Here is a 57,671-nt window from a genome sequence, read left to right on the forward strand (position 1 = left end):
TTGGTTGCGAGACATTTTTTAATCCTGTAATGATTTTTTCTTTAATGATATCTGAAAAGCTTACTTTTTCATCGGAAAAATCAACATCATCCAGGCTTACTTTTTTAAAACCATAGATAATAATTTTCTTTAACCATTTGTTCTCTTTAGAATCTCTGATTTCCTGTAAAACCTTTAGTTTCAGTTTTGTGCTGTCAGTTCCTTTTTTTAATAAATCAGGTTGGTTTGTTTTTATTTTGCCGAGAACTTTGTCAATGATTGGATAAAGTAAAGCTTCACCTTTATCCGAGATTAATTTGTTAATGGTTTTTGATATTATGTATTTATTTCCGAGGGAAAACAATAGAAAAGGAAGTGCAAAAAGGCCAATAACGACCAAACTAAATCCGATAGGTCTAAGAGCAAATAATACTAATACTACTGCGCCTCCGCTTACATGACCCAATCCTGGACCAGAAGACGATTGATAAATAATGGCTGAAAGACTTAATACAGATAATAGTGCAATTAATATTTGCCCGATAATATTTATTTTAATAAAACTAAATGTTGCGCTGCTGAATAGTTTAGTAATGTATTTTAAATTGTCATTCATTGATTGTGGTATTTTTTTGACGGGTTAGTATTACGGGTAAAAATATAGAAAAAACAGTACAAAAAACGGAATGATTTTATTTATTCGGGTAAAGATTCTTTTTCTTCTCTGACATTTAGTTTTTTTACAATCCAGGGCAAAGTAAGTCCCTGACCAATTAAAGTTAATAAAACGACGGCTACAGAAATGAATATAATTACGTTTCGTTCCGGAAAAGGAGTTCCGTTTTCTAACTCCTTTGGTATACCAATAGCAATTGCCAGAGAAACTATTCCGCGCATTCCTGACCAGCTAAGTATAACACTATTATTGAAGTCTAATAAGGCATTTTCACTCACTTTTCGTTTTCCTTTTATAAAAGCTTTTTGAAGATTTATTTTCTGGAAAAATATTCTCACCATTCTAATAAGCAAAGCCACAATAGTGATGATAACAGCATATCCTATATAAGGTAAAATCATATTATCATCTATATTTTTTAAGATATATCTAAAGTTGAGTCCAATTAAAATGAAGATTAATCCATTTAATAGAAAAATTAGAATGTCCCATAAGCTTCTTGATTCTTTTTTTAGACTTTCAGGAAATATTTTTTTGCTAAAACGAGCAATTGCAAGTCCAAGAATAACTACTGCAATTACGCCGGAAACATGCAGCTGTTCTGCAATTAAATAGGTTACAAATGGCATTAATAACATAAAACTAATAGTAACATTTACATTTTTATGTACTCTGGTTAATATAAAGCTCAGGATTTTTGCCATTACAAAACCAACCAAAAAACCGCCGCCTAATAATACTAGAAATTGTAAAGTTGCTTTCCAAATTACAAAAGCTGACCCCATTACGGCAGCAACGGCAAAACGATATGCAACTAGTGCAGAAGCATCGTTAATTAAACTTTCGCCTTCGAGTATGGTAATGGTTTTATGCGGAATTCCAAGTCCTTTTGTGATGCTTATGGCTGCAACGGCATCTGTTGCAGAAAGTATTGCGCCTAATAAAAAGGCTAAAGGCCAGGTAATATTCGGGATCATATAATGGGCAACTACGCCAATCCAGAATGTAGTCAGGAAAACTAATGTTATCGCAAGCGTACCTATTGTATTGATGTTGGTTTTGAAATCTTTAGGAGATATATTAAAAGATGCGTCGTATAATAATGGAGGAAGAAAAATCAGAAATATAATTTCAGGATTTATTTCAATTTCGCCCATTGTTGGTATAAAACCAATTGCAATGCCTACGATCACAAGTAAAATAGGCTGGGGAAGTTTTATTTTATCAGCAAATGCTGAAAGACCAATTATGATGGCGAGTATAAAGATAATGATGCTGTAATTTTCCATTTTGGCTGATATTGAATTTTTAGGAAGTGGCTAATGTAAGTATTTAAGGATTTAATTGAAAATTTTGAAAGACATTATACTATCAAATTAGGATAAACTAATAATGAAACCGAAAAGCTTAGCCCTGATAGGAGCGGCATCCTTTTTCTGGCTTCTTTAGCTGGGAAAAGATATAGCGGATAGCAGGAAATGGCTTCTGATAATGACACGTAAAGTGCTGATATGCCACGAATGTCAGGTTTTTAAAATGTCATGTTGTCAGATAGTTTTAAATGTGCGGACAGTAAAACTGACAATTTACTTTGGTTTTTTATATTGGCACAAAGATTGACTTATGCCACCTGAGTTATTAAAATGTATATCAAAATTAAATATATAAAAAATGGGTAAAATAATCGGAATTGACTTAGGTACGACGAACTCTTGTGTTTCTGTAATGGAAGGTAACGAAGCAGTTGTTATTCCTAACGCAGAAGGAAAAAGAACAACGCCATCTATCATCGCTTTTGTTGAAGGTGGAGAAATTAAAGTGGGTGATCCTGCAAAAAGACAAGCGGTAACGAATCCTACAAAAACGATTGCTTCTATTAAACGTTTTATGGGACATACTTTTGCTGAGACGACAAACGAAGCAAAAAGAGTTTCTTATTCAGTTGTAAAAGGTGACAACAATACGCCACGTGTGGATATTGACGGTCGTTTATACACTGCTCAGGAATTGTCAGCAATGACTCTTCAAAAAATGAAAAAAACTGCTGAAGACTATTTAGGTCAAACTGTAACTGAAGCGGTTATTACTGTTCCTGCTTACTTTAACGATGCTCAACGTCAAGCTACGAAAGAAGCTGGAGAAATTGCTGGTCTTAAAGTTATGCGTATCATCAATGAGCCAACTGCTGCGGCACTTGCTTACGGATTAGATAAAAAAGGAACTGATCAAAAAATTGCTGTTTACGATTTAGGTGGAGGTACTTTTGATATCTCTGTTCTTGAATTAGGAGACGGTGTATTTGAAGTATTATCTACAAACGGAGATACTCACTTAGGTGGAGATGATTTTGACCACGAAATTATTGACTGGTTAGCTAATGAATTTTTAGCTGAAGAAGGTATTGATTTACGTCTTGACCCAATGTCATTGCAACGTTTGAAAGAAGCTGCAGAGAAAGCAAAAATTGAATTGTCTTCTTCTTCAGAAACTGAAATCAACTTGCCATACGTAACTGCTACTGCTTCAGGACCAAAACACTTAGTAAAAAAATTAACAAGAGCTAAATTTGAGCAATTAACTGATTCATTAGTTAAACGTTCTATGGAGCCAGTTGCTAAAGCATTAAAAGATGCAGGTTTAACTACATCTGATATTGACGAAGTTATCCTTGTTGGAGGTTCTACTCGTATGCCAAGAATTGCTGACGAAGTGGAGAAATTCTTTGGTAAAAAAGCGTCTAAAGGAGTTAATCCTGATGAGGTTGTTGCTATTGGAGCAGCTATTCAAGGTGGAGTTTTATCAGGAGATGTAAAAGATGTATTGTTACTTGACGTTACACCTTTATCTTTAGGTATTGAAACTATGGGTGGTGTTATGACTATCTTAATTGAGTCTAACACAACTATTCCAACTAAAAAATCTCAAGTATTCTCTACTGCTTCTGATTCTCAGCCATCTGTTGAGCTTCACGTATTGCAAGGAGCGAGAGCAATGGCTGTTGATAACAAAACTATCGGTCGTTTCCACTTAGATGGTATTCCACCAGCACCAAGAGGAGTTCCTCAAATTGAAGTTGCTTTTGATATTGATGCTAATGGTATCATCAAAGTAACTGCTACTGATAAAGGAACTGGAAAATCTCATGACATTCGTATCGAAGCTTCTTCTGGATTAACTTCTGAAGAAATCGAGAAAATGAAACAAGATGCTGAAGCTAATGCTGAATCTGACAAAATTGCAAGAGAAAGAGCTGAGAAAATAAATGAAGCTGACAGTACTATCTTCCAAACTGAAACTCAGTTGAAAGAGTTAGGGGATAAGATTACTGACGATCACAAAACTGCTATCGAGTTTGCTTTGACTGAGCTAAGATTTGCTCACCAATCTCAAGATCTTGAGGCTATCCAAAAAGGATTAGACAATGTGAACGCTGCATGGAAAACAGCTACCGAAGCGATGTATGCTCAAGGTGGTGATCAACAAGGTCAACAAGCTGCTCCACAACAAGAGCAATCTGGAGACAATGTTGAAGACGTTGAATTCGAAGAAGTCAAATAATTCTTCTTTCTAATAATATTGAAAAACCGAGTCAGAAATGACTCGGTTTTTTTTATGGTGGTATGTTGCGTTTAGGTTTTAAAACCGACAGGTTTTTCAAAATTGTTGATTTAATTAAAGTAGTAAAAACAATACAAATAAGCTAATTTTGTTCACGCATTTTTCAATTAAAATGACAAATGTCATTTCCCATTCAGATTCTTTTTCGTAATATTACTATTGAAAATATTTTTGAATGAGAAAGATAAAATACAAGAAAGGGCGGAAGCTTCAGCATGTCACTTTAGAGTATACCGGCTCACAAAAAGAGCTTGAAACAGAGATGCAGCTTTTTGTATATGATGATACAGATGTGATTGAATATGAGAAATTTACTGTTTTAGCATTAAATACATGTATTGATTACACTAAAAATAACTGGCTGAACATTCACGGATTAAACGATATCAATTTAATTAAAACAATTGGTGCACATTTTAAACTGGATGATTTTTTATTAGCAGATATTTTAAATACGACCAAAAGGACGAAGCTTGAAGAGCAAAGAGATATTTTGTTTTTTAATATAAAATCACTTTTACCTTCAGAATATTCAGATAATATAAGTGTTGAGCAAATTAGTTTTATTTTGAAAGACGGAATTCTTATCTCGTTTCAGGAAAAACGAAGTGATTTTTTTACCCATATTAGGGAGCGTCTTCGCACTCATGCGGGGATTGTAAGAACTAAAAGAGTCGATTATTTGCTGTATTTGTTATTAGATGCTGTAATGGAAAACTTTTACATTACAATTGAAGATGAAGAAGATAAAATCGAAGAATTAATTAATTTGACTAAAAAAGGTGCTGACCCTGTTATTTTAGAAAAGATTGAAAACCATCGTGATAATTTTAATTTTTTAAAGCGTTCTATTATTCCACTTCGTGATTCTTTGTATTATTTGAAAACGATAAAAGATGATGATACTTATAACGGTATTGAAAAAGAAACTTTCAGTTTTTTCATCAGATTGCATCAAAAAAGTCTTGAACTTTTAGAACAAATTGATTCGGATATGAGTTCCTTGGAAAGCGCTTCTAATTTTTATTTTTCGGAACAAAGTCGGAAAATGAATGAGATCATGAAAACCCTGACCATCATTTCGGCCATATTTATTCCTCTTACCTTTATAGTTGGAGTTTACGGAATGAACTTCGAATATATGCCCGAATTAAAAGCAAGAAACGGCTATTTTATTGTGATGGGCGGAATGGTTTTATTAGTGGTAGCATTGATTATCTATTTCAAAAAAAGGCGCTGGTTTTAGCGTTATTATACAATTTAAACATAAGTTCAAATATACATTATGAGTAAAGCAATATATATAGCCACAAGTGATCAAAATAGCGGAAAATCGATTATCACGCTCGGTTTAATGAGTATTTTGATTGGTAAAACGGCTAAAGTGGGATATTTTAGACCAATTATAGAAGATTTTGTAGATGGAGAATCAGACAATCATATAGAAACTGTTTTATCTTATTTTAATCTGGATATCAAGTTTGACGATGCGTATGCAATTACAAAAAGCAAACTGATCAAGAAGAAAAACAAAGGAAAAATTGGGGATGTTTTAGATTTAATTATCGAAAAATATAAAAAGCTTGAACAACGTTTTGATTTCGTTTTAGTAGAAGGAACAAGTTTTACAGGTGAAGGAACTTCGATAGAATTAGACCTGAATGTTTTAATTGCAAAAAACCTCGGAATTCCAACTATAATTATAGGTTCAGGAGTTGGTAAAACATTAGAAGAATTAGTAGACAGTCTTTATTTAATATACGATTCATTTAAAGTAAAAGATGTTGAGGTTTTATCTGTAATTGCTAATAAAGTTCAGTTCGAAAATATAGAACTGGTGACTCAGGGATTGCAAAAAAGCTTGCCTGCAAATGTTTTGATCAATACAATTCCGTTGATTTCAAGTTTGAATAATCCTACGATGCAGGAAATTGTAAATCAGCTTGACGCAAAAGTATTGTTTGGGAGTGCTTATCTAAACAATGAAATCGGGCATTTTAGCGTAGGAGCAATGCAGTTGCATAATTATCTGGTTCACTTAAATGATAATGCTTTAGTAATTACTCCCGGAGATCGTTCGGATATTATTTTAGGTGCTTTGCAAGCCAATGAATCTGCTAATTATCCCACTATTTCAGGAATTATCCTTACGGGAAATATTATTCCTGAAGATAGTATTTTAAAGCTTATCGAAGGGCTTTCTGCCATTGTACCAATTATTGCAGTTGATGGCGGAACGTATAGTATTACTAATAAAATTGGTTCTATAAGGTCAGAAATCTATGCAAATAACACACATAAAATAGAAACATCGATTAGTACTTTTGAGAAATATGTTGCTATAGATGATTTATCCGAAAGATTAATCACTTTTGTGCCTGAAGGAATGACGCCAAAAATGTTCCAGTATAATATGGTACAACGAGCAAAACAGCATCGAAAACATATTGTTTTGCCGGAAGGAAATGATGACAGAATCATTACGGCCGCTTCAAGATTGTTAGACATGGATGTAGTTGATATTTCGATAATTGGAGACAAAAAATATATTGAAAGTAAAGTTGCAGAACTTGGGATTACTTTTGATTTTTCAAAAGTCAATATTATTAATCCAAAAGAATCTGAGCTTTACGAAGATTATGCTAATACGTATTATGAACTTCGAAAAGCAAAGAATGTAAGTATTACGATGGCAAGGGATTTAATGGAAGATGTGTCTTATTTTGGTACAATGATGGTTTACAAAGGTCATGCTGACGGAATGGTTTCCGGAGCTGCACATACCACACAACATACTATTTTGCCGGCATTGCAATTCATTAAAACAAAACCAAATTCATCAGTAGTTTCATCTGTGTTTTTTATGTGTTTAGAAGACAGGGTTTCTGTTTTTGGAGATTGTGCTATCAATCCAAACCCAACTGCAGAGCAACTGGCAGAAATCGCTATTTCATCTGCTGAATCGAGTTCGGCTTTCGGAATAGAACCCAAAATAGCCATGCTTTCTTATTCTTCGGGAGCATCCGGAAAAGGAGATGAAGTAGATAAAGTCAGAACTGCAACCGAAATCGTAAAACAAAAACGTCCCGATTTAAAAATTGAAGGACCTATTCAATATGATGCCGCGGTTGATAAAGTAGTTGGGAAAAGTAAAATGCCGGATTCTGAAGTAGCAGGACAAGCGAGCGTACTTATTTTTCCGGACTTAAATACAGGAAATAATACGTATAAAGCCGTGCAAAGAGAAACCGGAGCATTAGCAATTGGTCCAATGTTACAAGGTTTAAACAAGCCTGTAAACGATTTAAGCCGTGGTTGTACCGTTGACGATATTATAAACACGGTTGTAATTACAGCGATTCAGGCGCAGGGACTTTAATTAATTGTGATTTATTAGTTATGAATTTTGAGTTAAAAATTATGACCCAAAGTGCATGAAAAAAATCCGTTTTTATCCGCGTTTTGCTTTAGCAATCTGTGTCATTCGCGTTCAATTTTGGCTTTATATAAAATAAATTAAAAAAACTTAGCAACTTATAGACTCAGCATCTTAGCAACTTTAAAAAAAATGAAAATATTAATTATCAATTCAGGAAGTTCATCAATAAAATATCAATTAATGATTATGCCAACAAATGAAGTAATTTGTTCCGGTATGATTGATAGAATTGGCTTGGAAACTTCGAATATTACGTTTAAAACCGCTGCAAATTCAATAGAAGAATTATTGCCAATTGAAACTCATAAAGTAGGATTGCAAAAAGTAGCCGAAATGCTTTTAGATCCCGAAAAAGGAGTTATAAAATCAACTTCAGAGATTGGAGCAGTTGGTCATCGAGTAGTACACGGCGGAAGTTATTTCTCTGACACGACAGTAATTACTGAAGAAGTAAAGGAAAAAATAAAAGAACTTTCAGAATTAGCTCCATTGCATAATCCGGCGCATTTAGTTGGAATAAATGTTGCCGAAGAAATTTTTTCGACAGCAAAACAAGTGGCTGTTTTTGACACTGCTTTTCATCAGACAATTCCGGTTGAAGCACATAAATATGCGATTCCGAATTATCTTTTAACCGAAAATAAAGTTAGGGTTTACGGCTTTCATGGAACAAGTCATAAATATGTATCGGAAAAAGCAATTGAAAATTTAGAAAAAAGTTCAAAAATAATTACCATTCACTTAGGAAATGGGTGTAGTATGACCGCAATAAAGGACGGAAAAAGTATGGACCATACAATGGGTTTTTCTCCGGCAAATGGCTTAATAATGGGAACACGCGCGGGAGATATTGATCAGTCGGTGATTTTTTATATGGTTAAAAATCTTGGATATTCTGCTGATGAAGTAAATTCAATTTTGTTAAAACAAAGCGGAATGCTTGGACTTACGGGCTATAGTGATTTACGCGATATCGAATTAGAAGCAGCAAAAGGCAATAAAGATTGTCAATTAGCTTTATTGATGAATGCCTACAGAATTAGAAAATTTATTGGTTCATACGCAGCAGCATTAAATGGTTTAGATGCTATTATTTTTACTGCCGGAATTGGTGAAAATTCATCTTATATGCGTCAATTGGTTTGTACTGATATGGATTATTTTGGAATTGAATTGGATGAGGAAAAAAATAAAATTCGCTCTAAAGAAATTAGAGAAATAAGCAAACCAAATTCAAGAACAAAAGTTTTGGTTATACCAACAGACGAAGAATATGAAATAGCCAATCAGGTATATCAATTGCTTCAAAATTAAAAATAGTTTAGTTTATAAAGCTCCTTAATCGAGGAGCTTTTTTTATGCCTTTAGATTAAATATTTGTCAGTATCTTTGAATATAAATCCGAATATTTTGAAATCGATACTTTTAAAACTTCTTTTCTTCTTTTTCATTGCTTCACAAATAAAAGCACAAGAATTACTTCCTTTCGTAGAAAATTATAATAAATCAGATTACCAGGGTGACAATCAAATATGGAATGTTGCTCAGGGGAAAGATAACGCCATGTATTTTGCTAATAATCACTATTTATTGCGCTATGACGGCGTGATGTGGGAAAAATATACATTACCCAATAAAACCATTATCCGCTCGATTATGATCGAAGGAGATAAAATTTATTCCGGCTCTTATAAGGAATTTGGTTATTGGTACAGGAAAGAAGGTAAAATGCATTATGTTTCGATTACTAAAAATTTACGTTTATTTGATGAAAAAGACAATGAGGAAATTTGGAAGATTTTCAGATTTAACGGATCTGTTTATTTTCAGTCGTTTAATGACATTTTTATTTACGATGGAAAACATATTCAAAAAATTAAATTTCCTTTTTTAATATCATATTGTTTTATAATTGATAAGAATGTTTATGTTGCCTCTGTAGAAAGAGGTCTTTTTAGATTAGATGGCTCAAAAATCACGAACCCAAAAGGCTGGAATATCTTAAAAAATACAGTTGTTCATGCCATTGAAAAATATCAGAATAAAACTTATATTTTTACTCAGAAAAAAGGAATTTTTATAGTTGAAAAAAATGGTTTAACACCTTGGAACAATCCATTAAATGAAACTCTAAAAGATGCAACTATTAATGTCGCTAAATTTATTAAAAATAATAAACTAGCCATAGGAACCGGAAACAGAGGTCTTTTTATTTATGACTATACTACAAATACCTATAAAAATATCGACAGGAATAATGTCTTAATGAATAACTCGATTTTAAGCATTGGATCTGATAAAGAAAATGATTTATGGCTGGGCTTGGATAACGGAATTGCACATGTTGAGGTAAATTCCCCAATATCATTTTTTTACGATAATTCAGGACTTCTGGGTTCTGTTTATTCCGTTGCAACAACTAATAAAGGTTATTTAATAGCTTCAAACCATGGTGTTTTTGAATTTGATTCGGGTAAATTTCACATGATGCCCAATACTCAGGGACAGGCATGGAATATTACTAAAATAGGGAACAAATATATTATAGGACATAACGATGGTACGTTTTGTTATGAAAATGGGGCATTGTCAAAAATAAATAATATCAATGGCGGTTGGAATTTATCCAAAAGCATCATAAATAATACATACTTTCAATCAACTTACAGTGGTATTTTAGTTTATGATAATATTTCTCAACTTACTCAAAATAAAAAAATTCAGGATCTTTCGAAACCAATAAAATATGTGGCTCAGAACAAAAAGAATGAAATTTGGGCTGCGGATAATTACAGAGGACTTTACCGCGTTTTATACGATGATAATTTTAAAACTAAAAAAGTTGAGAATATTACACAGCAAAGCAAAATTAAAAATGATTTTGGAGTTAAGATTTTTGAATTTAGAAATGAGATACTTTTTTTAATTAACAATTCCTGGTACACTTATAATTCTATAACGAATAAACTTCAGGAAAACGAACTTTTTAATCTTAATTTCAAAAATATAAGTGATGTTGTAAATATTGATGAAGATCATTTTATGGTTCTTCAAAATGGAATTTTATATCATATTCAGGCAAACGGAAACAAATTTGTCTGGAATATTATTCAGGAGAAATATTATAAAGGAACATTGATCAATGATAATTTAAGAATTTTTAAAACTGAAAATCATTATTTACTAAATCTGGATGATGGATTTATTTCCCTTCAATTAAAATATGAAAACAAGCAGAATTCAGATGTAAAAATAGAAGCATTTAATTCCGAAAATTTAGTTGAAAACCAATCCAAAATTAAATACAATACTGAACTTAAAATAAATGTAATCTCTGGAATTTATGGTGCCAGTAAACCCAATTTATTTTACAAACTTGATAAAAATTCAGATTTCATTCAAATTTCAAACGGATTAATTGTTCTGAATAATTTAAATAGCGGTAATCATTCTATTTTGATTTATAAGCACGATGGGGCGAATTACGAAAAAGTTTCTGGTTTTGATTTTAAAGTTGCTGAACCCTGGTATTTTTCCTTTTGGATGGTTTTGTTGTATATATTAATAGTAGGAGCAGTTTTGTTTTTCTACTATAAATGGAACAAACTTCGTTATCTGCAAAAATTGAAATTGCAGGCTGAAGAATTGAAACATCAGCGAGAAATTCTGGAAATGGAACTCAAAGCAGAAAATGAATTAAATGTTCAGGAATATCAAAAACACATATTAGAACTGGAGTTACAGACAAAGTCTTCTGAAGTTGCAGGTAAATCTTTATCTATAGCAAAGCAAAGTGAAATGATTGAGAATATTCAAAGTATTTTAAATTCTGAAAAAGATTTTAATAAGCTAAAAAGTGAAATCAAGAAAGCAATTAAAATAAATGAAGTCAATAAACACGAATGGGAAATCTTCGAAACAAATCTGAATCAGATTCACAATGAATTTATTATTAATCTTTCAAAAAAATACCCAAACCTTACTCCAAAAGATATAAAATTGTGCATTTATCTTAAAATGAATCTCTCTTCAAAAGAGATTGCACCCATGATGAATATCTCTTTTAGAGGCGTTGAACTACACCGATATCGCTTAAGAAAGAAGTTAGGCCTCTCTCAGGACGAAAATCTCTCAAAGTTTTTATTAAGTCTGTAAGATTCGTATTTAATTTTTAAGGATATTATATTTTTACTCTGCATTTTTTACATAATTCCAATACATCATTACTACATCATAACGTTATGTTAACATATAAAAATTAACATTTAATTACCTTATTTTTAATTACATATATTAATTTTTTAACATAATGATGTAGTTATGTTGTAGTAGGTAATGATGTACTACAACGTTGTAATTGTTTAATTTGGCTCTACTAACTTAAACGATTACAAACTGTATGAAAAATTTTATTTTTAGCTTTTTAGCACTTTTGCTTCTTCCGGCTTACATGTCTGGACAAGCAATTAAAGGAAAAGTAGTAGACAGTAGTGGAATGGGAATTCCGGGAGCAGTTATTAGTGCTTCTAATTCCAGAACTTCAACTGATGCTGATTTCGACGGAAATTTTACAATAAACGCCAAAGAGGGAGAGATTTTAAAAGTCTCGATGTTAGGTTTTGATGCTGCATCAATAGCAGCAACAACTGCACCTATGACAATTACATTAAAAGAAGCTGGTGATACAGCATTAAAAGAAGTAGTTGTTATTGGATACGGAACAAGAAAGAAAATAGATAATACTTCGGCTATTACTTCCCTTAAAGCTGAGGATGTTACAAGAACAAAAGTTTTAAATGCTTCACAGGCAATTCAGGGTAAAGCAGCGGGGGTTCAGGTAACTTCTTCAGATGTGCCAGGAAGTACACCTTCTGTAGTTATTAGAGGTCTAGGTACCGCATTAGGAGGAAGAAATCCTTTATATATTGTTGACGGAATGCCAACAGACAACATCAATAATATCAATACAAACGATATTACATCGTACGAAATTCTTAAAGATGCTTCATCTCTTGCTATTTATGGTACCAGAGCTGCAAATGGAGTTATCATTATTACTACTAAAAAAGGTAAAGGAGACAAGATTTCGGTAGAGATAGAAAGTTTTGGAGGTATTAGAACACCGCTTAAAAAAGTAAAAATGGCTGATGCTAATCAATATGCAACCTATACTAATGCTTCTTTAGGAACAAACAAATTTTCAACAAACCAGCCAGTTAACACAAATTGGTTTGATGAAATTACAAGAACAGGGACTTACACTCAAAACAACATTTCTATTTCTGGAGCTTCAGAAAATGTTAAATACTTTTTTAGTGCAGGTAACTATGAGGAAAAGGCAGTTCTTAATGGTTTAGATTACAGCCGTACAAGTTTTAGAAATAATAATGAATTTAAACTTTCTAAAAAAGTTACTTTAAATCAGAATTTTAGCTTTACATCGGCTAATTCTACACCTAAGCCATTAGGTGCGTTTACAAATGCATACAAGCAATCACCAATCGTTCCCGTTCGTTTTGCAAATGGTCAATATGGAGCACCTTTTGCAGATGCAAGCGGAGTAGCAAGCCCAACAGGTACTTCATTTAACAATGTAGGTAACCCTGTAGCACAATTAGATTTTTATAATGAAGAACAAAGAAGTACTACGCTTCAAGGAGGTTTGAAATTAGATTATGAAATCCTAACAGGTTTAAAGTTTACTTCACAATTTAATGGTGAATACTATAGTTGGAAAAATTATAATTTCGAGGATAGTAAAAATAGTTGGTTAGCAGCTAATCCAACTCGTAAAGATGCAGATTATTCAAGTACTGATCCTATCAATTTATTGACTAGAGGCAGAGAGCAGTATTTTAACTGGAACTTGTCTAATTATTTGACTTATAATAAAGTATTTGCTCAAATTCATGATGTTGAATTAACAGCAGGTATTGAAACTTCTGTAAGAGGACCAAGAGAAAAATTAGTAATCACAAGAAAAAATGTAAGTCCTGATTCTAACTATTGGTCTTTATATAATGCAACAGACGCAAAAGGTGTAGATTACTCAGGTACTGTTACAAATTTACAAGATATTGTATTCAACGAAAGTAAGTTAGCTTCTTATTTTGGACGTTTTCAATACAAATTAATGGACAGATATTTAGTAACTGGAACTATTAGACGTGACGGATCTTCAAACTTTGCAAAAGATTATCGTTGGGGAACTTTTCCATCTGTAGGTCTTGGTTGGATTATGACAAAAGAAAGTTTCTTGTCAGATATTAAAGGAGTTGATTTAATCAAATTAAGAGGAAGCTGGGGTAAATTAGGTAATCAAAATGTACCATTAAACAGTCAAAGCTATAATTCTGGATTAAATAGTTATTTAGGAGGTTCAATTTTAAATGAAGGAACAAGTATCACTTCTCAAATTGACCCTACTTTAACATGGGAGATTACTGAAGAATCTTCTGCGGGTTTAGATTTCGAATTTTTAGGCAGCAAATTAAAAGGATCGTTTGATGTTTATAACAAAAATACAGATAACGTAATTTTATATGTAAAACCTTATCCAACTTCTGGAATTACAACAGCTTCCCCTTCTCATGTTGGTGAAGTTTCAAACAAAGGTTATGAAATCTCATTACGTTGGGATGATAAAATTACTGATAATTTAAGCTACTGGGTTGGAGGGAACTTCTCTCATAACAAAAATGAACTTACAAGTTTAAAAGATGTTTCGTTATCTCAGGTCATTGGAGGTAATTTAGGAAATGGTCAAGACACTAAATTGTTATACAATAACTCAATTGGCCAGCCATTAGGTAGTTTTTATCTTTATGAGTATGCAGGTGTAGATGCAGCAAATGGAAACATGCTTTATTATAATGCTGCTGGTGCTAAAGTAACTCAGGATGCTCTATCTGCAACAGCTGATAAAAAATATACAGGATCAATTTTACCAAAAGCTAACTACGGAATTTCTCTAGGATTGGTTTACAAAAGCATTGATTTCTCAGTTGACGGATATGGTACTGGTGGAGCAAAAGTATATAATGGTAAAAAAGCACAGCGTTTTGGAGGTGAAAATATTGAAGCTTCTATGACAAATGATTATTGGACACCTACAAATACAACATCGGCAAATCCAAGACCATTTAATACTGTTCCTGTTGCTTCAACTTATTATATGGAATCTGCAGATTTCTTTAGAATCAACAATATCACATTAGGATACAAACTTCCTATTAAAGAAGATCAATTTATTAGTTCTTGCAGAATTTATCTTAATGCTATCAATCCGTTTATTACACAGAAATATTCTGGTTTCTCTCCTGAGTTAAATGGAGATGGTAATCCTTACGGAACACAAGGTGTTGAATTGGATGCCTACCCAACATTAAGATCATTTGTAATTGGTGCTAATTTAAAATTTTAATATTATGAAAAAAATATATATATCAATCTTTGTGTTATCGGCATTTACTTTTACAGGATGTGCTGATGATTACCTAGATGTTAAACAAACTGAGACTATTTCTACAGATGATATCGAGTTGTTTAACAATGACAACGGGGCAAAAACATTTGTTACCTCAATCTACAGTAAATTTTTAGACTGGGATATGAGTTCATTCGGGTGGATTGGATTAGCCAGCATTACATCTGATGATGCAGACAAAGGTTCTACTCCAAGTGATACGGGTACTGATAAAGATGTTTTGGATGCTTTAAGTTACAATGCATCAAATCCATCTGCAGAAAGTACATTCAATGCAAATTATGATGGGATTAACAGATGTAACCAGGCATTAGCTGTTCTTCCTAAATTGGATAAAGCTGATCCTGCATTAAGAGAAAGATTAATGGGCGAAGCAAAATTTTTAAGAGCTTTCATGTACTTTACATTGGTAAAATGTTATGGAGGTGTGCCAATTGTTGATCGCATATCAAAAATTCCATTATCAGCAGAAGACAAAACAATGCAGTTAACGCGTAAAACTGCTGCTGAAGTTTATGCTTTTATCGAAAAAGATTTAACTGAAGCTGCATCAGTTTTGCCTAATAAATCAGAATATGCTGCAGATGAAAAAGCTAGAGCTTCAAAAGGAGCGGCGTATGCTTTACTAGCAAAAGTAAATCTATATCAAAAAAATTGGCAAAAAGTAGTTGATAACGCCAATTTAGTTACAGGATATATTATTTCTCCGGATTATGCTAAAATGTTTAGACTTGAAGGAGAAAATGATGGAGAATCTATTTTTGAAATTAATGGTGTAGGTTCTGTACCTGCTCGTGGAATTCAAGGTTATTCTAATGTTCAGGGTGCTCGTGATGCATGGGGATGGGGATTCAATCAACCTTCTCAAAGTTTAGTAAATGCTTATGAAGCTGGAGATGTTAGAAAAAATGCGACAATTATTTTTAGAGGTACAACTTTATATGACGGAAGAGAGATTCCTGTGATAAGTGCAGACGATCCTAATCCAAGATATAACTTAAAAGCGTATTCTTCTGCCTATACAAGTGCATGGGAAACAGATGCTAATATCAAATATTTAAGATACGCTGAAGTATTATTAATGAAAGCAGAAGCTTTAAATGAATTAAGTCAGACACCAGATGCAATTGCATTGTTAAACATAATCAGACACAGAGCTGGTTTAGGTGATACTCCTGCAACTTCTCAGGGAGCAGTTCGAACTGCAATCTGGAAAGAAAGAAGAGTTGAGTTGGCGTTCGAATTTGACAGATTCTTTGATTTAGTTAGAACAGGTCAGGCCAAAGGTGCTTTTGCAGCTGATAAGAGCGCAGATTTTCCTAATGGAAGAGTATTTACAGTAGGTAAAAATGAATTGTTTCCAATTCCATCATCATTCCTTTTGATAGCTGAAGGAATGTCTTCTCAAAATCCAGGTTATAATTAATATTCTTATTATCACTTCCTTCTAGTTTCTAGGAGGGAGTGATTATTTATTACAATTTCAAATTTTTTTATAATGGTTAGAATTTCAGTTTTATTATTAGTTTTTAGTTTTTTTGGTTGCGGAGGTAATTCGAAAAAATCAAAAGAAAATGAAGGAGAGAAAAATGTTACTACTGTAAAATTGACAGATGAAGAACTTTTAGCAACAGTTCAAAAACAAACTTTTAAATATTTTTGGGATTATGCTGAGCCAAATTCGGGATTAGCAAGAGAACGTTTTCATCCGGATGGGATTTACCCTGAAAATGATCCAAACATAGTAACAACCGGAGGTTCAGGTTTTGGATTAATGGCAATTGTTTCAGGAATGTCACAAGGATATGTTACAAAAGAAAAAGGAGTAGAGAGACTGAACAAAATTGCTGACTTTTTAGGCAAAGCAGATCGTTTTCACGGAGCATGGTCACATTGGATAGACGGAAATACCGGAAAAGTAAAGCCTTTTGGAACCAAGGATAATGGTGGCGACTTAGTCGAAACATCATTTTTGGTTGCAGGAATCATTACTGTTCGCGAATATCTAAAAGACGGTTCGGAGAGTGAGAAAGCAGTAGCTCAAAAATATGATGCACTTTGGAAAGGAGTGGACTGGCAATGGTACACAAACAAAAAAAACGTTTTGTATTGGCATTGGTCGCCAACATACGACTGGCAAATGAATTTTCCGCTTGAAGGATATAACGAATGTTTGATTACGTATGTTCTGGCAGCCTCTTCACCAACACATACAATAGATCCAAAAGTGTATCATGAAGGCTGGGCGAGAAGTGGTAAAATTGTTTCATCTAAAACAAAATATAATATTCCGTTAGTGCTAAAGCATAATGGAGCAGATGAATTTGGCGGACCATTATTCTGGGCGCATTATTCATATGTTGGACTGGATCCAAACCAATTAACAGATAAATATGCCAATTATTGGGATTTGAATGTGAACCAGACAAAAATCAATTACGAATATTGTGTTGAAAATCCAGGAAAAGTAAAAGGTTACGGACCGGATTATTGGGGATTATCCGCATCATATTCCAGAAATCCTGATGGATCAATAGGATACAATGCTCATATGCCAAGTAATGATCAGCAAGTAATTTCTCCAACAGCTGCAATAAGTTCTATTGTTTATACTCCAAAAGAATCTATGGCTGTGATAAGAAACCTTTATGACAATCATAAAAATCTAACTTGGGGAGAAGCTGGTTTTTATGACGCTCTTAGTTTAGGCAATGATAATTGGGTAGCAAAACGCTATTTAGCAATCGATCAGGGACCTGAAGTAGTCATGATCGAAAATTACCGCACAGGTTTATTGTGGAAATTATTTATGAATGCTCCGGAAGTAAAGCAAGGTTTAGTAAAACTTGGATTTAAATCCGGGAAATACGGTTTCTAATAACATTGTAAAATGAAAAACAAATTAGCGTTACTAATGTTGCTTTTTTCGGTAATAGGTTTTGCACAAACTGAACTAACCGGAACAATTAAAACCGAAGTCGTGGTAAAACATGAATTGGGTTATGCATTACGCAAACCGGCGAATACAAAAGATAAAAAGCCATTAATAGTTTTTATTTCAGGTGATGGTGAAAAAGGGACAGATATTGAAAAAGTAAAAATTAACGGTCCATTAAAATATTTAAAAACGCATCAATTAGATGCTTATGTTCTGGCTCCGCAATGCAAAGAAAATGAAAATTGGGATATTGAATCGATTAATCAATTGATTTTAAAAATTCAAAAAGAGAATAAAATTGATCCTGACAGAATATACGTTACAGGTTTAAGTTCAGGTGGTTGGGCAGCATGGAATTTGGCACTTACATATCCGGACAAATTTGCGGCAGTAGTACCAATTTCAGGTTTCGTTGATTTGATAGCCCTGGAGAGTTCCTGTAAAATTGCCCCTATTCCAACAAGAATTTTTCACGGATTACTAGATGATGTTGTAAAAGTAGATTATGCAATAACCATTTATAAAGAATTAAAAAAGTGCAATGCCAAAGACGTTCAATTGACCATTTTTGATGATGCGGGACATGATAGCTGGACAAGAGTTTATGACAATCCTGAAATTTATGACTGGATGTTTAAACAGATAAAAACAAATACGAACAAGTAAAGATAATAGAATGAAATCGCAATGATTATAAATCATACACAGTATAGAATAGCGATTCCATGTTCCATTAAAAATACAAATATTAAATACACATGAAAAACAAATTAGTCTTACTATTTTTAGGATGTGCTGTTTTGGGATTTGCCCAGAAAAAGAACACTAAAAATACAGTAAAAATTAAACCAAAATCAGAGTTTGTAGCAGAATTATTGTCGAAAATGACATTAGAGGAAAAATTAGGTCAGCTTAATTTACCAACTTCTGGAGATATTACGACAGGTCAGGCAAACAGTTCTGACGTGGCTACAAAAATTGCTGAAGGTAAAGTTGGAGGTTTATTCAATATTAAATCTGTTCAAAAAATTAGAGAAGTACAAAAAATTGCTGTAGAAAAAAGCCGTTTGAAAATTCCGTTGATTTTTGGTATGGACGTTATTCACGGTTATGAAACAACCTTCCCAATTCCGTTAGGATTATCTTGTACTTGGGATATGGGATTAATTGAAAGAAGTGCACAAATCGCAGCACAGGAAGCAAGTGCTGACGGTATTAACTGGACATTTTCTCCTATGGTTGACGTTTCCCGCGATCCTCGTTGGGGAAGAGTTTCTGAAGGTTCAGGAGAAGATCCGTACTTAGGAAGCCGAATTGCAACTGCAATGGTTAACGGATACCAACAACACGATTTATCAAAAAATAATTCGATTATGGCATGTGTAAAACACTTTGCTTTATATGGTGCGCCAGAAGCAGGTCGTGATTACAATACGGTTGACATGAGCCATATCAGAATGTTCAATGATTATTTCCCTCCTTACAAAGCTGCTGTTGATGCAGGTGTAGGATCTGTTATGGCATCTTTTAACGAAGTTGACGGAATCCCTGCAACAGGAAACAAATGGTTAATGACAGATGTTTTAAGAAAACAATGGGGTTTTAAAGGTTTTGTAGTAACTGACTTTACAGGAATTCCTGAAATGATTGAACACGGAATGGGAGATTTACAAGCTGTTTCTGCTTTATCATTAAATGCTGGTGTTGAAATGGATATGGTTGGTGAAGGTTTCCTTGGAACTTTGAAAAAATCTTTGGACGAGAAAAAAGTAACTATCGAAACAATCGATAATGCTGTTAAACTTATTTTAGAAGCTAAATATGATTTAGGTTTATTCCAGGATCCTTATAAATATTGTGATGCCAACAGAGCAAAAACTGAAATCTTTACAGCAAGCAGCAGAAAAGAAGCAAGATCAATTTCTGCACAATCATTGGTTTTATTAAAAAATCAAGGTCAGGTATTGCCTCTTAAAAAATCAGGAACTATTGCTCTAATCGGACCATTGGCAGATGCCAAAGAAAATATGCCGGGAACCTGGAGCGTAGCTACAAAAATGGAAAATGCGATTTCGCTTTTAGCCGGAATCAAAGAAGTTGCTGGAGCATCCACTAAAGTATTGTACGCAAAAGGAAGCAATTTAGATTACGATGAAACTTTTGAAACTAATGCTACAATGTTTGGGAAAACATTGCATCGTGATGCACGTTCAAAAGAAGAATTATTAGCCGAAGCTTTAAAAATAGCCAATCAGTCAGATGTGATTGTTGCTGCTCTTGGAGAATCTGCTGAAATGAGCGGAGAATCAAGCAGCCGTACGAATTTAGAAATTCCACAATCTCAAAAAGACTTATTGAATGCATTACTAAAAACAGGAAAACCAGTCGTTTTAGTTTTATTTGATGGTCGCCCGTTAGTAATTAAGGATGAAAATGAAACTGTTCCTGCAATTTTAAATGTTTGGTTTGCAGGTAGTGAAGCAGGTTATGCGATTGCAGATGTTTTATTTGGAGATGTAAATCCTTCAGGAAAATTGACTTCAACTTTTCCAAGAAGCGTGGGTCAATTGCCCATTTATTACGCACACAAAAATACAGGAAGACCACTTTCAAACACAGAAGGTAAATTCGAAAAATTCAGATCTAATTATATTGATGAAAGAAACGAGCCATTATTTCCATTTGGTTTCGGTTTAAGTTATACTTCTTTTGAATATTCAAACGTCAAAATTTCATCTGATAAAATGAATGCAAACGGAAAATTAAAAGTTACAGTTGACGTTGCCAATACAGGAAACTATGATGGTAAAGAAACGGTTCAATTATACATTAGAGATTTAATTGGTTCTGTTACAAGACCAGTTAGAGAACTGAAGAATTTCCAAAAAATAACCCTTAAAAAAGGGGAGAAACAAACCGTGACTTTTGATATCACAGTTGAAGATTTAAAATTTTATAATTCTGATTTACAATTTGTAGCAGAACCTGGACAGTTTGATATTTTCGTTGGAGGAAATTCAAATGCCGATAAGAAAGTTAGTTTTGAGTTAACTAAATAGTTGGTTTATTGATTATTGCTTGCCCTTCGTGTTGGTTACGGAGGGCTTTTTTTTAGCTTTTAGTCTGTGATTTGTAAGTAAATTCAATAGTTATCCCTAAAAAATGTAAAACTTAATTTTTGTAAAATGAATTCAATTAAAATAGTACTTGTATTTCTTTTGATGATTACAATCGCTTTCTCCTCATGTAATGTGAAAAAAAATGCAGTTGTAGCACACAGAGGTGCATGGAAAAAAAATAATTTACCAGAAAATTCAATAGCTTCACTTCGACACGCTATTGATTTAAAACTAGCCGGTTCAGAATTTGATGTTTGGAGAACCGCGGATGATTCACTTATAATTAATCACGATGCGCATTATAATAAATTACTTATTGAGGAAACAAATTATGCCGACTTAATAAAATTTAAACTTTCAAACGGAGAAAAACTCCCAACTTTACGCGAGTATATTACAGAAGGTAAAAAAAATAATAAACACACAATTTTAGTCTGTGAAATTAAACCTTCGGAAATAAGTAAAGAAAGAGGAAAATTGACCGCTTTAAAAACTGTAGAAACCATCAAAAAACTTAAAGCGGAGAAAATGACTTCATATATCAGTTTTGATTATGAAATTCTAAAACAAATTCGACAAGTTGATAAAGTAACTTCTTTGCAATATCTGGAAGGGAATAAATCTCCAATAGAGGTAAAATCTGATAACATCTCAGGAATTGATTTTCACTATTCGGTTTTTCAAAAACATCCTGAATGGATAAAAGAAGCGAAAGAAAACAATATTACGTTAAATGTCTGGACAGTAAATGACGCTGCTATTATGGATTGGATTGTTGAAAATAAATTTGATTACATCACAACAAACGAACCTGAATTATTGAATCAAAGAATAAAAAATAAAAAATAAAAAAAATGTATAAACTAATTTCAATACCGCTTTTGCTGCTCTTGTTTTTGTGCAATAATACAATCGCACAAAAAACGAATATTCCTGGTAAAACTGAATGGTTTGACCCTAATAAAAAAGCATCTACTTATTGTAATCCTGTCAATATTGGTTACAACTATACCACTGAAAATCATAACGGTATTCCGGAATCCCGTCGTTCAAGTGCAGATCCTGTAATCATTACTTTTAAAGGTGAATATTATTTATTTGCTACAAATCAGGCAGGATATTTTTGGAGTAAAGATATGTCTGACTGGAAATTTGTTTACGGAAGTTTTCAAAGAAAACCAGCCGATGACGATCAATGCGCTCCGGCTGCGTGGGTTGTAAACGATACTTTATTTTATGTAGGTTCAACCTGGAAAAGAGATCATCCAATCTGGAAAACAGCAGATCCAAAATCAGGACAATGGTTACGACATGTTGATAAGGCAATGCTGCCAACGTGGGATCCCGCCATTTTTCAGGATGACGATAAAAAAGTATATATGTATTACGGTTCAAGCGGAAAATTACCTTTAGTGGGCGTTGAAGTAGATTATAAAACCTGGCTTCCGAAAGGCAATCAGGCAGATTATGAAAAATTATACAAAGCAACCGAAGTGGAAGATATTCAGCGTCCGTATGGTCAAATAAAAGAAGTTGTAGGTTTAGATCCTGCATCTCACGGTTGGGAACGTTTTGGACCTAACAATGATATGGAACCTGCGCCTTGGGGAAATTTTATTGAAGGAGCCTGGATGACCAAACACAACGGCAAATATTACATGCAATACGGTGCGCCGGCAACAGAATATAAAGGATATGCAAACGGAGTTCATGTTGGTAATAGTCCGTTAGGGCCATTTACGTATCAAAAGCACAATCCAATGTCTTATAAGCCAGGCGGATTTGTAATTGGAGCAGGACACGGAAATACTTTTGCAGATAATTACGGAAATTATTGGAATACCGGAACTTGTAAAATTTCGATAAAAGATCGTTTTGAGCGTCGTATCGATATGTTTCCTGCCGGATTTGATAAAGATGATGTAATGTATTCAATTACTTCTTATGGAGATTTTCCGATTATGTTACCAACCAAAAAGCGAAATCAGGAAAAAGGAGCATCTTCAGGATGGATGTTGCTTTCGTATAAAAAGCCCGTTACGGTTTCTTCATCAGAAGAATGTATGGAAGTTGAGACGCACAGAGTAGATAACGGCGGTAAAAAAGTATATGAGAAGTTTTGTTATGGACCCTCAAATTTAACCGATGAGAACATTCAGACCTATTGGTCAGCAAAAACAGCTAATCCCGGGGAATGGTTGCAACTGGATTTAGGGAGACAAATGCAAATTAATGCGGTACAAATTAATTATGCTGATCATAAAGCAACGCAGTATAACAAAGCGATGGATATTTATTACCAATATAAAATCTACATGTCTGACGATGCTGTAAATTGGAAATTAGTCGTTGATAAATCTAAAAACGCAAAAGATGTTCCGCATGATTATGTAGAATTAACAAAAGCAATTAAAGCGCGTTACATCAAAATGGAAAACATTCACAATGCATCTGGATTGTTTGCTATTTCAGATTTTAGAGTTTTCGGAAACGGATTGGCTGAAAAACCAACACCTGTTTCAGATTTTAAGGTGAAGAGAAATGCATCAGATTCCCGTAATGCCATGATTTCATGGAAAAAACAAGCAGACGCTATTGGTTATAATATTTATTACGGAATCACACCAGATAAATTATACAATACGATTATGGTCTATGATGAAAGTGAATATGATTTTAGAGGATTAGACAAGGGGACAAAGTATTATTTTACAATTGAAGCTTTTAATGAGAACGGTATTAGCACAAAAAATCAGCTAATCGAAGTAAATTAATTTAACTTATTATGTCCGATTATTTTTAACACATAGAAACATGGATTTTTTAGCTAAAAAGGTTTCACTTATTTTAAGATATATGATTCTATGTGTTTAATTTCAACTTTTATTAATTACACCAAATAGGCTAATTTTAATAATATTTTTAGAAATCGTTAAATAAAACTAGGTTCAGTTCTTCAGAATTTTGTTCCTTTGCCTGACAACCCAAAATGCTATAAACCATATGAAAAAAACAATTCTTTTAACTGCTTTAGTTTTAAGTGGATTGGCATCTTCTGCCCAATCAAATGATGAAAAAAACATTAAATTATTCTATAAAAAAGCCCTAACAGAGGCTAAATGTTATACTTGGTTAGAATACTTATCCAATGATATCGGAAGTCGTTTATCAGGTTCTCCAACTGCTGCAGAAGCGGTACAATATACTAAAAGACAATTAGACGCATTAGGGCTTGATAAAGTGTATTTGCAGGAAGTTATGGTGCCGCATTGGGTTCGTGGTGAAAAAGAAACTGCTTATATTTTAGACGGAAAAGTAAAAACCAATATTCCAATTTGCGCTTTAGGAGGATCAGTTGCAACTCCAAAAACAGGACTTACAGCAGAAATTATTGAAGTACAGGGAATTGATGAATTAAAAACATTAGGAGATAAAGTTAAAGGTAAGATTGTGTTCTTTAACAGACCAATGAATCCTGAAAATATCGAAACGTTTGTTTCATACGGAGCTTGTGTAGATCAAAGATTTGCAGGAGCAAAAGAAGCAGCTAAATTAGGAGCTGTAGGATCAATTGTTCGTTCAATGAATTTACGTTTAGACGATTTTCCTCATGCAGGCGCTCAAAGTTATGGCGATTTACCCAAAGAGCAATATATTCCAACAGCTGCAATTAGTACAAATGGGGCTGAATTGTTAAGTAAAACTTTAAAAGCTAATCCAGCTTTAAAATTCTATTTTAAACAATCTTGTGAGACTTTGCCGGATGTTTTATCGCATAATGTGATAGGGGAATTGACTGGAACAGTTACTCCATCAAACATTATGGTTGTTGGCGGACACTTAGATTCATGGGATTTAGCCGATGGTTCTCAAGATGATGGAGCAGGAGTGGTGCAAAGTATGGAAGTAATCCGTATCCTTAAAAACTTGAATTATAAACCAAAAAATACCATTCGTGTTGTTTTGTTTATGAATGAGGAAAACGGAGGAAAAGGAGGAGCGAAGTACGAAGAAGTTTCTAAACAAAATAATGAAAACCATATTTTTGCTTTAGAAAGTGATTCAGGCGGATTTACTCCAAGAGGATTTTCTATAGAAGCTGACGATGCGAATTATAAAAAAATAAAAGATTTCAAAGATCTTTTCGAGCCTTATTTAGTACACAGTTTTACAATAGGACACGCAGGTTCAGATATTGGTCATTTAACCTCTAAAGCAATTGTAAAAGCAGGTTTAAAACCAGATTCACAACGCTATTTTGATTATCACCATGCTGCAAACGACAAATTTGACGCAGTAAACAAAAGAGAACTGGAACTTGGGGCTGCAACAATGACATCATTAATTTATTTGATGGATCAAACCGGAATTATAATGCCAACGGCAAATTAAATTTCCAAAAATAAAAATATCTAAAAGCTATGAGTTGATACTTGTAGCTTTTTTTTGTTTGAATACTTTCGTATAGTTTTATTTAAAGCTTCATTACAACTAAATAATACAAAAATGTTATTGGAATGTTAGAAAGTAAAATTAAGATCTTAAAAGCAATATCTTTTCGATATTCCGGTAAGTGAATAAACCTGTCGGCTAAATGAGTAAACATGATACTATTTAACGCAATACCCGAAACAGCAAATGGCCAGGCAATAACCAAAATGTTTGGGCTTTCGTTTGTAATGATATAAAGTATAAACAAAAAAGTACTAATTGCAAAAGTGCCAATAGCTAACTCTGCAGATTGTTTTTCTTTAAAAGTTTTGTCTTGAATCGTTTTCATAAAATTTAAATTTTAAAAGATTGTTGAATTGATTGAACGGGCATAAAAAGCATTTTTGAAAAATCCAGATAGTAGAATGTAAATGCCTCTTTCCCTTTTTTATATTTCTGTATAAAGTATTTTATGTGTTTCGGGTAAAAGAGAGTACCAGAAGCAATAACCAGAAATAAATACAAGCTTTTCTTTCCGTTTCCTAAAAGATAATATTGCATTCCTATTTCTTCAATAACAGAAATTCCTGTATTGGTCAGCACATGAATAATATCATGATCTTCCAGTTTTTCCTGAATATCAAAATGATTCCTGGATAGAAAATTTCCTAAATCAAATCCAAGACTTCCTTCAGGATAATGCAGCAATTCGTCCTTGTTGATTTCCCAGGGTTTATTTTTTTTAAAATATTTTTGATAAGGCTTTTTACTGCACTCATATAATTTTTCTATACAATAATCTTTCATAATTATTTTTTAAAAGTTCTTTGAATTTCAAAGTAAATTTGTAAAGAAAAAAGCTAATAGATGTTCATTAGCTTTTACTTATTTTTTTAATAGTTATCTATTATGGTTTTCAATACTTTAGAATCTGCAAGGTCAACAGGAGCAACGACTTTTTCGTCAAGCGGAATTTCGTTTCCATATCGTTCATTTAATATTTTTTGAACTCTCACGTCACTTAAATTAAAGTCTTTTAAATACCTCAATTTTGAAAGCTCAATTCCTGCAGCATTTTTATATATTTTCCAGACAAGTTCAGAGCAATATATTTTTGTGTCTGTCCATTCAAAATACGCATCATATTCTTTTCCATCAAATTGCTGACTATAATCTTTCATCTTTTGCAAAACTTCAGGCGTCAAAAGCTTATCATCAATTAGTCGTTTCACAACATATTTATTATCTTTTCCGTGTTTGATCCAGTCTTCAAACTTAGTAAGTTTTACTGGTTGAACGGCTTCAAATACAAACCAGTTTCCGTTTATGTTATAGATAATACCACAATGTGAAAATTTAGAATTTGTAGCAATTCGAACAGCTTCACATTGCGCAGATTGAGAAGTCTGCAAGATAATGTCACCATCTTTAATTTTACTCTCAATCGTATTTTCTGCTTTTCTTTTTGAAAATGGATTATTTGGAAAAACCGACATGGCTACAAATAAAGCAAATCCAAAACTCAAAAGGAATGTGATTCCCAGAAACAGGTATTTTTGTTTTTTCATGTTTTTTATAATTGAATGCTAAAAGTACTTTATTATGCTTTACTTCTAAAATTCTTTTCAAATATATTAAAAGAACTTTGAATTACAAAGTAAGTAATAAAAAAAATAGCTACCAAATAAATGATAGCTATTTTTGATATGTTTTTGTGATAGATTAAATTCTAAAAATTCCACCTACAGCAATAATTCTTTGAAAAAAGAAAAAGTCCTGGGAAGCTTTATCATCATTACTTTGCGTAGTTCTAATATCCTGCATGTTAATGTAACCGCCTTTTAGCTCACCTTGCAAGTAGAAATACTTGAAGAAAGTAAAGTTAATACCCGCTTTAGCAGATAATCCATAACCGGAAACGTGAAAATCATCATGACGTTCTTTTCCTAAAAGAGTTGTATTTGTTTTAGGATATAAAAGCCCTGCACCTAAACCTTCAGTCAAATTAATCTGAACCTTATCAGTATTAGTTATGCCAAATAATTTAGAAATATCATCATGTCTGGAAACCTCAGTATTGATGTAATTTAAACCATCTGTATGTTCATACATTAAAAAAGCAGTATTAGTTTCTGGATTACCACCTTCCTGAGCACCACCCTGAGACATATCTACAGGTGTATTATTATAAACTCCGTTGTAAATAGATCCGGGCTGACCAGCAGGTAAATTAATATCTCCCGTAACATTAGCCGTTTGATTTTGAGTCATTACATACTTCATGTGATCCCAACCAATCGAAACGCTGTAGTGATCGCTAAAAAAGTATCCCATTCTAAAATTAGTCTGAGGAATGGTCATGTTAGCCGGATTCACATAATCAATATGCCAACCCTTAGGTTTGTCATGCGCTTTCATGTCTGCCACTGTAAAGTTGTAATCTTTTCCTCTAAAGTTCACATCAGATTTAGTGTAACTATCTCTGTTTCCTCCCCATGAAACAAAGAATTTACCTTTATTATGAGCTGTATATCTTTGTACTGCGATTTCTTCCTGAGCAAATGTGTTTATTGAAAAACACAACAAAAAGAAAAATAAAATATTTGTTTTCAATGAAATGGTATTAAAAATTAAAATGAGTTAACTGTTTTTCTAATGGCAACTAATTTAGTCATCAGACCTTCAAAATAGTCTAAATGCAGCATATTTGCACCATCGCTTTTTGCGTTTGCCGGATCAAAATGAGTTTCGATAAAAATACCGTCAACACCCACAGCAATACCCGCTTTAGCAACAGTTTCAATCATATCAGGTCTTCCACCGGTAACACCGGCAGTTTGATTAGGTTGTTGCAATGAATGCGTAACATCCAGCACCGTAGACGCGTATTGTTGCATAGTAGGAATTCCTCTAAAATCAACAATCATATCCTGGTAACCAAACATAGAACCACGATCTGTAACCATCACATTTTCGTTATGACAGTCAAGAACTTTTTGTACAGCGTGTTTCATACTTTCCGGACTCATAAATTGTCCTTTTTTCAAGTTCACCACTTTTCCGGTATTAGCCGCAGCCACAACAAGATCAGTCTGACGAACTAAAAATGCGGGAATCTGCAAAACGTCAACATATTGCGCCGCCATATCTGCATCTTCATTCGTATGAATATCAGTTACAGTAGGAACATGAAAGGTTTCAGAAACTTTTCTTAAAATTTTTAATGCTTTTTCATCACCAATTCCGGAGAAACTGTCGATTCTCGAACGATTGGCTTTTTTAAACGATCCTTTAAAAACATAAGGGATCTGAAGTTTGTCGGTAATACCAACTAATTTTTCGGCAATTCTTAAAGCCATTTCTTCCCCTTCAATAGCGCAAGGACCCGCCAATAAAAAGAAATTTCCGCTTTTAGTATGCTTAATTTGTGGAATATGTTGTATGTTCATAATATGATTTTTTGACAGTGCAAAGGTAGTCATGATTTATCAATACGAGATGAAGATTTAAGATTATTTTAAGAAGCAAATCCCGCTTTTCACTTCAATATTTTTCTCTAAACCCTTTTTTTCTTGGACTTTACAGGAGCTTCCTCCGGTCGCTCTGTAAAAACCATAAAAAATAGGCTTTCTCAAAAAATGATTTCCGCTTCTATCAGGGCTAAAACTCAATGTAATCAAGTTAATTAAAAAAGAATTTAAGATTTTTGACTAATGATTTTTGATTTTAGATGTGTGAAACAGCATACAATCGACAATCCTATGATTTATCCAATCAAGATTTGAAAGCCTGCAATTTGTGCCATTAGGCACTAAATATTGTTAGTCTAACGATTTTTGATTTTAGATGCGTGAAAGAGCATAAAATCAACAATCCTATTATTCATGCCAATGAAGATTTGAAAGCCTGCAGTTTGTGCCATTCGGCACTAAATATTGGTAGTTTAAAGATTTTTGATTTTAGAGGTGTGAAACAGCATAAAATCGACAAACCTATTATTCATGCCAATCAAGATTTGAAAGCCTGCAATTTACGCCTTTAGGCACTAAATATTGGTAGTCTAACAATTTTTGATTTTAGAGGTGTGAAATAGCATAAAATCGGCAAACTTATTATTCATGCAAAGCAAGATTTGAAAGCCTGGAATTTGTGCCATTAGGCACTAAATATTGGTAGTCAATATGAATCGGAATAAATCTAGCGTGCCGTAGGTACGCAATAGTTATCATTTTGTTGCGTACCTGCGGCACGCCAACGTATTTCTAATCTATATTAACTACCAATATTTAGTGCCTAACGGCACATTTCAACTCTTGGTTTGCATTACCATAATTATACAAAAAGCTTAACTTAATAACATTTAGCTAGAACTTGAGTTGAATTATGGGATTTATGGAGAGTAATTCCTTTTACAACAGTTTATTAAATTATACCTTCAAATTAAATTCTGTTGCTAAAATAGCATTCAGTTGATTATCTTCAAAAGGGATAATTTCAGTAATTCCGTTTGTGACTGATTTTATTGAATTTTTAAATAATATTTTTTTACCCAAAGGATGCTGTAAAACAACAATTAGATTTTGAGTAAAAAAGGAATCCGGATGTGAGTAATTATAATGATTAGCAGGTTTAAAATCAATCCATCGTTGGGGATTCAAATCAAACGAATATAAATTAGACCATTCTTTTCCAATTTTTATTTGGAGTAAATACTCCTCATCTTCGGTTTTTACCAAAGTGAAAGTTTCCCAATCCTGCTTAATTTCAGTTCCAATTTCACTCAGTTTTAAAGGCTCTCTGATACTGTTGCCTCCAAATCCCAAATCAATCAGATATTCTTCATTTTCGATTGTAGCAATTAATGCCAAATGTGTTTTAGCATTCTGACCGGGATTAACCAGAGGGCGAACCGCAATATAATAATGTGGAACACCAATTTCCTGAAGCATTAACGAAAATATGCCATTAATTTGATAGCAATATCCACCACGAATTTTATTCACAATTTGGTTTACAATATCATCACCAACTAAAGAGATAACTTTACCGGCCTGGACATCAATGTTTTCAAAAGGCACACTAAATATTTGGCTTTGCATTAATTTTTTTATGCCTTCCAAACTTAATTTAATTTCACCCTCAAAATTGATTCTCTTTAAGTATTGCTGTAAATCGAAACTTGAAGCTTCAATTTTATAGTTGTTTTTTGATTGTTCCATTTTAATTTTTTTGTATTTAATCACTACAATCAAAATTAAAACATTTATAGAAGTAAAGATTTAATTTAACTTATTTTTCAGGAGCTTTCCTGTGAACGGTTGCAGAAACTTGGATATCTAATTTTTCTAATTCATCAGTAACTTTTTCAATAACTATCTGAAAGATATTATTAATATCTAAACCAGAAATTGCACTAAACGTTTCGTCAATAATAAATGCAACTCGATATTCTATTTTATTTTTTGTAGTAAAATAGTAAAATTTAGAATTCTCATTAAATTGATAATTATAGGGGAGTAGCAAGAGTAATTCCTTTTTGTTTTAAAGTTTCAACAGAAGTTTTACCTTTCAAAAATAACTGTACAGCATTTTTATCGGTAACCATTTTAGATACTGATTCTAATATTTGTTGTTTACTTTTTGTAATATTTTTCATACTGCAAATTTATAAAAATAAGATTGATTAAAACAATAAGTATACTTAATTATTTAATAAATAAATATATATAGTCAAAAGGATTATTTTTTCTTTAATAATTTTTAAACAATTCAGCTTTTTCTTTTTCAACCTGAACCAAACGTTCGAAAAGTTCAATTACTTTTCGTAAGATCTTTTAATAAAGTATTGGATAATAATAACAATTATTAAAATGAAAGTTAAAAGAAAAGATAGGGTAATAAGACCAAGAAATCCCATGCCACATCTAACAGAATCTGGATTTTGTTCAAAGTATTTATTAAAATTATATGATTCAAGAGAAAAAGCGATTATAGATAATGCTATTTGCGAGATAAAGCTAATAAAACAAACAGTTCGAAATGTTAATGATATTGTTTCACCAATTGCTTTTCTGCCAAATATAATCTGAAATAATAGAGGAAGAATAATCAAAATTAAAGGTGTTGTTCCGTACATTATTTAATTGTTGTTTTTTAATTTTTTATTATAGTTTCTAAAGGAACTTATCCCTTCTTCAGACTCAATCCCATTGGAACCATTAAAATTCCTTTTTCATAAATATTCAGATAAAGTTTTACAGGTTTCTTTTGTCCTTCCCATTTTAATTCATAGACATTCAAAAATCCCGCACCCATATCGCTTCGTTTAGTGGGGAAGGGGCAGCAGGTTTCTAAACGGGTAAAAGTAATTTTTTCTCCGTTTGGTCCCGCTAAAGCATTCAAAAACCGACTTTCGTTTAACGCTTCATCTTTAGTATTTCTGTAAAAAATATTTACAGGATAATCCGGATCAAAACCGTATTTTTTATCGTTGCTAAAAAGAGTAATTACAAAAGTATTGTCTTTCTTTAAAACTAAATCCGGCGCATTATCATCGACATTTTTCAAAGTCGATCTGGTACTTACACAAGAAGTTGCAGTAATTAACAAAACGATAAAAAGGACTATTTTTTTCATGATTTAAAATATTGTTAGTACAAATGTAAAATGTTTTTCTGCCACTCCCGATAATTATCAGCATAAAGGATTAAAAAGATTAAAAAATATGCCAAATCAGTAAGATCTGTGTGATAAAAAATCAATGAATATTTAATACGGACCCTAATTTTCGCCACAGATTGTTAAGATCAAAAAAGATTTTATTAATCAGTGAAATCCGTTCGATCCGTGCGCTAATTTTTCGCCACAGATTAAAAAATTTAAAATAATCAGTGTAAAACCCGTTTTTACCTGTATGATCCGTGAGCCATTTCGCAACAAATTATATCGATTAAACCTGTGGGCTAATTTTTTTATTCAGTTTAATAATACCTATAACAATCAGATATTGTGCCACAAGATAAGTAACCATAATAAAAAATGCACTTCTTTCAATAGCTGTATGGAATTTATTGATTGCCAGAATACTATCCGAAAGAACAAAAACCATAGAACCTAAAAAAACATATAAAGCTCCCGGTTTTTTCCAAATCAAATAGCCATTAAAAGCAAATAAAACCATTGTGGAAATTACTGCTGCATAAACAATTACCGGTATTTTTAACTCGCCTAATTTTGGCATTAAAAAACAAACCATTCCAATTAAATAACCAGCAATTAGAAGACTTCCACATGCGAAAATAAATCTGTTAAAATTAATTTCTGCAGTAATTTGTTTATTGAATAGAACACAATAACTTAGGTGTGCAATTAAAAAACAGACCAATCCAAGAATAAAATAGATGTCGGCAATATCTGCAAACAGCAAAACGATATCGCCAATCCAGGAAAAAAACAAACCAGTTAAGAGAATTTTTCGAGATGGAAATTTTCTATGAAAATAAACTCCAAATCCTAATAAAGGGACTAAAGCGGGTTTTAGAAATAAATCTAAATTCTCATTTCCTCTAAATAAAATGATGAGATATACAATACTAAAAACAATATAGATTTTAAAAAAAATAGCGTTTTTCATAGGGGGGTATGAATTTATTATTTGGTTTTGGTTATTTTAAAATCAACAGTTACAAAGTAAATTGAAATTAAAAAAGAGATACTTAAATAACTTAAAATAATATAATTGCTTGCATTAAAAACATGATTTAAGCCAAACCAATCCCCATAATACGCTATAATCGCAATTGCGATTATAAAGCGTAAACCTTCCCATAAAATCGCAAATCTGCTTTTGTCCATCAACTCAGTGTAGCTGTAAATGGTTATCAGTATAAATAAGCCATATATAAAAATGTTTGGCAAACCAATTTTAGCAATATTATCAAATAAATAAGTCACAAACAACAAAGTGACTAAAACTTGTGCCACAGACCAGTAAATTAATTTTTGAGAGTTTTGCGTACCATATTTTTCAAAATCAAAAACATTATCGATTTTGTTTACGGGATATTTTATTTCAAAATTTTGAGGTCTCCAACCCGTAGGTTTGAACCAGATAGTGAATTTATCTTTCCAATTTTCAGCTCTCCAGGCATCTTTAATCAATAAAGTCAGATGCTGAAAATTAATTTTAATCGGATTCCATGTATTTGCAGGTCTTGTAATACCAAAAACTGGAGGGACCTCTTCTAATTCAGCTTGAAAAGTACCAAAAAGCTTATCCCAAAAAATAAAAATCTGAGAATGATTTTTATCTAAATATTCCGGATTAATAGCGTGATGCACACGATGATGTGAAGGTGTTACGAGAATATACTCAACAAATCCCATTTTTTTTATATGCTTGGTATGATACCAAAATTGTAAAAATAAATGAAGCGGTAAAGTAATTGCAATTACAGTGGCAGGAACGCCCAGTAATGCAGCAGGAATGAGTAAAAAAGTAAATAAATTAGCCAGACTCGCGATAGGTTGACGCAAAGCGCAGGCAAGATTAAACTCCTCACTGCTATGATGAATGGCATGCTTATTCCAGAAAATATTAATTTGATGTGCCCATCGATGGCTCCAATAACCATAAAAATCGATTACTATAAAGGCAATACAATAAGAGAGAATGTTGGCTTCCTGATGGTAAAGGTCAATTTTTGAAACCATCCATTCATAAGATATAAAAGTCAGGCTTAAACCTAAAACATCTTTTACCGTGTTGGTAATTCCGGAACTTATACTCGATACGCTATCTATCAAAGGAACGGTGTCGTCCTTTTTATAAATGCCGTATATTTTTTCGATTACAATTAATACTAAAAAAATAGGCGTTGCGATAATCAATATCTTTCCATATTCTTCCATAAAAAAAACATTCTATTTTATTCAAATATAGAATAAAATAGAATGTTTTTTACATTATTGGCAATTAAACAATTTCGGCGCTTAATCCGGCTTCCAAAAGTTGTGTACATTGCGGTTTTAACTTATCCATTGTTCCTGTTTTTACGGTACATTTTCCGTTGTAGTGAACAATTAAAGAACATTGTTCTGCTTGTTCAGGCGTGTGACTGCAAACACGCATTAAAGTGTCAATTACGTGATCAAAAGTGTTTACATCGTCATTATAAACAATGATTTCGTTATTGAAACTTGTCGCTTCCTTTTCGCGAACTCTTTCTCTTACTTTTTCTTTAGTACTCATTTTTTTAAGTTTTTGTACTGTTGTAATTACTAATTTTTGCTACAGGTTACATCTGTGGGCGTCTAAAATTTCAGAAATCAACTATCTAATTTACGTATTTTAATGAAACCCAGTTATTTCTTTGAAACTTTTTAACATATGTTAATCCTTTTTCTGTGCATGAAGCATCAATAAAAGGAATATCTTCTTCATAGAAACCGCTAAATAATATAATTCCATCTTTTTTTAAACAATCCACATAACTTTGCATGTCGTTCAACAAAATATTTCGGTTAATATTAGCGATAATCAAGTCATAACTTTTTCCTGCTAACAAAGCGGCATCGCCTTCGTAAACGGTAATATGTTTACAATTATTGCGCTCTGCATTTTCGATAGAATTCAAATAACACCAGTTGTCAATATCAATGGCATCAATTGGTTCCGCACCTTTCATTTCGGCAAGAATAGCTAAAATTGCAGTTCCGCAACCCATGTCTAAAGTTTTAAGACCTTTAACATCCATTTCTAATAAATGCTGAATCATCATGTGAGTTGTTTCGTGATGACCAGTTCCAAAACTCATTTTTGGTTCAATTACGATATCAAATTCGGCATCTGTTTTAGGATGAAAAGGAGCTCGAACATGACATTTTCCATCCACATCAATCGCTTCAAAATTCTTTTCCCATTCTTCGTTCCAGTTTACCTGATCGATTTCTTCAACAGTATATTCGATTTTAAATTCTTCAGATTCTAAAATATAAATGTCATCCAGAATATTCTCATCCCACAAATCCTTTTTTACATAAGCCGAAATTCCTGTTTCAGTTTCTGTAAAAGTTTCAAATGCTTTTTCACCTAATTCAGCAATTAAAATTTCTGAACCCGGTACTTTCGGTTCAATCGTAAAATGATATCCTAAATATATATTCGACATAAATAATTTTTTTGCAAAGGTAAGAATCCAAAGCAGAAGTTGTTCATAAATAATCGACATCCTTATATTTATTAATGTTAATTTTGAATAGAATTTGTAAGGATTTTTAAAATATGAAGAATATCATTTTTATTTTGCTTTTTGCGGCACTGAACGGCGCAACTTGTGAAAAAGGCGAACATGAAGTCGTGCGATCGTTTTGTTATTGGAAAACCGACCTGAATTTTCAAAAAGAAGATGATTCTTTAATCAAAGATTTAAAAGTACAGCATATGTATGTTCGTTTTTTTGATGTTGATTGGAATCCCTATGCAAAAGAACCTTTGCCGGTTGCGACAATTCACGATATTAGACTCAATGAAAGCAATCCTGAAATCACGCCCAGTATTTTTATTATCAATGAAGTTGTTTTGCAATCTGATAAAAAACAATTGGATAGTCTTGCGATAAGAATTGCAAGGCGCGTGCAAATTATTGGTGAAAAGATAAATGAAACCAAAGCTGATAATGTTGCCAATGCTATTGTTTATCCAAAAGATTATTACAAGCAGCAAAACTATAAACGCATTAATTACGACTCAGTAAAAGCGATTGAATTAGCAAAACTAAAAGTTGACTTTAAAGAAATTCTAATCGATTGTGACTGGACAGAAAAATCAAAAGACAATTATTTCTATTTACTAAAACAAATCAAAAAAGGATTCCCTACCGCACAAATTTCTGCCACAATTAGGCTCTGGCAATATAAATACGCTTCAAAAGCAGGAATTCCGCCAGTTGATAAAGGTTTATTAATGTGTTATAATTTGACAAAACCGGAAGATTTTAATTCTAAAAACTCCATAGGAACCAGCGAGGAATTGGCGCAATATATTACACACGATCAATATAAGCTCAAACTTGATATTGCATTGCCTTTATACAGTTGGGCTGTTGTTTTTAGAGGAAATCAGTTTAAAGGAATTTTATCCGATTATGATCAGTTAAGAAGTGATACAATTAAATTGAAAAAAACATCAGATACCAAATATGTTTTGCAGGACGATATTTTGGTAGGACAAACCTATTTACGAAATGGTGACGAAATAAGAATAGAGAAAATTTCTGAAGACGAACTCGAAAAAATGATTTCGATTGTAAAAAGCAAAATTAAGATTGATAATCAAACCAAAGTGACGTTTTTCTCTTTTGATAAAAAATACATTAACGATTATGGAACCCAAAATATATCCGGCTATTATGAGAGTTTTTAGTAGTTTACTTTTAGTTTTAAGCTTTCAGGTTTCTTTTGCCTGTGGTTGGAGTGTTTCGCCGGAAATAAGTCGTTTGGCTTTGTTTAAAGCGCAACGCGAAGGGTTTTTTAAACTGACGCCATTTTATTATTCGGCAGATTATTACTATTCGACCAACACCGTTTCCGGTGTCGATCAGGAATTGAATTGTCAGGAATGGCAGAAAAAATTAGGCAGTCAAATTGATCCAAAAGATGTACATTCTATTTTGTATGAAACAGACGGAGAACAATTTGAAACCGCTTATGAAAACAAAACTTTAAAAAAGACATTTGAAAAAAACACTTTTATCGAGGCTTTATTACTATCAAAAAACAAAGCATTCCTGAACTATATTTTGTTTGCCAAAAAGTTAGAATACAATAGTAATAGCGATGTAAAATGGGAATCCTGGGATCAGGTTGGTTACGGAAGCAAAGATCATAAATTAGCCGATGTGAATGATTTTGAGAAGAAAATAAAAACTGCCAAAGATGCTTTCCTGAAAAAGCGTTATGCTTTTTTAATTTTAAGATATAGTTTTTATGCGGAAGATAAAAATGAAGTAATTCGTTTATACGATACTTATTTTGCGGATAATAAAAAGACTGTTTTAGAACCCTGGGCTTTGTACTATAAAGCTTTATGTATTGATAATTTTTCTTTACAGAATTATTTACTGAGTAAAGTTTTTGCTTCATGCGAAGAAAAATCTTTTGCCGTTTTACAGCATTATAATTGGAAGCTGACCCAGGAAACTTTGGCTCTAGCCCAAAATGATGAAGAACGAAGCGTAATTCTGGCTATAGAAAGTTTTCGAAATCCTGCACCGGATTTAAAAACAATACAAGAAGTTTATAAAGTAAGTCCCAACAGCATTAATTTGAGTTTTTTGATTGGAAGAGAAATTAATAAACTCGAAGATTGGATTTTTACGCCACAATATACAAATAATGGAAGTCCATCGGTTACTTTTGAAGGTACAGACTGGTACGGAAATTATGCTAAAGCAAAAGAAGAAAATTTAAATAAAGACATTTTATATTTACGAGAATTAGAATATTTTCTAGTTGCAATTCGCGAACAAACTTCAGGAGAACAAAAAGATTATATTACCGCTGCAATCGCGCAGCTTTGTTTTATGGATGATGATATTGATTTGGGGAAAAAATATACCAATATGATTTCTGATAAAGCAAATGCATCTATCCAAATGCAGAAAAATATTCAATTGGCTTTAGTTTCCTTAAAACAAGATGATTTGAAAAGCGAGAAGGTTCAAAACCAACTTTATCAATATTTTAATTCAGTCGAAAGTTTGGTAGAAACTGACAACGGGCTATTTAAAAATCTATACAGTTTGTACCGAATTGCCAGCGCAGATTTTGCTAAAAAAGGAGATCGTGTTACATCAGGATTATTAATGATGAAATCAGACAGTAAAGGCGCGGGAGAATATTCGGTTTATGATAATCCTTATTTCTATAGTTATATTGGTTATTTTGACCGAAGCGCAACTACGCAAGACGTTGATAAATTGATATTATTACAGCAAAAAGAAAATAAAACGCCTTTTGAAAAATACATTTGTTCCGGGACAATTGCGCCAAATATCAATTATTATAAAGATCTAAAAGGCACAATTGCATTTAGAAATAATAATTTAGAATTAGCCTATGAAACCTTTGCAAGTATGCCAAAAGATTTCTGGGAGAAGAATTATGCATTTACTGATTATTTGAATGAAAATCCATTTACACCTAAAATCCTGCAAAAAGATAAAGACCGCAAATTTGATTACCGTTTTAACAAAGCCGATTTTATTGCCAGGCTCATTCAGTTAAAGAAACAAAATACGGCTTCAGGCAATTTACAACTGGCACATGCTTATTTTAATGTTTCGTATTTAGGGAATTCCTGGATGATGGTCGCATATGACTGGACATCGGGAGAATCGTATGTTGATTATGTATATGGAGATAATTCTGAAAATGAAAAAAGATATCAAAAAGGCAATTATTACAGTTTAACCATCGCTAAGATGTATTATGAGAAAGCGTTGAAAATGTCTAAAAATAATAATGAAAAAGCCTTAGCGAGTTTAATGATTTTCGAATGCAATTATTACAGTCATTACGCGAATATTGTTTCAGCTGAAGAAGAAGAGAAAAATCCGTTTAAAGCAGGGCAGGAGTTAGTAAACTTTTATTCGGTTTATAAAATCACACCAACATTTAAAAAATACAATTGCCCGTTATTGGAATCATTTATAAACTAAAATATTTTTTCACCATATAAGTGATATAAGTAAATATAAATTCGTTGCGGTATAGTTGCCGGAATAGTTTATAGCACATATAATTGAAGATAAAAAAAAAGCGTTCAAAGAACGCTTTTTTTTTATAGTAAAATCTAAAATCTAAAATCTAAAATCTAAAATCTAAAATCTAAAATCTAAAATCTAAAATCTAAAATCTAAAATCTAAAATCTAAAATCTAAAATCTGAATTAGATAGCTGTAACAATAGCTAAAAAGTCATCAGCTTTTAAAGCTGCACCACCAATTAAACCACCGTCTACGTCTGGTTTACCAAAAATTTCTTTAGCGTTATCCGGTTTAACAGAACCACCGTATAAAATAGAAACTTCGTCAGCGATATTAGCTCCAAAAGCTTTGCGTACAGTTTCTCTAATAAATTCGTGCATATCCTGAGCTTGTTCAGGTGAAGCAGTTTCTCCCGTTCCAATTGCCCAAACAGGCTCATAAGCTAAAACAACATTTGCCCATGATTCTTTTGCGATGTGGAATAATCCGTCACGTAATTGGTTTTCAACAATATTAAAGTGATTGTCTGATTGACGATCTTTTAATTCTTCTCCAAAACAGAAAATAACTGTCAACTCATGTTTCAAAGCAGTATCTACTTTACTAGCGATTAAAGCATCAGTTTCGTGAAAAATAGCACGACGCTCAGAGTGACCAAGAATTACTGTTTTTACACCAATGCTAGTTAACATATCAGCAGAAATTTCTCCTGTAAAAGCTCCACCTTCAGCTTGGTGAACGTTTTGAGCAGCAACTCCAATCGTAGTATTTTTTGCTTTAGCAACAGCTGCCTGTAAGTTTACAAATGTTGGAGCAACAATTACCTGAGCAGTAGTTTGAGCTGGTATTTTAGCAATTAATTCGTTTAATAGTTCTTCAGTTTGTCCTGCGTTTTTATGCATTTTCCAGTTTCCTGCAACAATCTTTTTTCTCATTTTGGTAGTTTTTATTTTATTCTTTTTTTGTTTTTATTCTTGTATTCTGATAACATTAAAATTGACATTGAATTTTGAAGTTGTCATTGCCCTTAAATTTTTATTTCAGGCTTTTTAAAGTTTCATTGATTTTATCAAAATCTGTTTCGATAGCACGATATAATACGATTTTTCCGGTTTTGTCAACGATAATATATCTCGGAATCCAGTCTAAATCAATTGCTTTTCCAAAAACACCTTTCATACCGTCGTTCATCATAAAATGATCGCCTTTTAATTCGTGTTTTTCAATACCCGCTTTCCATTTATCAGCCGTTTTATCAGCAGAAAGGAAAAGATAGGAAACATCAGGATTGTTTGCTTGTAATTCTTTTAATTTTGGCATTGCTTTTACGCAATCTCCGCACCATGAAGCCCAAACTTCAATTACCAAAGTTTTGCCTTTGTATTTTTTTAAAATGTTTTTGAAAGAAGTCTGACCTCCGTCGATAGTTAATAATTTTTCAGATAATGCTTCTTTAGAAAAACTTGTTTTCTGAGCCTGAGAACAAGAGAAAGTAATAAATGCAATTGCAATTAGAGCTATTTGTTTCATATTAAAATAATATTTTTAATTTGTTATGTGCGACATTTTTTATTGGCACTTGTAATATTATCAAAGCGATTCAAAAAAATAATGCGTCAGAACAAAGTTAAACAAACAAATCGAATGAGAAATGGAGATTAACAAAAATTGAGGAGACCTTTATTTTATAACAAAAGATAAAATTTCGGTTAAAAAATGGTGAATGAAATCGTAATAGTAGGTTGTCAAAGTCTGAATTTTGGCTTCGTTTCCTGATTTTATAAAAAAAGGATGGAAAAAAAATGTTTGATTTATTGTAAAACATGGAGATTTGAGGTAAGAAAACGTCTAAAAAAATCTCTTTTAAATAGAGAACATTAATTAGCATATAAAAAAAACACCAACTCAACTTTATAGAAGAATTGGTGTTTTATAGTATTTATTTTTCTGATGATTTTACAACTTCAAATCATCTGTGTCATTGTAATGTACTTTTTGAATCACAGTTCCGTTTTGTAAAATTACAATACTAGGATTGGCTCTTTCCACAGTTTTTAATGCTGTAGCATCACAAAAATAGAAGTCAAAATCTAAGCCGTATTGTTTTTTAGCTTTTGCAATTTCATCAGCTCCGGAAGCTGTCATTGCAATTACTTTATATCCTTTTGCTTTTGCATTTTTACTTAAACCTTCCAGTTTTTTCATTCCGTCAGGATTAGATAAAGCTAAATCATAAGTAACAAAAACTAATAATTTTGGTTCTTTCAGTAATTCTTCTTTATAATCAGAATCGTCTTTTACCATTGTAAAATCGTGAATTGGCGGAACATAACCTTCTGTAATCACCTTGTCTTTTCTGTCAACAAACGTTGCGCCTTCAGGGATATTAGCAAGATCTTTTTCTGCAAATTCTTTATCGACACCATTTACTTTATAGATAAAAATCATTTCAACCACAGATTTTGGTGCACCTTCAGGAATTTCCATTCCTTTTTCAATATTAGTTCCTACTTTATAAGGACGGAAATCCTTTATAGGATTATGATTTAAAACCCAGACAGCCATAATAATACACAACACAAGACTCGCAAAAGTTATAATGTTTGTTACCGTATTCGAAAATAAGGGCTTTACTAACTTTTTATTGATGAACAAAATCACAATAAAGAAAAGTAAAACAATATCCTTTGTAAACGATTCCCAAGGCGTTAAGTGTAAAGCATCACCAAAACATCCGCAATCTTTTACTACATCAAAATAAGCAGAATAGAACGTAAGGAACGTAAAGAAAACGATTAGTAATAGTAATGCCCAAATTGTCAATTTTGATTTGTAACCCACCAATAACATTACACCCAAAACAACTTCAAGAATTACTAAAAAGATGGCTAATCCTAAAGCTAATGGTTCTAAAAACGGCATGTTAAAAACAGGTTCGCTAAAATATTCGGCTAATTTATACGAGAATCCAACTGGATCATTCAGTTTAATTAATCCTGAAATTATAAATAATACTCCGACAAATAATCGGGAAAATTGAGTAATGATGTTTTTCATATTTTTTAATTTTGTTCGCCACGAATTTCACGAATGATCACGAATTAATTTGTGTAAATTGGTGAAATTCGTGGCTTATTTTTATTTGAGTGGATTTAGAATCAAAGCAAAAACCGCATAATTAATCATATCCTGATAGTTGGCATCAATACCTTCAGAAACTAAAGTTTTACCTTTATTGTCTTCAATTTGCTTTACGCGAAGTAATTTTTGCAGAATCAGATCAGTTAACGAACTCACACGCATTTCGCGCCAAGCCTCGCCATAATCATGATTTTTAGCTTCCATTAATTCTTTCGTCAATTTAATTTTAGCATCGTATAATTCGGTTGCTTTTTCAACGTCAAGATCAGGCTGATCAACAACACCTAATTCTAACTGAATCAAAGCCATAATCGAATAATTGATGATTCCGATAAATTCACCTTTTTCATCTTCGTCCACTTTACGAACTTCGTTTTCTTGCAGACTTCTGATTCTTTGTGCTTTTATAAAAATTTGATCAGTTAATGACGGCAATCTTAAAATTCGCCAGGCACTGCCATAATCACTCATTTTATTGATAAATAAAGTTCGGCAAACCGTAATTACATTATCATATTCAAGGGAAGTATTCTTCATTTATTGCTGTATATTTGCTAAAATTTCTTCAAAAATAGGCATAATATTAAAGAGTTTCAAGTTTCAGGTTTTCTTTGTTTCAAGTTTTTTCTAAACAAAGTGTTAATGCCAATAATTTTAAATTAGAAAAATGTGAAGTTTCAGGTTTCAGGTTTTCTTAGTTTCAAGTTTAGCGCTTGCAATCAACATTAACCTGAAACTACGAAAACATGAAACAAGAAAAACCTGAAACAAATAACCTGAAACAAATAAAACTTGAAACAAAATGTTTATTAACTGCAAAGGCAAACTTATAGATTTATCAATTCCTAAAGTAATGGGAATTTTGAATGTAACGCCAAATTCCTTTTTTGATGGAGGAAAATATAAAAACGAAGATCAAATTATTTCCCAAGTAGATAAAATGTTGTCTCAGGGTGCGACTTTTATAGATATTGGAGCGTATTCAAGTAAACCAAGTGCCGAATTTGTTTCTGAAAAAGAAGAAATTGAGCGCATTGTTCCTGCAATTGAATTGATTTTAAAACATTTTCCCGAAGCTTTATTGTCAATTGATACTTTTAGGGCTCAGGTGGCAAAAGCGAGTATAGAAAGTGGCGCAGCGATTATAAACGATATTGCTGCAGGAGAATTAGATGATAAAATGTTTGAGGTTATAGCCAGATATAATGTTCCATATATTATGATGCACATGCGTGGAAATCCACAAACCATGCAGAGTTTGACTCAATATGATGATATTGTAAAAGAAATACTTTTTTATTTTTCTGAAAAAGTAAAAAAAGCAAGAAGTTTAGGAATTAATGATTTAATCTTAGATCCTGGATTCGGTTTTGCCAAAACAACAGATCAGAATTATGAGGTTTTGCAAAAAATGGAACTTTTTAATTTGTTAGAATTACCAGTTTTAGCCGGAGTTTCAAGGAAATCAATGATTTATAAAACACTAAATAACACAGCACAAGAAGCTTTAAACGGAACAACAGTTCTCAATACAATAGCATTGACAAAAGGCGCTAAAATTTTACGTGTTCATGATGTAAAAGAAGCGATGGAATGTGTTACTTTGTTTGGGAAAATGGGTTTGTAATCGTCTGGTTCGTCGGAATTACAATATTGGGCTTACTTTGCGTTTCAAGGGATTGAAATCCCTTGCTACAAAATAAATCATTCCTCCGGAATATCGGCATTATTCCTTCTTGGTAGTAAGAATCGATAATAGCAAATGTTCAACGAGTGAGATTTCTTGTTTGAAATACCAAAGATTGTGTATAAAAAATAAATAAATATGAAATACTTTAGCTTAATGATTACAATTCTTCTTTTTTCCTGCGCAAGCAAAGAAGATGTTCTTTTACCAAAATCAAACGTAACAATTATAAAAGATGTACAAGATCATTCGCCAATTTACATCTTTTTTAAAATAGAAGGAAAAGATACCATTGCAGATGTAAACCGAAAAAACAGCATCATTTCGACCAATTGGATTTTTAATATTGACAAGCGTTTGCCTTTAAAATTGGTTATCCCGGAAATAATGAAACTTCAGGAAAAAAAGCGAGCTGAAAAAGCCCATAAAAACGAAATGGCTGAAAATTATTATTCCTACGCCGATTCCATCGGAAAGAATATGGCTTTTTTACCTTTCACGAAAGTGTATTATGAAATAGGAAAACCAACAAATGGAGACTTGGTAATTTATTTTAGAAAAGGAAGTAATGTTGTTTTAGTAAATAACGAAGAAGTTAAAAAAGAAGATGTTTTAACGCATATTGGACGTATCGCTTTTTTTGTTAAACCAAAAGTATATTTGTTATTCGATAAAAATATGAATTATCAGCAATACATTGAAACTAAAATTGAATTCCAAAAATTAAATTCATACAATGACGAAATTCCAAAAGAATTCATCTTGTAAGAATAAACAATTCAACAAATAAACGATTAAATTTTATTGGTGATGATAAGGTTCATTCCTTAAAATCGTAAATCCGCGATATAATTGTTCGATAAAAAAAAGGCGGACCATTTGGTGTGAAAACGTCATCAACGAAAGTGAAATTTTCCCTTGAGCTTTGCTGTAAACAGTATCAGAGAATCCGTAAGGACCACCAATCACAAAAACCAGCGTTTTAACACCGGAATTCATTTTCTTTTGCAATTCTTCAGAAAAACCAACGCTGGAAAAGTTTTTCCCGTTTTCATCCAATAAAATCAATTGATCTGTTGGTGTTAATTTTGCAAGAATTAATTCGCCTTCTTTTTCCTTTTGCTGACTTTCGGATAAATTCTTCACGTTTTTGATATCCGGAATAATCTCCAGATCAAATTTGATATAAAATGACAAACGTTTGGTATAATCGTCGATTAAAGTCTGCAGGGATTTATTGTCTGTTTTGCCAATGGCGATAAGTTTGATGTTCATTGTTTGTTTTTATTTTTTGCCACTCACAATAGCTATCGGGATTCACAAATTAATACAAATTTTTTAAAGTGTAAAATCGGTGTAGACCTGTTCAATCTGTAAAATCCGTGGGCTATATTTTATTCTCAAAAACGGTTTCAAAATGCTCTACAACAGGAAACGGTTCGTAATAATGATGTAAAATCTTTTTCCATTCCAGATACGCTTCAGAATTTCTAAAACCTACAGTATGATCTTCAAGCGTATTCCATTCGACTAATAAAAGATATTTATTTTCGACTTCAAGACATTTTTCTAAACGATGCCCTAAATAGCCATCAATAGACGAAATATATTGACTTGCTTTTGTAAAATCAATTTCAAATTGATTTGCTAATTCTGGTTTTATAAATAAGAAAACGGCTTCTAAAATCATAAGAGTAAATTAATTTTTATCTGCTTGATCTACAAAATCTGCGTGAAAAAAAATTCACGCAGATTTCGGAGATTTTAGCAGATTTATTTTTGATATTTATAATAAAAAAATCTGCGTTAATCCGTTTTAAGCCGTTTAAATCCGTGTGCAATCTCGCATAGATTGGTTCGTTTTAGTTTTTAGAAAATTTAGCTTCAAAAGTGTTAAATCTTGTATCCAAATCTTTCAATAATTGTTTTTTTACTGCTGTATCCTGAATAAAACTATAATTAATACTGTTGTAAACGTATTGTTTTATTGTTGCATACGAAACATCAGGATATCTTTTGGCAAGCAAAACATATTGTTCTGTCATATTGGTTCTCAGAATCCCCGCATCATCTGTGCTAATCACAATTGGCACATTAAATTCTTTATAAAGTGTAAAAGGGTGCCTGTTTTCTTTCACTTTTAAAATGAATTCATTGCTGACTAAATTAATCTCAATTGGAATACTGTTTTTGGCCATATATTTCAATAAATCATAAGAGTTTGCTTCGTAAGCAATATCAACTCCGTGACCAATTCTATTAGCTCCGGCAATATAAATTGCATCGTTAATATGCCAGGTCAAATCTTCGGGCTGGACCAATCCTAAAGTTAATTCTCCTGCATGAAGCGTATATTTTACATCAGGGAACTTTGAGTGGCAGTATTTAAACATGACCATATGCAACCAATAATCTTTCATGGAATTTTCGCCATGTTCCGGCGAAACAATGTTTACACCTGCAACTAATTTACTGTCGTTTGCAGAAATAAAAGCAATGCTGAGATTCTTGAATAAATCAACAGGATCCATAAAACGAAGTACAAAATTTTGATAACGCATTGTAAAACGTTCGTCGTCAATTTTTAAGTCCTTATGAAGTTTTGCTATAAAATTGGTATTAAAATCTGTGGCATATTTTTTAGGATCTTTCTGTTGAATTGCTTTATATAATTCGTCTAAAAGTTTCATCACTGCATTTTCATCTTTTTGAGATGCTGCTTTACGAAGTTTCGAGTTGAAATCAGTTAAATCAGCAACATTCATATCACACGGAATTGTTGATAGCTGTGTTTCAATATAAGATACATTTTCAGCAATGGCGCGTTTTTTTAATTCCAGTATTCCTTCAGCAAAATGACCTTTAATAGTGGGTTCAAATTTTTGAAAAGAGTCAAAAAATAAATCATCAGATGGTACAGAACCATTATAATCCTTAGCCGACCAGGTTTGCATAACTTGTTGTTGGTAAAAAGCCAGTTTTCCTTCGTTTTTAAGAGTGGAGAATGTTTGCCAATTGCCTTTTGAAGGTTTTGTTTTGGATACGTTCATCGATTCTAAATTCAGATAAAAATCTTCTGCAATGGCTCTTTCCAAAAGAGGTTCTGCATAAATTGATCCCGAAAAATGATGGTGTAAATCTCCGCCTTTAGGCATTTGTTGAAAAAAAGCTGTTAAGAGAGCTTCGTTATTTCTGATTTTTTCTAAATAAGTTTCAGCTGTTTGAGAAAAGCTGATTTGTGCTATGAAAATACAGAAAAGTGTAATTATCCTCGTCATACTCTAAGTTTAAATTACATGCAAATGTAATGGTTTTTGAGGAGATTTGAAAATTTTGTTTTAAGAGGTTCATAGGTTCAAAGGAGCAAAGGGACAAAGTTTTAGAAAAGATATTTTAATAATAATTAAAAAAGACGCACAAACGTGCGTCTCTATAAAACCTCTGAACCTTTGCTCCTTTGGATCTCTGTACCTTAAGAAGAAAGCACATCCCTGATTTCCTCTGTTTTATCAAAAACGCTTTTCGCGAAAGGACAAAGCGGAATAATTTTTAAATCATTGTTTCTTGCATAATCAACCGTAGCCATAAGTAGTTTTTTACCAACACCTTGTCCGCTGAAATCTTCACTTACTTCAGTGTGATCGATGATGAATTTAGAATCTCCCGCCCATGTATAGGTCATTTTTCCGGCTTCTTTTCCGTTTTCTACGGCTTCAAAAGACCCTCTTTTTATATCGTTTATATGTTGAATTTCCATGATAACTTATATTAATGTGGTTTTTATTTCGATTGAATGGGTGAGTGTTTTATGAATTGGGCAACTGTTTGCAATTGTTTCTAATCGCTCTCTTTGAGTTTGGTCGACTTCACCAATTACTTCTATTTTTCTTGTAAATAAGGATACATTTCGATCAGCATCTCTTTCAAAATCAATTTTGACATCAATTTCAGAAACATTCCATTGTTTGCGGTTGATGTACATTCGCAATGTAATTACCGTGCAGGAAGCCAGTGATGCTGCTAAAAGTTCTGTTGGATTTAATCCTAAATTTTTGCCGCCCAATTCCTGAGGCTCATCAGAGATTAAAACATTTTCGCTGGCTGATGTTATTTCCGTTCGATACAAGCGTGTATCAATTTTTGCTGATATAGTATCCATATTTATTTGATTCTTGGTTGAGGTAGAGGCACAAATTCGGTTTCACCCGGAACTTTTGGGAAAGTTTGTTCTGTCCAGTCTTTTTTTGCTTTTTCGATTAGTTCTTTATCTGAAGAGACAAAATTCCAAAATATAAAATGTTCTTCGGGAAAAGGCGTTCCTCCAAAGATATAAACGGTTGTATTTTCGGCTAATTCAAACTCGCATAAAGTGCTGTCGTTTGTAATTAAAATTTGTTTCGGATCATAAATATGTTCGCCGCTTTTAATGCTTCCTTCTAAAATATACAATCCGCTTTCGCCGAATAAATGATGTCCGATATTTACTTTTTTAGCCTCAGTGCTTTTAATTTCAATAAAATATAACGGACTATAAACAGGAACGGGGGATTTTTTTCCAAATGCTTCTCCGGCAATCAATTTATAAGATATCCCGTCTTCTTCCCAACTCGGAATAGCATCTGCTTCAACATGGGCAAAATTAGGATCCATTTGCTCTAATTCCTTCGGCAGTGCGACCCATATTTGTAAACCGTGCAGCATTTTATCAGAATGTCTTAAATATTCCGGTGTTCTCTCAGAATGTACGATTCCTTTTCCTGAAGTCATCCAGTTCACGGCGCCGGGTTTTATCTCTAATTCGGTTCCTAAACTGTCACGGTGCATAATGCTTCCCTCAAACAAAAAAGTCAAAGTCGAAAGTCCGATATGTGGATGAGGTGGAACGTCCATGTTTTCATGATCGCTTAAATGTGCAGGTCCCATATGATCGATAAATACAAATGGTCCAACAGCTCTTTTTTCACGGAAAGGCAATAAACGGCCTACCATAAAATTGCCAATATTGGCAGCGCGTTCTTCGATAATTAAACTAATATTTGACATGGTATTTGTTTTAGTTGAAGCAAAATTACAGTTGTAGTCGCAATCTGTAACTTAATTTAGATTAAGAAAATTTGTTTCTGGTATTATCTATAAAAGTAAGAAATAGAATTATAAGGATTTCATTAAAATTAAAAATATAACAAGAATTTCACGAATTTGCACAGATGAATTAGTGAATTATTGTAATTCCTGTGCTTTTTTTGTCAGGCTGACCGAAGTCGAAGTCTCGTTTGCTGAATCACTTTGCGGGACTTCGACTTCGCTCAGTCTGACAATTCGACTCCGCTCAGTCTGACAATATGGTTAAAGATTACTCTTTTCTCAGAATTGAAGCGTAGAAAATCAATTAATGTTAATTAGTGAAATTAGTGTTTAACTCGTCAATTCAAAATCAAGTGTTTCACTTTCAGTTCCGTTAATAATAATCGATAATTGATGCATTCCGGTATGAAAAACTCTAGTCGTAATGATTTTAAAAGATTGATTTCTGTCAACTTTAATTAATTGATTGGGCTGATAAATTTTCTCACTTATTTTAAAGACTTTTTTAGCTAAATGTCCTTTTGATTTTTTGTAATGAACGGCATATTCTAAACGAATCGTTTTAGCTTCGTTATTCTTATTATTCAGATGAAACTGAAACTGTAAATAATCACCAATTTTCACGATTGGTGTTTTGATTTCAAAGTTTGAAAGTTCAATATTAGTGCTTTCCAAGCCGTAATGGCTTAGAATTTCAGGATGTCCTTGTTTTAATAAAGTACGGGCGCCATGTTTGATGATTGCATCAGTTTCTTTGCTAAAACCAAACCATTTTTTTGCAATTTCCAGTACAATTTGTGGATTATCTTTGGCGATATCATTCAGGTTGTTGGCAACGCTTCGGCGTACATATTCTGAAGGATCATTTTTTAAGTTTTCTAAAATGGGCAGGATAGAAGCAGGGTCTTTTTTCAGAAACGGAATCGCCATTGCCCACGGTAATCTTGGTCGGCTTCCTTCGCTGGACAATCTGCGTACGTGATGATTTTCATGCAGCGACCATTTGGTCATTTCTTCGATCATTTTTTCTTTATATTTTATAATGAAAGGGCGAACGGCAAATTCACAGCTTATAAATTGTGTGATTGAAACAAAGGCTTTAGCCGAAATTTTAAAGTCATCAATACCATACATTTCAATATAATCGGCAAAGAAAATGAATGCAAGATTACCTTCTGTAAATTTGTTTTTCTTTAGATTCTCAATGATTTTATCAATTAATAAAACGGCTTCCTGAAAATTCTCCGGCATAAATTGATGCAAAACAATTGTGGTGTGTTTCATGCGATCCTTCCATTCTTTTTGGGAAAAATCGCCTTCGTAAATGGCTTCAATGAATTTTTGTTTGTCGAAAGCTGGATCCACTTCGGCGAACGCCTGACCAAATTTTTCGTAAAAAGCAACGGAGTAAATATCTTTAATTAAGCCCATAATTTGTTTGAATGAACTTCAAAGATATTTAATGTTTTTAATTATGATTATAGATTCTATGTGAAATTTTAAACACATAAAAACATAGAATTTAAATTATAAATAAAAGGCATTTTTAAAAAATCCGGATTTTAATACATACTTATGCTTATAAGCTATGTGAATTAATGCAAATGAAAAGCCTTTTTCGCACAACTGAAGATGTATGTTTCTATGTGTTTAAAAAATAAGCGTTTTCCTGATAATTTGGATGAATGTTTTTACTCTCAGGAAATTTTTCAATGACAGTAAACTTTCAAATCCCCAAAATATATCCTACTTTAGCATCTTATAAAATTAAGAAAAATGATTAGCGAAGTACAATTTCAAACCGAATTACAACTATTAATTAGCAACGCAATTCGCGAAGATGTGGGCACAGGCGATTATAGTTCATTGGCGTGTATTCCGGAAACGGCGCACGGACAGGCTAAATTATTAGTAAAGGATCAGGGAATAATTGCAGGTGTTGCTCTTGCAAAAATGATTTTTGAATATGTAGATCCAAAATTAAAGATCAAGACCTATATAGAAGATGGAACGCATGTAGAATATGGTGATGTCGTTTTAGAAGTTTCCGGAAGTTCCCAATCTATTTTAAAGTCAGAGAGAGTGGTTTTGAATACCATGCAGCGTATGTCTGCAATTGCTACAAAAACAGATCAATACGTTCAGCTTTTAGAAGGAACAGGCGCTAAAATTTTAGATACGCGTAAAACAACTCCAAATTTCAGAGCAGCTGAAAAATGGGCTGTAAAAATTGGCGGAGGTGAAAACCATCGTTTTGCATTATATGATATGGTGATGCTAAAAGACAATCATATTGATTTTGCCGGCGGAATCACACTTGCCATCCAGAAAACGAAGGAATATTTGAAAGCGAATAATTTAGATTTAAAAATTATTGTAGAAGCCAGAAATCTTGATGAAATCCGTGAGATTTTATTAAGTGACGGAGTGCACAGAATACTGATTGATAACTTTAATTATGAAGATACTAAAACCGCAGTTCAGTTAATTGGGTCAAAATGCCAAACAGAATCGTCTGGAAATATTAACGAAAAAACGATTCGTGAATATGGTTTATGTGGAGTCAATTATATTTCATCCGGAGCTTTGACACATTCTGTTTATAACATGGATTTAAGTTTGAAAGCGTTTTAAGTTTTGAATTATAAGTTATGAGTTCGGTACGAAAATCTAAAATCTGAACTCTAAAATCTAAAATCATAAATATGTCTCAAGAGATAGAAGATCGGATTGAAAAAGTTCCTGTAGTACGTTCTCTTGCCCGATTATTAAAGAGAATAAAATTACCGTGGTTAGAAGGGTTTTCGTTATACGATTTACTTGAATTATATACTTTAGGAATTCTTGAAGGTGCATTTTCGTATCATGCAAGCGCTGTTTCTTTCAGTTTTTTTATGGCTTTGTTTCCTTTTGCGCTGTTTATTTTAAACTTAATTCCGTTTATTCCTATAGATAATTTTCAGGCAGATTTCTTGTTATTTGTACAGCAAAGTGTACCTCCTAATACGTATGATGCAATTAATAAAATTATTAGTGATATTTTAAATAATAGTCATTCCGGATTATTATCGTCGGGATTTTTGCTTTCGATTTTTTTAATGGCAAATGGAATTAACGGAATCCTTAGCGGTTTTGAATCCTCTAAACATGTATTTGATAAACGTGGTTTTTTCAGTCAATATATAGTAGCATTGGCGATTTCGCTTGTTATGACCATTATATTGTTTGTTACGGTGGCAACAATTGTGGTTTTTGAGGTGTTCATTCAAAAAACAATTATTCAGGATGTGTTAAGTGATCGAATTCCACTGATAATTTTGGGTCGATATTTGTTTGTGTTATTAATGATCTTGATAACATGTTCAATATTATTGCGTTATGGTACAAAACAATATAATAAAGTGCCTTTTATAAGCATTGGATCTGTTTTTACGATGATCTTAATTGTTATATCTTCGTTCTTTTTTGGGATTTGGGTTATAAAATTCTCAAAATATAACGAACTTTATGGTTCAATTGGAACATTATTAATTCTAATGTTTTATATTTGGATAAACTGTATGATTCTGCTTTTAGGGTTCGAATTGAACGCTACTATCAGAAAATTAAAACAAAAAAACAAATAATATTATGAAAAATTGGATGTTAACGATTGGTGTTTTCTTTTTTGCATTGAGCATTCAGGCTCAAAGTGTTATTGGAAAATGGAAAACAATTGACGATGAAACCGGAGAAGCAAAATCTGTTGTAGAAATTTATGAAAAGTCAGGAAAGATATATGGTAAAGTAGTAGAGATACTTCGTGCTGATCATAAAAAAGATGTGTGCACAAAATGTGAAGGTGCAGATAAGAATAAACCAATTTTAGGTTTAAACATTATCAACGGACTTAAAAAAGACGGGGATGAATATAGCGGAGGAACTATTTTTGATCCTACAAGCGGCAAAAAATACAAATGTTACATAACACTTGAATCTGCTGATAAATTAAAATTACGTGGTTATGTGGGAATTTCTATTATGGGAAGAACACAATACTGGGCGAGAGTGAAGAATTAAATTTCATAAAATAAAATGCGAAAATTAGTTTCATTAATTTTTTTCTTAACCATTCTGTCGAATAGTTTTGGACAATCTAAAAATTCGCCATTACAAATAAGTCATCTTACGGGTGACTTTTATGTTTATAAAACATTTCATAATTACAAAGGAACACTGATTTCTGCCAATGCTTTGTATCTTGTTACAAATAAAGGCGTTGTTTTATTTGACGCACCATGGGACGAAACACAATTTCAGCCGTTATTAGATTCTATAAAAGCAAGGCATCATAAAGATGTTGTGATGCATTTTGCAACACATTCGCATGAAGACAGGGCGGGAGGATTAGAGTTTTACAGAAAAAAAGGAATTAAAACCTACACTATAAAATTAACAGACCAGATTCTTGAAAAAGAAAATAAAAAAAGAGCTGAATTTGTGATTCAAAATGATACTACCTTTAATGTAGGGCAACATACTTTTGAGGTTTATTATCCTGGAAAAGGGCACGCGCCGGATAATATTGTGGTTTGGTTTAATAAAGAAAAAGTACTTTACGGAGGCTGTTTTGTAAAAAGCACAGAGGCAAAAGATCTTGGTTATTTAGGTGATTCTGACGTAAAGGAATGGGAGAAATCTATTAAAAAAATACAGACAAAATTTAAAAATCCAAAATATATTATTACGGGTCATGACGGTTGGAAGGATCTTGGATCACTTAATCATACTTTAAAAATGGTGAAGGAATGTAATGCAGCGCAGCACTGATTATTGTGAATGTTCTTTGATTTGTATTATATAAAATAGCTTAATTTTGCTTATATTTGAAAACTAATTTAATTAGATTTAAAATGACAATAACTGATAAAAATATACTTGAAAGCTACTCAGATTTATTTGAGGGGCTAAGTTTTTCGAATAAGATAGAACTTATCGAAAGGCTTACAAAATCTTTAAAAGTTGCTAAATCTAAAGAGAATAATTTTTATAAGTCTTTTGGGGCATTTTCTTCTGAAAAGTCTGCAGAAGAAATTGTTTCTGAAATTAAATCCAACAGAAAATTTAAAAACACTGAAATTAAATTTTAATGAGATATTTACTTGATACAAGCATTTGTGTTTTCTTTTTAAGAGGAAGATTGAATCTTGATAAAATAGTAAAAGAATTAATCTTGGTTACTGATAATACTAAAGATTTTAAACTTTTAAACGGAATTCAAATGGAGAATTGGTTTGAAAGAGTTTAAATTTTTCTGATTTTTTTTTCAGATAGTTTTCTAAATCCTATAAAATATTCCCATGTTTTTTGTCGAAGTCGTTTTACCGCTCTCCTTAGCCAAAACCTTTACTTATCGTATTTCTGAGGCCGAATTTCATTTCATTAAAAAAGGAATGCGGGTTGCTGTACCTTTTGGTAAAAGTAAAATATATACGGCGTTGGTGATTGATATTCATCAAAACGACCCCAGTTTATATGATGCCAAAGAAATTCATCAGATACTTGACGAAAAACCTATTGCTACCGAAATCCAGATTAAACACTGGCTTTGGGTGGCAAATTATTATATGTGCGGAATTGGCGATGTGTATCGTGGTGCTTTCCCGACAGGATTATTGTTAGAAAGTGAAACCATAATCTCGCTTAAAGCGGAAATTGTAGTAAATGATTCTGAACTTTCTGATGATGAATTTTTGGTTTACGAAGCATTAAATCATCAAAGTTCGCTTAAAGTTCAGGAGATTATTTCGATCTTAAATAAGAAGAATATTTTTCCTATTCTTCAAAAAATGATGGATAAAGATATCGTCGTTTTAGAAGAGGAAATAAAAGAAAGCTACAAACCAAAACTGGTTCGGTACGTAAAATTACATGCCAAATATGAATCAGATAATGGTTTAGGAGAATTATTGGAGGTTTTAAAAAATGCGAATAAACAGAAGGAAATTGTTCTGGCTTATTTTCAAATAATGGCTTCTGAAAAAAAGCCAATTACAGTAAAAAAACTGATTGAGGTTTCAAATTCCACTTCTGCCACAGTAAAAGCTTTGATTGATAAAGAAATTTTCGAAGAATATCTTTTACAGCAAGATCGTGTTTCTTTTGATGGGAAAGCTTCTGAGAAACAATTGCAATTAAGTGGAGCTCAGGAAAAAGCTTTTAATGAAATCAAACAAAATTTTCAGGAAAAAGAAGTTTGTTTACTTCATGGTGTTACTTCAAGCGGAAAAACAGAGATTTATATAAAGTTAATTGAAGAATATTTAGTTACGGGAAAACAAGTTTTGTATTTGTTGCCTGAAATTGCGCTTACAACACAATTGGTTTCTCGTTTGCGACTTCATTTTGGTGATAAAGTGGCTGTTTTTCATTCAAAATACAGTAATAACGAAAGAGTAGAAGTCTGGAAGCAAACGCTTGAAAATGCTAATAAAGCTCAGATTGTGATAGGGGCGAGGTCGGCTTTGTTTTTGCCTTTTAATAATCTAGGATTATTGATTGTTGACGAAGAGCACGAACAGACTTTTAAGCAATCTGATCCTGCACCGCGTTATCATGCGAGGGATTCGGCTATAGTTCTGGCTAATTTTCATAATTCAAAAGTACTTCTGGGATCTGCAACGCCAAGTATTGAAACCTATTTTAATACTCAAACTGATAAATACGGTTTGGTGACACTTACAGAGCGTTACAATAATGTTCGAATGCCTGAAATTGTTTTGGTCGATTTAAAAGACAAACATTTCAGAAAAAGAATGACGGGACATTTTAGTGATCTTTTAATAGAAGAAATTGCGCAGGCGTTGTCTTTGGGCGAACAAGTGATTTTATTTCAAAACAGACGTGGGTATTCGCCTATAATTGAATGTTTGACCTGTGGACACGTGCCTCATTGTCAGCAATGTGATGTGAGTCTGACTTTTCATAAACATAAAAACCAATTGCGTTGTCATTATTGCGGTTATTCGATTGCAAAACCAACGCATTGTCATAGTTGTTCGAGTATTGATTTAACCACCAAAGGATTTGGAACAGAGCAAATCGAGCAGGAATTAATATCGCTTTTTCCCAAAGCCAAAACTGGAAGAATGGATCAGGATACTACTCGAGGGAAATTTGGTTTTGAAAAAATAATTGATTCTTTTAAGAATCGTGAGATTGACATTCTCGTTGGAACACAAATGCTTGCCAAAGGTTTGGATTTTGATAATGTAAGTCTGGTTGGGATTATGAATGCCGATAATATGCTGTATCATCCTGATTTCAGGGCTTTTGAACGTAGTTTTCAAATGATGACCCAAGTTGCAGGAAGAGCCGGAAGGTCAGAAAAACAGGGAAAAGTGTTGATTCAGACCTATAATCCGGATCACAATACAATCCAGCAAGTTACAAACCATAATTATATGGGTATGTATAAGGAGCAATTATATGATCGCCAGATCTATAAATATCCTCCCTATTTCAGGATTATAAAATTAACTTTAAAACACCGTGAGTTTGAAAAACTAAAGGAAGGTTCGATGTGGTTGTATCAGGTTTTAAGCCAAAACTTAGGGATGCCGGTTTTAGGACCTGAAGAGCCTGCAATTAGCAGAATAAGAAATGAGTATATTAGAACTATCCTGATTAAGATTCCGCAGAATTTACCTTTGGGAGGGACTAAAAAAACTATTCAGAAGATTTTGAATAGTTTTGAGGCTGTTGCTCAGTATAGAGCAATAAAGGTTATTGCCAATGTCGATTTTTATTAAATTATGACGACGTTGATAATGCTTTTACCAAATCTTCTTTTTTGTTTCGGCTAAGCGGAATTTTTGTAATACCAATCTCTGCAAATTTACTGTTGAATCTTTCTACCTTATCAATATTAATAATGTAAGATTTGTGTACGCGAATAAATTTTTCTTTTGATAAATCGTTTTCAAAAGATTTCATTGTAGAAAGTACCAGATTGCTGTCATCTTCTGTAACTACCCTCACATAATCTCCAAATGCTTCAATCCATTTGATTTTTGCCGTGAAAATCTTAAGCTTTTTAAGGTTGCTTTTGATGAATATATGTTCTCCCTCTTCCTCTTTGGCATCTTTTTTAAGTAAATGCATGTCAATTGCCCTTTTTACAGAAGCATTAAAACGATCTACAGCGATTGGTTTTTGCAGATAATCAGTAGCGTCATAATCAAATGCTTTTAAGGCATATTCAGCTTTAGAGGTAATAAATATAATTTGTGGCTTTGATTTTAGTCCGTCCAGGAAATCAAATCCAT

The 57,671-nt window shown here is 32.6% G+C and carries 53 protein-coding genes (2 of these 53 cut by a window edge); 26 read left to right on the forward strand and 27 right to left on the reverse strand.

Features of this window, described 5'->3' with window-relative positions:
• Both ACHRVX_RS03050 and ACHRVX_RS03055 read right to left on the reverse strand, forming a co-directional pair.
• Nucleotides 1-595, reverse strand: the 5' portion of a protein-coding gene (locus ACHRVX_RS03050; RefSeq protein ID WP_395329017.1) for a hypothetical protein. The gene continues 74 nt to the left of window position 1, outside the view; the window shows 595 of its 669 coding nt (coding positions 1-595); it begins with the start codon at nucleotides 593-595; its stop codon lies off the left edge, out of view.
• Nucleotides 596-675: 80 nt separating this feature from the next.
• Nucleotides 676-1,944 (reverse strand): Na+/H+ antiporter, encoded by a 1,269-nt coding sequence (locus ACHRVX_RS03055; protein ID WP_395329020.1) that lies wholly within the window; start codon nucleotides 1,942-1,944, stop codon nucleotides 676-678.
• A 382-nt stretch (nucleotides 1,945-2,326) separates the two neighbouring features.
• On the opposite strand from ACHRVX_RS03055, the gene dnaK reads away from it, so the two are divergent.
• From dnaK to ACHRVX_RS03120, 13 genes are all read left to right on the forward strand, one after another.
• A complete protein-coding gene (dnaK, locus tag ACHRVX_RS03060) occupies nucleotides 2,327-4,213 on the forward strand; it encodes a molecular chaperone DnaK (RefSeq protein ID WP_395329022.1) in 1,887 nt (628 codons plus the stop codon).
• Nucleotides 4,214-4,448: 235 nt separating this feature from the next.
• Nucleotides 4,449-5,519: a magnesium/cobalt transporter CorA gene (gene corA / locus ACHRVX_RS03065; RefSeq protein WP_395329025.1), complete on the forward strand. Its 1,071-nt coding sequence runs from the start codon at nucleotides 4,449-4,451 to the stop codon at nucleotides 5,517-5,519.
• Between the two features lie 39 nt (nucleotides 5,520-5,558).
• Nucleotides 5,559-7,652, forward strand: a complete 2,094-nt coding sequence (gene pta, locus ACHRVX_RS03070; RefSeq protein WP_395329028.1) for a phosphate acetyltransferase — start codon at nucleotides 5,559-5,561, stop codon at nucleotides 7,650-7,652.
• Nucleotides 7,653-7,841: 189 nt separating this feature from the next.
• Nucleotides 7,842-9,026: an acetate/propionate family kinase gene (locus tag ACHRVX_RS03075; RefSeq protein ID WP_395329031.1), complete on the forward strand. Its 1,185-nt coding sequence runs from the start codon at nucleotides 7,842-7,844 to the stop codon at nucleotides 9,024-9,026.
• Between the two features lie 96 nt (nucleotides 9,027-9,122).
• Nucleotides 9,123-11,867 carry a histidine kinase gene (locus ACHRVX_RS03080; RefSeq protein WP_395329033.1) on the forward strand — a complete coding sequence of 915 codons (2,745 nt, stop codon included), beginning with the start codon at nucleotides 9,123-9,125 and terminating at the stop codon, nucleotides 11,865-11,867.
• 244 nt (nucleotides 11,868-12,111) lie between these two features.
• The gene (locus ACHRVX_RS03085; protein WP_395329036.1) at nucleotides 12,112-15,135 is read left to right on the forward strand and encodes a SusC/RagA family TonB-linked outer membrane protein; all 3,024 of its coding nucleotides are present in this window, start codon (nucleotides 12,112-12,114) and stop codon (nucleotides 15,133-15,135) included.
• A gap of 4 nt (nucleotides 15,136-15,139) precedes the next feature.
• Nucleotides 15,140-16,624: a RagB/SusD family nutrient uptake outer membrane protein gene (locus ACHRVX_RS03090; protein WP_395329039.1), complete on the forward strand. Its 1,485-nt coding sequence runs from the start codon at nucleotides 15,140-15,142 to the stop codon at nucleotides 16,622-16,624.
• Nucleotides 16,625-16,696: 72 nt separating this feature from the next.
• Nucleotides 16,697-18,076 (forward strand): glucoamylase family protein, encoded by a 1,380-nt coding sequence (locus tag ACHRVX_RS03095; protein WP_395329042.1) that lies wholly within the window; start codon nucleotides 16,697-16,699, stop codon nucleotides 18,074-18,076.
• Nucleotides 18,077-18,088: 12 nt separating this feature from the next.
• Nucleotides 18,089-18,802, forward strand: coding sequence for a prolyl oligopeptidase family serine peptidase (locus ACHRVX_RS03100; protein WP_395329045.1), 714 nt, complete (start codon nucleotides 18,089-18,091; stop codon nucleotides 18,800-18,802).
• Between the two features lie 92 nt (nucleotides 18,803-18,894).
• Nucleotides 18,895-21,195 carry a beta-glucosidase BglX gene (gene bglX, locus ACHRVX_RS03105; RefSeq protein WP_395329047.1) on the forward strand — a complete coding sequence of 767 codons (2,301 nt, stop codon included), beginning with the start codon at nucleotides 18,895-18,897 and terminating at the stop codon, nucleotides 21,193-21,195.
• A gap of 126 nt (nucleotides 21,196-21,321) precedes the next feature.
• Nucleotides 21,322-22,104: a glycerophosphodiester phosphodiesterase family protein gene (locus tag ACHRVX_RS03110; RefSeq protein WP_395329049.1), complete on the forward strand. Its 783-nt coding sequence runs from the start codon at nucleotides 21,322-21,324 to the stop codon at nucleotides 22,102-22,104.
• A 5-nt stretch (nucleotides 22,105-22,109) separates the two neighbouring features.
• Complete coding sequence (locus tag ACHRVX_RS03115) at nucleotides 22,110-24,029, forward strand: discoidin domain-containing protein (protein ID WP_395329052.1); 1,920 nt, start codon at nucleotides 22,110-22,112, stop codon at nucleotides 24,027-24,029.
• Between the two features lie 229 nt (nucleotides 24,030-24,258).
• Complete coding sequence (locus ACHRVX_RS03120; protein ID WP_395329055.1) at nucleotides 24,259-25,647, forward strand: M20/M25/M40 family metallo-hydrolase; 1,389 nt, start codon at nucleotides 24,259-24,261, stop codon at nucleotides 25,645-25,647.
• 82 nt (nucleotides 25,648-25,729) lie between these two features.
• On the opposite strand, the gene ACHRVX_RS03125 is transcribed toward ACHRVX_RS03120, so the two are convergent.
• The 5 genes from ACHRVX_RS03125 to kdsA all read right to left on the reverse strand — a co-directional run bounded on the left by ACHRVX_RS03125 (nucleotide 25,730) and on the right by kdsA (nucleotide 29,135).
• Entirely contained in the window at nucleotides 25,730-26,035 is a 306-nt protein-coding gene (locus tag ACHRVX_RS03125) for a hypothetical protein (RefSeq protein WP_395329058.1), read from the reverse strand.
• A 5-nt stretch (nucleotides 26,036-26,040) separates the two neighbouring features.
• Entirely contained in the window at nucleotides 26,041-26,493 is a 453-nt protein-coding gene (locus ACHRVX_RS03130; RefSeq protein WP_395329061.1) for a hypothetical protein, read from the reverse strand.
• Nucleotides 26,494-26,579: 86 nt separating this feature from the next.
• Nucleotides 26,580-27,254, reverse strand: coding sequence for a YiiX family permuted papain-like enzyme (locus ACHRVX_RS03135; protein WP_395329064.1), 675 nt, complete (start codon nucleotides 27,252-27,254; stop codon nucleotides 26,580-26,582).
• A 154-nt stretch (nucleotides 27,255-27,408) separates the two neighbouring features.
• Nucleotides 27,409-28,299: a hypothetical protein gene (locus ACHRVX_RS03140; protein ID WP_395329066.1), complete on the reverse strand. Its 891-nt coding sequence runs from the start codon at nucleotides 28,297-28,299 to the stop codon at nucleotides 27,409-27,411.
• A gap of 17 nt (nucleotides 28,300-28,316) precedes the next feature.
• Nucleotides 28,317-29,135, reverse strand: coding sequence for a 3-deoxy-8-phosphooctulonate synthase (gene kdsA, locus ACHRVX_RS03145; protein WP_395329069.1), 819 nt, complete (start codon nucleotides 29,133-29,135; stop codon nucleotides 28,317-28,319).
• Between the two features lie 401 nt (nucleotides 29,136-29,536).
• Here kdsA and ACHRVX_RS03150 point away from each other — a divergent pair, with 401 nt between their 5' ends.
• A complete protein-coding gene (locus ACHRVX_RS03150; RefSeq protein WP_395329071.1) occupies nucleotides 29,537-29,728 on the forward strand; it encodes a hypothetical protein in 192 nt (63 codons plus the stop codon).
• A gap of 385 nt (nucleotides 29,729-30,113) precedes the next feature.
• Here ACHRVX_RS03150 and ACHRVX_RS03155 read toward each other — a convergent pair whose 3' ends face one another.
• The 3 genes from ACHRVX_RS03155 to ACHRVX_RS03165 form a co-directional block, all read right to left on the reverse strand.
• On the reverse strand, nucleotides 30,114-30,905 hold the full coding sequence (locus tag ACHRVX_RS03155; protein ID WP_395329073.1) for an arylamine N-acetyltransferase: 792 nt from the start codon (nucleotides 30,903-30,905) through the stop codon (nucleotides 30,114-30,116).
• 70 nt (nucleotides 30,906-30,975) lie between these two features.
• A complete protein-coding gene (locus ACHRVX_RS03160) occupies nucleotides 30,976-31,209 on the reverse strand; it encodes a hypothetical protein (protein ID WP_395329076.1) in 234 nt (77 codons plus the stop codon).
• Nucleotides 31,193-31,342, reverse strand: a complete 150-nt coding sequence (locus ACHRVX_RS03165; RefSeq protein WP_395329079.1) for a hypothetical protein — start codon at nucleotides 31,340-31,342, stop codon at nucleotides 31,193-31,195. Before ACHRVX_RS03165 ends, ACHRVX_RS03160 begins: the two co-directional genes overlap by 17 nt.
• A gap of 214 nt (nucleotides 31,343-31,556) precedes the next feature.
• Between ACHRVX_RS03165 and ACHRVX_RS03170 the strand changes: the two genes are divergently transcribed.
• Nucleotides 31,557-31,775, forward strand: a complete 219-nt coding sequence (locus tag ACHRVX_RS03170; RefSeq protein WP_395329082.1) for a hypothetical protein — start codon at nucleotides 31,557-31,559, stop codon at nucleotides 31,773-31,775.
• A gap of 94 nt (nucleotides 31,776-31,869) precedes the next feature.
• Here ACHRVX_RS03170 and ACHRVX_RS03175 read toward each other — a convergent pair whose 3' ends face one another.
• The 5 genes from ACHRVX_RS03175 to prmA all read right to left on the reverse strand — a co-directional run bounded on the left by ACHRVX_RS03175 (nucleotide 31,870) and on the right by prmA (nucleotide 35,855).
• Entirely contained in the window at nucleotides 31,870-32,322 is a 453-nt protein-coding gene (locus tag ACHRVX_RS03175; protein WP_395329085.1) for a 2-dehydro-3-deoxyphosphooctonate aldolase, read from the reverse strand.
• A gap of 313 nt (nucleotides 32,323-32,635) precedes the next feature.
• Nucleotides 32,636-33,319, reverse strand: coding sequence for a lysoplasmalogenase (locus tag ACHRVX_RS03180; RefSeq protein ID WP_395329088.1), 684 nt, complete (start codon nucleotides 33,317-33,319; stop codon nucleotides 32,636-32,638).
• 17 nt (nucleotides 33,320-33,336) lie between these two features.
• Nucleotides 33,337-34,596 (reverse strand): sterol desaturase family protein, encoded by a 1,260-nt coding sequence (locus ACHRVX_RS03185; RefSeq protein WP_395329091.1) that lies wholly within the window; start codon nucleotides 34,594-34,596, stop codon nucleotides 33,337-33,339.
• Between the two features lie 64 nt (nucleotides 34,597-34,660).
• The gene (locus ACHRVX_RS03190; RefSeq protein WP_213303130.1) at nucleotides 34,661-34,936 is read right to left on the reverse strand and encodes an ATP-dependent Clp protease adaptor ClpS; all 276 of its coding nucleotides are present in this window, start codon (nucleotides 34,934-34,936) and stop codon (nucleotides 34,661-34,663) included.
• 85 nt (nucleotides 34,937-35,021) lie between these two features.
• Nucleotides 35,022-35,855 carry a 50S ribosomal protein L11 methyltransferase gene (prmA, locus tag ACHRVX_RS03195; protein WP_395329094.1) on the reverse strand — a complete coding sequence of 278 codons (834 nt, stop codon included), beginning with the start codon at nucleotides 35,853-35,855 and terminating at the stop codon, nucleotides 35,022-35,024.
• A gap of 113 nt (nucleotides 35,856-35,968) precedes the next feature.
• Here prmA and ACHRVX_RS03200 point away from each other — a divergent pair, with 113 nt between their 5' ends.
• Together ACHRVX_RS03200 and ACHRVX_RS03205 are read left to right on the forward strand one after the other, a co-directional pair.
• A complete protein-coding gene (locus ACHRVX_RS03200; RefSeq protein WP_395329097.1) occupies nucleotides 35,969-37,108 on the forward strand; it encodes a hypothetical protein in 1,140 nt (379 codons plus the stop codon).
• Nucleotides 37,068-39,404, forward strand: a complete 2,337-nt coding sequence (locus ACHRVX_RS03205; protein ID WP_395329100.1) for a hypothetical protein — start codon at nucleotides 37,068-37,070, stop codon at nucleotides 39,402-39,404. The genes ACHRVX_RS03200 and ACHRVX_RS03205 overlap by 41 nt, the downstream gene beginning before the upstream one ends.
• Nucleotides 39,405-39,634: 230 nt before the next feature.
• Here ACHRVX_RS03205 and tpiA read toward each other — a convergent pair whose 3' ends face one another.
• The 4 genes from tpiA to ACHRVX_RS03225 form a co-directional block, all read right to left on the reverse strand.
• A complete protein-coding gene (tpiA, locus tag ACHRVX_RS03210) occupies nucleotides 39,635-40,387 on the reverse strand; it encodes a triose-phosphate isomerase (protein ID WP_395329103.1) in 753 nt (250 codons plus the stop codon).
• Between the two features lie 100 nt (nucleotides 40,388-40,487).
• Nucleotides 40,488-40,982 (reverse strand): TlpA family protein disulfide reductase, encoded by a 495-nt coding sequence (locus ACHRVX_RS03215; RefSeq protein ID WP_395329105.1) that lies wholly within the window; start codon nucleotides 40,980-40,982, stop codon nucleotides 40,488-40,490.
• 426 nt (nucleotides 40,983-41,408) lie between these two features.
• Nucleotides 41,409-42,509: a BT_3928 family protein gene (locus ACHRVX_RS03220; RefSeq protein ID WP_395329108.1), complete on the reverse strand. Its 1,101-nt coding sequence runs from the start codon at nucleotides 42,507-42,509 to the stop codon at nucleotides 41,409-41,411.
• Between the two features lie 81 nt (nucleotides 42,510-42,590).
• Nucleotides 42,591-43,130 (reverse strand): DUF1599 domain-containing protein, encoded by a 540-nt coding sequence (locus tag ACHRVX_RS03225; RefSeq protein ID WP_395329111.1) that lies wholly within the window; start codon nucleotides 43,128-43,130, stop codon nucleotides 42,591-42,593.
• Nucleotides 43,131-43,395: 265 nt separating this feature from the next.
• Here ACHRVX_RS03225 and folP point away from each other — a divergent pair, with 265 nt between their 5' ends.
• Nucleotides 43,396-44,220, forward strand: a complete 825-nt coding sequence (folP, locus tag ACHRVX_RS03230) for a dihydropteroate synthase (protein ID WP_395329113.1) — start codon at nucleotides 43,396-43,398, stop codon at nucleotides 44,218-44,220.
• Between the two features lie 198 nt (nucleotides 44,221-44,418).
• Complete coding sequence (locus tag ACHRVX_RS03235) at nucleotides 44,419-45,048, forward strand: hypothetical protein (RefSeq protein WP_395329116.1); 630 nt, start codon at nucleotides 44,419-44,421, stop codon at nucleotides 45,046-45,048.
• A gap of 33 nt (nucleotides 45,049-45,081) precedes the next feature.
• Here the strand turns inward: ACHRVX_RS03235 and rlmH are convergent, their stop codons facing one another.
• The 7 genes from rlmH to ACHRVX_RS03270 all read right to left on the reverse strand — a co-directional run bounded on the left by rlmH (nucleotide 45,082) and on the right by ACHRVX_RS03270 (nucleotide 50,796).
• Nucleotides 45,082-45,555 (reverse strand): 23S rRNA (pseudouridine(1915)-N(3))-methyltransferase RlmH, encoded by a 474-nt coding sequence (gene rlmH, locus ACHRVX_RS03240; RefSeq protein WP_395329119.1) that lies wholly within the window; start codon nucleotides 45,553-45,555, stop codon nucleotides 45,082-45,084.
• 112 nt (nucleotides 45,556-45,667) lie between these two features.
• Nucleotides 45,668-45,970, reverse strand: coding sequence for an antibiotic biosynthesis monooxygenase family protein (locus ACHRVX_RS03245; RefSeq protein WP_395329122.1), 303 nt, complete (start codon nucleotides 45,968-45,970; stop codon nucleotides 45,668-45,670).
• A gap of 172 nt (nucleotides 45,971-46,142) precedes the next feature.
• A complete protein-coding gene (locus ACHRVX_RS03250) occupies nucleotides 46,143-47,558 on the reverse strand; it encodes an adenosine deaminase (protein ID WP_395329124.1) in 1,416 nt (471 codons plus the stop codon).
• Between the two features lie 194 nt (nucleotides 47,559-47,752).
• Nucleotides 47,753-48,037: a GNAT family N-acetyltransferase gene (locus ACHRVX_RS03255; protein WP_395329127.1), complete on the reverse strand. Its 285-nt coding sequence runs from the start codon at nucleotides 48,035-48,037 to the stop codon at nucleotides 47,753-47,755.
• A 6-nt stretch (nucleotides 48,038-48,043) separates the two neighbouring features.
• On the reverse strand, nucleotides 48,044-48,439 hold the full coding sequence (locus ACHRVX_RS03260) for an OsmC family protein (RefSeq protein ID WP_395329130.1): 396 nt from the start codon (nucleotides 48,437-48,439) through the stop codon (nucleotides 48,044-48,046).
• A gap of 2 nt (nucleotides 48,440-48,441) precedes the next feature.
• Nucleotides 48,442-49,323, reverse strand: coding sequence for a pirin family protein (locus tag ACHRVX_RS03265; protein WP_395329133.1), 882 nt, complete (start codon nucleotides 49,321-49,323; stop codon nucleotides 48,442-48,444).
• Nucleotides 49,324-49,695: 372 nt separating this feature from the next.
• A complete protein-coding gene (locus ACHRVX_RS03270) occupies nucleotides 49,696-50,796 on the reverse strand; it encodes a DNA alkylation repair protein (protein WP_395329136.1) in 1,101 nt (366 codons plus the stop codon).
• A 345-nt stretch (nucleotides 50,797-51,141) separates the two neighbouring features.
• Between ACHRVX_RS03270 and nadC the strand changes: the two genes are divergently transcribed.
• From nadC to priA, 7 genes are all read left to right on the forward strand, one after another.
• Complete coding sequence (gene nadC / locus ACHRVX_RS03275) at nucleotides 51,142-51,999, forward strand: carboxylating nicotinate-nucleotide diphosphorylase (protein ID WP_395329140.1); 858 nt, start codon at nucleotides 51,142-51,144, stop codon at nucleotides 51,997-51,999.
• A gap of 71 nt (nucleotides 52,000-52,070) precedes the next feature.
• Entirely contained in the window at nucleotides 52,071-52,991 is a 921-nt protein-coding gene (locus ACHRVX_RS03280; protein ID WP_395329142.1) for a YihY/virulence factor BrkB family protein, read from the forward strand.
• A gap of 4 nt (nucleotides 52,992-52,995) precedes the next feature.
• A complete protein-coding gene (locus tag ACHRVX_RS03285; protein ID WP_395329144.1) occupies nucleotides 52,996-53,424 on the forward strand; it encodes a DUF2147 domain-containing protein in 429 nt (142 codons plus the stop codon).
• Between the two features lie 15 nt (nucleotides 53,425-53,439).
• Nucleotides 53,440-54,174, forward strand: coding sequence for a subclass B1 metallo-beta-lactamase (bla-B1-FLAV, locus tag ACHRVX_RS03290; protein ID WP_395329147.1), 735 nt, complete (start codon nucleotides 53,440-53,442; stop codon nucleotides 54,172-54,174).
• 83 nt (nucleotides 54,175-54,257) lie between these two features.
• Complete coding sequence (locus ACHRVX_RS03295) at nucleotides 54,258-54,494, forward strand: hypothetical protein (protein WP_395329150.1); 237 nt, start codon at nucleotides 54,258-54,260, stop codon at nucleotides 54,492-54,494.
• Nucleotides 54,494-54,652, forward strand: coding sequence for a hypothetical protein (locus ACHRVX_RS03300; RefSeq protein ID WP_395329153.1), 159 nt, complete (start codon nucleotides 54,494-54,496; stop codon nucleotides 54,650-54,652). The genes ACHRVX_RS03295 and ACHRVX_RS03300 overlap by 1 nt, the downstream gene beginning before the upstream one ends.
• Before the next feature lie 52 nt (nucleotides 54,653-54,704).
• Nucleotides 54,705-57,155, forward strand: a complete 2,451-nt coding sequence (priA, locus tag ACHRVX_RS03305) for a primosomal protein N' (RefSeq protein WP_395329156.1) — start codon at nucleotides 54,705-54,707, stop codon at nucleotides 57,153-57,155.
• 1 nt (nucleotide 57,156) lies between these two features.
• Here priA and ACHRVX_RS03310 read toward each other — a convergent pair whose 3' ends face one another.
• A protein-coding gene (locus ACHRVX_RS03310) for a LytR/AlgR family response regulator transcription factor (RefSeq protein ID WP_395329158.1) crosses the window boundary here: on the reverse strand, nucleotides 57,157-57,671 show its 3' portion. The gene runs 184 nt beyond the window's last position; 515 of the gene's 699 nt are visible here — the last part of the coding sequence; its start codon lies beyond the right edge, outside the window; it ends in the stop codon at nucleotides 57,157-57,159.

It is taken from the genome of Flavobacterium sp. FlaQc-47 (genome assembly GCF_044006475.1).
Lineage (GTDB): Bacteria > Bacteroidota > Bacteroidia > Flavobacteriales > Flavobacteriaceae > Flavobacterium.

Excerpts from the sequence above, each read along its gene's own strand:
- ACHRVX_RS03055 (WP_395329020.1), bottom strand. The coding sequence starts at position 1,944 with ATGGAAAATTACAGCATCATTATCTTTATACTCGCCATCATAATTGGT.
- dnaK (WP_395329022.1), top strand. The coding sequence starts at position 2,327 with ATGGGTAAAATAATCGGAATTGACTTAGGTACGACGAACTCTTGTGTT.
- corA (WP_395329025.1), top strand. The coding sequence starts at position 4,449 with ATGAGAAAGATAAAATACAAGAAAGGGCGGAAGCTTCAGCATGTCACT.
- pta (WP_395329028.1), top strand. The coding sequence starts at position 5,559 with ATGAGTAAAGCAATATATATAGCCACAAGTGATCAAAATAGCGGAAAA.
- ACHRVX_RS03075 (WP_395329031.1), top strand. The coding sequence starts at position 7,842 with ATGAAAATATTAATTATCAATTCAGGAAGTTCATCAATAAAATATCAA.
- ACHRVX_RS03085 (WP_395329036.1), top strand. The coding sequence starts at position 12,112 with ATGAAAAATTTTATTTTTAGCTTTTTAGCACTTTTGCTTCTTCCGGCT.
- ACHRVX_RS03090 (WP_395329039.1), top strand. The coding sequence starts at position 15,140 with ATGAAAAAAATATATATATCAATCTTTGTGTTATCGGCATTTACTTTT.
- ACHRVX_RS03095 (WP_395329042.1), top strand. The coding sequence starts at position 16,697 with ATGGTTAGAATTTCAGTTTTATTATTAGTTTTTAGTTTTTTTGGTTGC.
- ACHRVX_RS03100 (WP_395329045.1), top strand. The coding sequence starts at position 18,089 with ATGAAAAACAAATTAGCGTTACTAATGTTGCTTTTTTCGGTAATAGGT.
- bglX (WP_395329047.1), top strand. The coding sequence starts at position 18,895 with ATGAAAAACAAATTAGTCTTACTATTTTTAGGATGTGCTGTTTTGGGA.
- ACHRVX_RS03110 (WP_395329049.1), top strand. The coding sequence starts at position 21,322 with ATGAATTCAATTAAAATAGTACTTGTATTTCTTTTGATGATTACAATC.
- ACHRVX_RS03115 (WP_395329052.1), top strand. The coding sequence starts at position 22,110 with ATGTATAAACTAATTTCAATACCGCTTTTGCTGCTCTTGTTTTTGTGC.
- ACHRVX_RS03120 (WP_395329055.1), top strand. The coding sequence starts at position 24,259 with ATGAAAAAAACAATTCTTTTAACTGCTTTAGTTTTAAGTGGATTGGCA.
- ACHRVX_RS03125 (WP_395329058.1), bottom strand. The coding sequence starts at position 26,035 with ATGAAAACGATTCAAGACAAAACTTTTAAAGAAAAACAATCTGCAGAG.
- ACHRVX_RS03130 (WP_395329061.1), bottom strand. The coding sequence starts at position 26,493 with ATGAAAGATTATTGTATAGAAAAATTATATGAGTGCAGTAAAAAGCCT.
- ACHRVX_RS03135 (WP_395329064.1), bottom strand. The coding sequence starts at position 27,254 with ATGAAAAAACAAAAATACCTGTTTCTGGGAATCACATTCCTTTTGAGT.
- kdsA (WP_395329069.1), bottom strand. The coding sequence starts at position 29,135 with ATGAACATACAACATATTCCACAAATTAAGCATACTAAAAGCGGAAAT.
- ACHRVX_RS03155 (WP_395329073.1), bottom strand. The coding sequence starts at position 30,905 with ATGGAACAATCAAAAAACAACTATAAAATTGAAGCTTCAAGTTTCGAT.
- ACHRVX_RS03165 (WP_395329079.1), bottom strand. The coding sequence starts at position 31,342 with ATGAAAAATATTACAAAAAGTAAACAACAAATATTAGAATCAGTATCT.
- ACHRVX_RS03170 (WP_395329082.1), top strand. The coding sequence starts at position 31,557 with ATGAAAGTTAAAAGAAAAGATAGGGTAATAAGACCAAGAAATCCCATG.
- ACHRVX_RS03175 (WP_395329085.1), bottom strand. The coding sequence starts at position 32,322 with ATGAAAAAAATAGTCCTTTTTATCGTTTTGTTAATTACTGCAACTTCT.
- ACHRVX_RS03180 (WP_395329088.1), bottom strand. The coding sequence starts at position 33,319 with ATGAAAAACGCTATTTTTTTTAAAATCTATATTGTTTTTAGTATTGTA.
- ACHRVX_RS03185 (WP_395329091.1), bottom strand. The coding sequence starts at position 34,596 with ATGGAAGAATATGGAAAGATATTGATTATCGCAACGCCTATTTTTTTA.
- ACHRVX_RS03190 (WP_213303130.1), bottom strand. The coding sequence starts at position 34,936 with ATGAGTACTAAAGAAAAAGTAAGAGAAAGAGTTCGCGAAAAGGAAGCG.
- prmA (WP_395329094.1), bottom strand. The coding sequence starts at position 35,855 with ATGTCGAATATATATTTAGGATATCATTTTACGATTGAACCGAAAGTA.
- ACHRVX_RS03200 (WP_395329097.1), top strand. The coding sequence starts at position 35,969 with ATGAAGAATATCATTTTTATTTTGCTTTTTGCGGCACTGAACGGCGCA.
- ACHRVX_RS03205 (WP_395329100.1), top strand. The coding sequence starts at position 37,068 with ATGGAACCCAAAATATATCCGGCTATTATGAGAGTTTTTAGTAGTTTA.
- tpiA (WP_395329103.1), bottom strand. The coding sequence starts at position 40,387 with ATGAGAAAAAAGATTGTTGCAGGAAACTGGAAAATGCATAAAAACGCA.
- ACHRVX_RS03215 (WP_395329105.1), bottom strand. The coding sequence starts at position 40,982 with ATGAAACAAATAGCTCTAATTGCAATTGCATTTATTACTTTCTCTTGT.
- ACHRVX_RS03220 (WP_395329108.1), bottom strand. The coding sequence starts at position 42,509 with ATGAAAAACATCATTACTCAATTTTCCCGATTATTTGTCGGAGTATTA.
- ACHRVX_RS03225 (WP_395329111.1), bottom strand. The coding sequence starts at position 43,130 with ATGAAGAATACTTCCCTTGAATATGATAATGTAATTACGGTTTGCCGA.
- folP (WP_395329113.1), top strand. The coding sequence starts at position 43,396 with ATGTTTATTAACTGCAAAGGCAAACTTATAGATTTATCAATTCCTAAA.
- ACHRVX_RS03235 (WP_395329116.1), top strand. The coding sequence starts at position 44,419 with ATGAAATACTTTAGCTTAATGATTACAATTCTTCTTTTTTCCTGCGCA.
- rlmH (WP_395329119.1), bottom strand. The coding sequence starts at position 45,555 with ATGAACATCAAACTTATCGCCATTGGCAAAACAGACAATAAATCCCTG.
- ACHRVX_RS03245 (WP_395329122.1), bottom strand. The coding sequence starts at position 45,970 with ATGATTTTAGAAGCCGTTTTCTTATTTATAAAACCAGAATTAGCAAAT.
- ACHRVX_RS03250 (WP_395329124.1), bottom strand. The coding sequence starts at position 47,558 with ATGACGAGGATAATTACACTTTTCTGTATTTTCATAGCACAAATCAGC.
- ACHRVX_RS03255 (WP_395329127.1), bottom strand. The coding sequence starts at position 48,037 with ATGGAAATTCAACATATAAACGATATAAAAAGAGGGTCTTTTGAAGCC.
- ACHRVX_RS03260 (WP_395329130.1), bottom strand. The coding sequence starts at position 48,439 with ATGGATACTATATCAGCAAAAATTGATACACGCTTGTATCGAACGGAA.
- ACHRVX_RS03265 (WP_395329133.1), bottom strand. The coding sequence starts at position 49,323 with ATGTCAAATATTAGTTTAATTATCGAAGAACGCGCTGCCAATATTGGC.
- ACHRVX_RS03270 (WP_395329136.1), bottom strand. The coding sequence starts at position 50,796 with ATGGGCTTAATTAAAGATATTTACTCCGTTGCTTTTTACGAAAAATTT.
- nadC (WP_395329140.1), top strand. The coding sequence starts at position 51,142 with ATGATTAGCGAAGTACAATTTCAAACCGAATTACAACTATTAATTAGC.
- ACHRVX_RS03280 (WP_395329142.1), top strand. The coding sequence starts at position 52,071 with ATGTCTCAAGAGATAGAAGATCGGATTGAAAAAGTTCCTGTAGTACGT.
- ACHRVX_RS03285 (WP_395329144.1), top strand. The coding sequence starts at position 52,996 with ATGAAAAATTGGATGTTAACGATTGGTGTTTTCTTTTTTGCATTGAGC.
- bla-B1-FLAV (WP_395329147.1), top strand. The coding sequence starts at position 53,440 with ATGCGAAAATTAGTTTCATTAATTTTTTTCTTAACCATTCTGTCGAAT.
- ACHRVX_RS03295 (WP_395329150.1), top strand. The coding sequence starts at position 54,258 with ATGACAATAACTGATAAAAATATACTTGAAAGCTACTCAGATTTATTT.
- ACHRVX_RS03300 (WP_395329153.1), top strand. The coding sequence starts at position 54,494 with ATGAGATATTTACTTGATACAAGCATTTGTGTTTTCTTTTTAAGAGGA.
- priA (WP_395329156.1), top strand. The coding sequence starts at position 54,705 with ATGTTTTTTGTCGAAGTCGTTTTACCGCTCTCCTTAGCCAAAACCTTT.